The organism is Nonomuraea sp. NPDC050643 (assembly GCF_040654715.1).
GTDB lineage: Bacteria > Actinomycetota > Actinomycetes > Streptosporangiales > Streptosporangiaceae > Nonomuraea.
In genome coordinates this window covers 111,800-168,150 of record NZ_JBFAIM010000011.1, presented here as the reverse complement: position 1 = coordinate 168,150, position 56,351 = coordinate 111,800, and the positions used below count along the sequence as shown (strand labels likewise).

The window sequence follows — 56,351 nt, the reverse complement described above, 5'->3', positions numbered from 1 at the left end:
GCAGGGTCCCGGTGCTGCTCGACGGCGGGATCAGGCGGGGCACCGACGTGCTGAAGGCGATCGCGCTCGGCGCCCGTGCCGTGCTCGTCGGGCGGCCGGCGCTGTGGGGCCTGACGGCCGGCGGAGCCGACGGTGTCCGGCACGTGATCGACATACTTCGTACGGAGCTGGAAATGGCCATGGCGTTGTGCGGGGTCACCTCGCTCGGCGCGGCGGGATCAGACGTCCTCTGGGAGGGATAGAACGATGTGGGCACTGCGCCAGCCAGGGCCGGGCGTGTTCGAGCGGATCGAGGTCCCGGTGCCCGACCGCCTGGCGGACGGCGAGGTCCTGCTCAGGCTGCGTGCGGGGGCGATCTGCGGCAGTGACGTGCCGAAGTTCCTCGGCGCGCACGACCCGGACAACCCCTACACCGGCATGGTCGGCGTGCCGCTGCACGAGGTGGTCGGCGAGGTGGCCGGCTCCAACGCCGAAGGGCTCCCTCCCGGAGCCCGGGTGGTCGGCATCGCGGAGAACTCCCGCGGCCTGGCCGAGTACTTCGTCACCCCCGCCCGGTTGCTGCACCGGCTGGACAGCGATCTCGACGACGTGTCCGCGACCGTGGTCCAGCCCCTGTCCACGGTGCTGAGCACCCTGGACCGGGTGCCGGCGGTCCACGGAAAGCGGGTGGCGGTGCTCGGCCTCGGGCCGCTGGGGCTGCTGTTCACCCACGTGCTGAAGAGCATGGGGGCGGCCACGGTCATCGGGGTGGATCGGGTCGACCGGTCCGGGGTGGCGCAGGCGTTCGGCATCGACGAGCTCTTCGTCGGGGACACCCGCGCCTGGTCGGCACGGTCGGGGAGGCCGGACCTCTGCGTCGAGGCCATCGGGCACCGCCAGGACGTGGTGGCGGACGCGATCGAGGCGCTGGCGCCGCACGGGCACCTGTTCGTCTTCGGGCTGCCGGAGGACCACTACGTGATCCCCATGCGGACGTTCTTCCGCAAGCACCTGACCATGCAGGGCGGCACGACGCTCGACTGGACCCGTTTCCTGGCCGAGGCGGAGAAGTATCTCCTCGACCACCCGGGCCTGCCCGAGGCGTACATCACCGACGTGTTCCCCGTCGACCGGGCCGAGGAGGCGTACCGGCGTTACGCCTTCCCCGCCGAGGGGCGGCTCAAGGTGGCGATCACGGCTACGGCGCCGCGTGCTTCGTGGTGATCAGGACGCTGCCCTGCCTGTCACCGGAGTCGACGCGCCGGTGCGCCTCGGCGGCGTCCTCCAGCGGGTAGCGGCGGTCGATGACCGGCCGCATCCGCCCCGCTTCGGTGAGCTCGGTGAGCCGGCGCAGGTCTTCGGCCTTGTCGGTGGCGGGGCGCAGGCCGGTGAAGGCGATGACCGCCCGCTTGTCGCCGAACTTCCGCGTCCAGAGCGAGCGCAGCAGGATCCCTGGGGAGGGAGCGGTCGACAGATAGACGCCGCCGCTGTTCAGCACGCGCTTGCTCCGCGGGAACGAGCTCTTGCCGGCGGCGTCGAAGACCACGTCGTAGGTGCGGCCGGCGCGGGTGAAGTCCTGCTCGGTGTAGTCGATGACGTCGTCGGCGCCCAGCGATCTCACCCGCTCCAGCTTGGCGGTGCTGCACACGCCGGTGACCCGTGCCCCGAAGTGCTTGGCGAGTTGCACCGCCGCCGCGCCGACGCTGCCGGCGGCGCCGTTGACGAGGATCTCCTGGCCCTCGCGCAGGCGCGCGTGGTCCCGGAGGAAGGGTAGGGCCGTCAGCACGCCGTCGAGCACGGCGACGGCCTGGGCGTGCTCCAGGCCGGCCGGCATGACCGCCAGCGCCCCGTCCTCGGACACGAGCACCTGCTCGGCGTGGGCGCCCAGGGCCGGACCGGTGTCGCCGAAGACCTGGTCGCCCACGGCGAAGCGGGTCACGTCCTTGCCGACCGCCACGACCTCACCGGCGAACTCGCCGCCCAGCGTCTTGGCCTTCGGCTTCCTGGGGCCGGTGAACAGCCGCGAGAAGAGCGGCTCGCCGGCGCGGAAGATGGCGTCCGTCGCGGTCACCAGGGCGGCGTGCATCTCGATCAGCACGTCCTTGTCCCCGGGTGTGGGCGCGGGGACCTCTTCGATGCCGAGGACGTCGGGGGCGCCGTACTTGTGGTAGGTCACTGCCTTCATGATGTGTCCCTTCGCGACCTTGGCAGTGTCAAAAATCTTTAACACGACCCAATGTAAAGCGCGACGGACATCATGTCAATGATTCTTAACATCGACCGGCAGGTCTGATCGCCTGTTCGCCAGGGTGCGGATCGCCGGCCTCAGCGGGCCGTCATGGCGCCGTCCACGGCCATCGGCACGCCGGTCACGAACGACGCGGCGTCGGAACTCAGCCAGGCGATCGCCTCACCGATCTCGGCCGGGCCGGCGTAGCGCCCGATCGGGTGGTAGGCCGCCGTCTGCTCCAGCGTCATGATGCCCTGGGAGATGAGGTCGTCGACCATCTGGGTGCGTACGGCACCGGGGCAGACGGCGTTCACGCGGATCCCCGAGGTCGCGTACTCCAGGGCGGCCGCCCTGGTCAGCCCGACCACCCCGTGCTTGGCGGCGATGTACGGCGACACGAAGGGAGCCTCGATGCCCACCAGTCCCGCCACCGACGCCACGTTCACGATCGAGCCCGAGCCCTGCTCCAGCATCCGGGTGAGCTCGTGCTTCATGCACCACCAGACGCCCTTGAGGTTGACGCCCATCGAGGCGTCCCAGGACTCCTCGCTCACCTCGTGGAACCGGCCGTCGCCCGCGGTGTCCACGCCGGCGTTGTTGACGGCGCAGTCCAGGCGCCCGAACCGCTCGACCGTGGAACCGACCATGTCCTCGACGGCGCGGGCCTGGCGTACGTCCACCCACACGAAGGCGGCCTCGCCGCCGGCGGCACGCACCTCGGCGACCGTGCGCCGCCCGCCGTCCTCGTCGATGTCGGCGACCATGACCTTGGCCCCGTGGCGGGAGCACACCAGTGCCGTCGCGGCGCCGATGCCCGATCCGGCGCCCGTGATCAGCGCCACCTTGCCGTCGAGAAGTGAACCTGCCATTGGAGCCGACTCCCGATCGTGCCTAGAACGGATGAGGAGTGGCACCGTACTGGAGGGATGATCAACATGTCGAGAATCGGGTAGCCGCCCGCCTGCGGTGTGTGCCCGGAAAATCCGGGGGCTCCAACATGGTTTCGCCCCACCTTGTGGGGACTTCGGGTGCAGGTTCGTGGATACGGTGAGTATGACAATCGCGGCGTTGTGTCAGTGATCCTACTGACTGGAATGAGCAAAGTGTCGTAAGATCCCTTGTTGCTCGCCCCCCGCGATCATGGAGTCCAGCGAGAACGGGTTCGACCGCGCGTTCGGCCCTGTCGCGTCACGTTCGCGGTGACCGTGCTCCACTTGCCGCCGAGGAGCTCCACTGATGTCAGTACAGGTACGTACCCGCCACCGCCTGGCACGCCCGCCTCTGGGCGAACCCCTCGTCGTACTGGTGGCCACGGTCGTGGTCACGGGGGTCGCGTCACTGGTGGCCGTGCTCACCGCCCCTGACGCCACGCGGACCTTCCTCGCCTGGACCCTCGGCCTGGCGGCCGTCCTGGTGAGCGGCGCGCTCACGTTCGCCGCGTACGGCAGGCAGCAGATCGGCCTGCTGCGCGGCCGGCTCACCGCCGGCGACGCGGAGCTCTCCCGGCTGGCCGGCGAGACGATTCCGGCGACGGTGGAGCGGATCCGGGACGGGGTGTCGGGGGAGTCCGTGCTGATGACGACTCCACGGCCGGCGAGCAGGGCCCACGAGCAGATCCTGCGCGTCTTCGTCAACGAGATCAGCGCGGCGGAGCGGATGCGGGCCGCCACGACCTCCGCGTGCGCCAGCGCCGCCGGCCGGGTCCAGGCCCTGTCCACCAGCATGCTGGCGGACCTGCGCGAGATGGAGGACCGGCACGAGCGGATCAGCCTCGGTGACCTGCTGAAGCTGGATCACACTACCGCGCAGGCCGGCCGGCTCGCCGACAGCATCGCGGTGCTGACCGGGGCGCGGTCGGGGCGGCGCTGGACCAAACCGATCGTGATGGAGAGCATCCTGCGTGGGGCGATCGGCCGAATCAGCGCCTACCAGCGCGTACGCGTGCACTCGGCCAGCACCCTGGCCATCGCGGGGCACGCGGCGGAGGGCGTCATGCACGCCCTCGCCGAGCTGATGGACAACGCCACCAGCTTCTCCCCGCCCACGGAGGAAGTGCACGTCTACGTGGAGGAGATCAGCGCCGGGATCGTGATCACGATCGAGGACTGCGGTCTGGTGATGAGCCCGGCGGCGCTGGCCCGCGCGGAGCGCGCCGTCTCGGCCGAGCCCCTGGACTTCACCACGCTGTCCGGCACCCGGCTCGGGCTGGCGGTGGTCGGCTGCCTGGCCCGCAAGCACGGGCTGACCGTTTCCTTCCGCCCGTCCTCGCGCGGCGGCACCGGCGTGGTCGTCATGATCCCGCAGCAGATCATCAGCCAGAACGTGGTGGCGCCACCGGTGACGCAGCCTCGTCCGCCCACCTCGCGCAGGCGGCCGGCCGAACCGCAGCCGGTCCCCGAGCAGGAAGGCGGGGACCTGCACGGGCTGCCACGTCGTCGCCGGGGGCAGACGCTGGCGGCCGCGTCGTCGGCGCAGACGCCGGCCCAGCAGGAACCCAGGCCCACGCGACCGCCCTCCGACCCCGGAGCCAAGTTCTCCGCCTTCCACCAGGCCGGCAAGGCACGACAGATAGGTGAGGACGAACCTCGATGAGAACCTCAGATCAGGAACTCGCCTGGTTGCTCGAGAACCTCCTGGAGAGGACTCCCGAAGCCAGGCACGCGGTGGTGCTGTCGAGAGACGGCCTGCGCCTCTCCCATACCGCCGCGCTCTCTGTCGACCGCGCCGACCAGCTCGCCGCGATCGCCTCGGGCATCCAGAGCCTGTCGTACGGCGCCTCCATCGAGTTCGGGGACGGTACGGGCGGCCTGCGTCAGTCCATGACCGAGTTCCACGGCGGATTGCTCTTCATCGTGGAGGCAGGAGAGGGCGCGCACCTCGCCGTGGTGGCCGGCGACGATGCCGACCCGGGTCTCATCGGCCACAACATGAACGAACTGGTGGAGCAGATCGGCGAGTACCTGACCTCACCACCCCGCGCAGAGCAAACGAGCAGCCCCCTCTGATGTCGCCGCGCCTGGAGGACGAGAACCCGGACCGCCTCTACGTGGTGACCGGCGGGCGCAGCGACGTGACCGACGACGGCCTCGATCTCGTCACGCTGATCGTGAGTGAGTGCGATCCCACTCCGGGCACGCAGTCCGAGCATGCCCGGATCCTGCGGCTGTGCAGGAGCCCGACGGCGGTCGTGGAGATCGCGGCGGAGCTGCGCCTACCGGTCAGCGTCGTACGCATCCTGCTGTGCGACCTGCTCGACATGGGACGCATCACCGCCAGAAATCCGCGTCCGGTACCCGCCGAGACGCATCTTCCGGACCCCGAATTTCTGAAGCAGGTGCTCCTTGGACTTGAGAAGCTCTGAACAGGGCACGCGTACTCCCTTGCAGAGCTCCGCCACCACCGGGCTCAAGATCGTGATCGTGGGCGGGTTCGGCGTGGGCAAGACGACCATGGTCGGGTCGGTCAGCGAGATCCGCCCGCTGAGCACCGAGGAGACCCTGACCCGGGCCGGGACCGCGATCGACGACGCGCGTGGCGTGGAGGGGAAGTCCACGACCACGGTGGCGTTCGACTTCGGCCGGATCAGTCTGACCGACGAACTGATCCTCTACCTGTTCGGGGCGCCAGGGCAGGAACGGTTCTGGTTCCTGTGGGAGCGCCTGTTCACCGGGACGCTCGGTGCCGTCGTCCTGGTGGACACGCGTCGCCTGGCCGACTCCTGGTATGCCATCGACCGGCTCGAACACCACGGCATGCCGTTCGTCGTGGCGCACAACCGGTTCGGCGAGCCGACGCACACGCTCGACCAGATTCGGGCCGCGCTCGACCTCAGCGACGACGTACCGCTGATCGCGTGCGACGCGCGGCAGCGCGAGTCCAGCAAGGCCGTGCTGGTCAGGCTCGTCAACCACCTCTATGCACTGTCCTCCGCCCGGCAGGTGACCTCATGAGCGATTTCCCAGATTCCTCCGACGCCGCATCCTGGTTCGCCGTCCCCCCTGGAGAGCCGGAGCGCGAAGCGTTCGAGGGCGCCTTCCCCATGTACGGCAGGGCCTACCACCAGAATCCGGCCCGGGTCTTCGAGGAGCTGCGACGGCGTGGGCCGGTGGTCCCGGTCCTGCTCGAAGGCGACATCCCCGGCTGGCTGGTGGTCGGCTACCGCGAGCTGCGTTACGTGCTGAGCAATCCCAAGCTGTTCGTCCGTGACTCGCGCCGCTGGAACCAATGGGACAACATCCCGTCCGACTGGCCCCTCATGGCGTACGTCGGCTACCAGCCGTCGATGTTGTTCGAGGTGGGCGCGGCCCACGAGCGCCGGGCGGGCGCGGTCAGCGACGCGCTGGCCGCGACCGACCTGTTCGAACTGCGCTCCCGCTGCGAGCGGGTCGCGGAGGGGTTGATCAACGCGTTCGTCGGCTCCGGCCGGGCCGACCTGATGGCGCAGTACGCCAACCCGATCCCGCTGCTCGTCCTCGGCTCGATGCTCGGCCTGCCGGACACCGACACCCGCGCACTCGTCGGCGAGGTGGCCACGACGCTGAACGGCGGGCCGGCCGCGATGGAGGCCTACCAGCGCGTCCAGACCATCATGGCCGGGCTGCTGGAGATGAAGCGGCACGACCCCGGCCCCGACCTGCCCTCCCGGCTGCTCGCCCATCCCGCCGGGCTCACCGACGAGGAGCTCACCCAGGACCTGCTGCTGACCCTGACCGCGGGCCAGGATCCGACGGCCACCTGGATCGGCAACACGCTCCAGCTCATGCTGACCGACGACCGGTTCGCCATGACGTTGTCGGGCGGCCGGCGCAGCATCGGCCAGGCGCTCAACGAGGTGCTGTGGAAGGAGGCGCCCGGGCAGATCAGCATCGGACGGTGGCCGGTCATGGACACCCAGCTCGGCGGCCGCCACATCCGGGCCGGTGACCTGCTCGTCTGCGGCCTGGCCGCCGCCAACCTCGACCCCCAGGTGCGCCCCGACTTCTCCGGCGGTTCCGTGGGCAATCACGCTCACATGTCGTTCGGGTACGGCGCGCACGGTTGCCCCCATCCCGCGCCGGAGGTCGCCGAGGTCATCGCGCACATAGCGGTGGAGACACTGCTCGACCGCCTGCCTGACGTGGTGCTTTCGGTGCCGCCGGAGTCACTGGAATGGCGGTCGTCCATCCAGATGCGCGGCCTGGAGGCGCTGCCGGTCGAGTTCACCCCGGGCTATCCGGTCTGACGCGCACGCCGGAAGGTGCACCAGGAGGGCGCGGTGGATCATCGTGGCCCGGAAAGCGCACGCTACTCGCTGATCCAGCCGAGCTCGACCGCCCACTCGTGCGTCATGGCCTCGGCGGCGGGCAGCGTGAGGAACGAAAGGGCGTACAGCACGGCGAGGAGCCCGACCGGAACGGCCCAGGCGCGAGGACGGGTCTCCGGCGGGCCGAGCCGCGCCTTCGGGAGCCGGCGGTCGGCGGGCCTCAGCGCCCACGAGGCGACGGCGCACATCCCGAACACCAGCGCGACATGGTCACGAGATTCTCCTTCGCGAAGGGGCCGGCGCGGTCGCGTGCGTGCCGGACGGTGTCCCACTGATCCGACAACGCAGCGTCCCGGTATGTGAGGCGGCCCCGGCCCGGTATGTCGCGGGTATGTCGGCCGCCGTCCGCGGCACGAAAACGTTGACAGCCGACCCGGCCGGCTGACGAAATGGGCGTCCTCTCCCTGGAAGGAAACCCGTGCGTCTCGCTCGCCCTCTCGCCGCTGCCGTACTGGTGGCCGCCGCCCTGTCCGTCCCGCAGCCCGCGCAGGCGGCGGTGTTCAAGCACCCCGGCGTCCTGGTCAGCCGCGCCCAGCTCGACTTCGTCAGGGCCAACCTCGGCAACGAGCCGTGGAAGTCGGCGTGGAGCGCCCTGGAGCGCAGCTCCTACGCCTCGCTGTCCTACCAGGCCAAGCCCCGCTCGGTCGTGGAGTGCGGCCCGGTGTCGAACCCCGACTACGGCTGCTCGGACGAGCGCAAGGACGCCATGGCGGCCTACACGCACGCCCTGCGGTGGTATCTCACCAAGGACTCCCGCTACGCCGAGAAGGCGATCCAGATCATGGACGCCTGGTCGGCCGTGATCACCAAGCACACCGGGAGCAACGCGCCGCTGCAGACCGGATGGGCGGGAGCCAACTTCTCCCGCGCCGCCGAACTCATCAAGCACACCTACTCCGGCTGGGCCCAGGCGGCCCGGTTCGCCGGCAAGCTCCGCACCGTGTACCTGCCGAAAGTGATCGCCGGCGCGCCCGACAACAACGGCAACTGGGAACTGATCATGACGGATGCCGCCATCGGCATCGCCGTCCACCTCGACGACCGGGCCTCCTTCGACCGGGCGGTCACGACCTGGCGCGGCAGGCTGCCCGCCTACATCTACCTCACGACGGACGGTTCGCTGCCCAAGGCGCCGCCGAACAGCTCGCACAACACCAAGGCCGAGATCATCGACTACTGGAAGGGCCAGACCAAGTTCGTGGACGGGCTCACCCAGGAGACCTGCCGTGACTTCTGGCACACCGGATGGGGCCTCGCGGCCATCTCCCACGTCGCGGAGACGGCCGGCCACCAGGGCGTGGACCTGTACGCCACGGCCAAGCACCGGCTGCGGTTCGCGATGGACCTGCACGCCCGCCTGCAACTGGGCGGGACGGTGCCGTCATGGCTGTGCGGCGGAAAGGTCACCCGCGACCTCGGGGACCACTTCGAGGTCGGCTACAACGCGCTGCACCACCGTCTCGGATACGACGACATCCCGGACGCCACGCGCTGGGTCGAGCAGAACCGCCCGTCGAAGGTGTCCCACTTCCTGGGCTGGGAGACCCTCACCCACGCGCGGAACCCGAACCACGCCGGGATGAGCGGATCGGCCACGCCGGACTTCGACGCCGACGGCGTGGGCGACCTCTTCTCGGCCGCCACCGGAACACTGACCGTCTGGAACGGCGAGGGCGGCAACACGTTCGGCCCGCCCACCGCGATCGACGATGGCTGGGCGGCCTTCAGCCGTCCGGTGGCGGGCGACTTCAACGGCGACGGCCTCACCGACCTGCTCGCGGTCAAGAAGGACGGCGGACGGCTGCACGTCTGGAACGGCAAGGGCGCCAACGACCTCACCGGCCCCATCGAGCTCGGCCCCGGATGGGAGCCGTACGCGGGTTCGTTGATGGCGCTGGGGGACGTCAACGAGGACGGCGCCACCGACATCGGCGCCGTGCACGCCGAGACCGGGACGCTGCATGTCTGGAACGGCAGGGGCGGTAACAAGTTCGGCCCGGCCACCCCGATCGGCGGCGGCTGGCCGCCCTTCAGCCGTCCGATCGCGGGCGACTTCAACGGAGACGGGATCGGCGACCTGCTGGCGGTCAAGAAGGACGGCAACGTCCTGCACGTCTGGAACGGCAGGGGCTCGAACAACTTCACGAACGCGGTCGCGCTGGGGCCCGGGTGGGAGCCGTACGCGGGTTCGTTGATGTCACTGGGGGACGTCAACAAGGACGGCCGCACCGACATCGGCGCCGTGCACGCCGAGACCGGGACGCTGCATGTCTGGAACGGCAGGGGCGGCAACAAGTTCGGCCCGGCCACGGCCGTCGGCGGCGGCTGGAAGCCGTACTTCTGACGGACCTCAACGCGGCGACGGCAACACGGCCGGCTCACCGGCGCAGGCGTCGGCCGGGGCGCTGAGCACCCAGACGATCATCGAATCTCGGAAGGGTGAGGCGAGTCGATAGGCTCGGTGGCAGCGAGATCACGAGCGGGTGAGCGGAGAGGTGGCGGTTGGCCGGGGAGGCGGTGCGGCTGCTGGTGCGCTTCGGCCGCCGGTACGCGGCCGCCGTGCGCCTGGCGACACTCGTGCCGATCTGCGCGATCGCCCTGTCCCGCGCCGCTCCCGAGCACGTCACCGCCACCGCGTACGTGGTCGCCGCCGCAGCCGCCTGGACCTGCGGCTACGCGTGGTGGCTACGCGTGGGCCGGGGGAGCGTGCCGGTCGCCCTCGACGCGGCCGTCCTGCTCGGCCTGTTCGCGAGCGTCTTCTGGACCGGTGCCATCGAAGACCGGAACAGCGGGTGGCTGCGGCTGCTGGTCACGTTCGCCTGCGTGACGTGCCAGTGGCACACGCGGCCACTGGCGGGCGGCGCGGCGGCGCTGGCGGCCGGGGGAGGGGCGGTGGCCCTGCTGGTCGCGGCGGGAGCGCTGGACGTTGACGCGACCCTGGTCACCGGGACGGCGTGGGCGATCCCGGCGGCCGCGCTGTCCAGAGCGGCCTGGGTGGTCGTCAGGCGCGCCGCGGAACGGGCCGACCGGATGGCGGCCGAGGCCGAGCGGGCACGCGGCGAGTCGCTGGTGGCCGCGGCGGCCCGCGCGGACGAGCGCGAGCTCGCCGACTCGTTACACGACACGGCGGCGACGACCCTGCTCATGGTCGGCATCGGGCAGGTGCGTTCGGACGCGGAATGGCTGGCGCCGCAGGCACGCCGCGATCTGGACTGGCTGCACTCCGGCGGCGGGCAGGCGCCGCCGTACGCGGATCTCGTCGGCCTGCTGCGCGCCGACCTTGACGCCACGCATCTGACCGTGGAGTTCGGAGCCCCCGAGCGACTGCGGCTGCCGTTCGACGTCGCCAGGGCGATCGCCGACGCCACACGGGAGACCCTGACCAACGTACGCCGCCACGCGGGCACGACGAGCGCGACCGTCCGGCTGGCCGGGAACGAGCAGAGCCTGCGGCTCGACGTCGCCGACCAGGGGAAGGGATTCTCGCCCGCGGACGTGCCGGCCACCCGGCGCGGCCTGCGCGAGTCCGTGCGCGGCAGGATGAGCCGCGTCGGCGGCACCGCCACGATCACCTCCGCCGAGGGCGCGGGCACCCTCGTCCGCCTGGAGTGGGAGGCCGGCCATGAGTGACACCGCCGAGGAGGTGACGCGCGCGGAGCTGAGGCACGGCCTGCGCATCGCGACGCTGCTCGTCGCCATGGCGGTCGTGTTCGGGCTCGGGCTGGCCCAGCTCCTGCGCTACATGGACCGCTACGAGACGCCGCTCACCCAGTGGATCGCCTTCGCGGCGCTGGGCGCCGTGCTCGCGGGTGAGGCCACGCTGCTCGGCCTCGGGCGTTCGTGGGGCCGGCTGCGCGGGCCCGCCATCGCGATCGTGCTCGGCGCGTCTGCACTGTCGTACGTGACCCTGCCCGACGGGCGCACATCGACCGGCGTCGACTGGATCTTCGGCGCCGCCAACTGGGTGGGCATCGTCGTGCTGCTCGACCGCCCGCTGCGGACGGCCGCGGCGTTCCTGGTGGCCCACGAGCTCACCGCCCTGCTCCACCTGCTCCTGCTCGATGACCCCAGCCGGGCGGACCTGGCCCGGTTCTCCACCGGCTCGGTGACCGTGGTCGGCTTCCCTCTGTGCGTGGCCGTGGTGGCGGCCGTCATGCGCGGCCTCAGCGCGGCGGCGGCGACCTCCCGCCGGGAGATCGAGCGGGTACGCCTCGCCGAGGCCGTCGCCGCGGAGTCCCACGGCCGCAGGCAGCAGCGGCTCGCCGAGCTGTCGGCCACCACGATCCCGCTCCTGGAAGGGCTCGCCGACGGCTCGCTACGCCCCGAGGACCCGGTGGTCCAGCGGCGCTGCGCCATCGAGGCGGCCCGGATGCGGCGGCTGTTCGCCGAGGCCGACGACGTCGCGGATCCCCTGCTGCACGAGCTGCGCCACTGCATCGACGTGGCCGACCGCAAGGGCGTCGTGGTGGAGCTGGACACGCGCGGCCAGTGGCCCGAGCCGCCCGTCGCCGTCCGGCGCGATCTCACCGAGGCGGTGCTCATCGTCCTCGCCACCACCGTCTCCCGGGCACGGGTCACGGTCATGGGCGAGGCCGGCCTGGTGTCGGTCAGCGTGGTCGCGGACTGCGCTGAGACGGGCATGCCGAGCCCGGCGGCGCCCGGCGTACAGGTCGAGGCGTTGACCAACGACGACATGGTCTGGATGGAGGCGCGATGGCAGCCGACGAGCCGATCACCGCGGTGATCGTGGACGACCACGCGGCCATCGCCGCAGGCGTGCACTTCTGGTGCTCCCAGGCCGTGCCGCCGATCGACCTCATCGACGCCGGGGACCGGCTCGCCGATGTCTGGACCGGCCCCGGAGCCCTCGCCGACGTGGTGATCTTCGACCTGGAGCTGGTGCCGCGCCGGCCGGACTTCGGCGAGCTTCGCCGGCTGGTCGACAGCGGCCGGCGCGTGATCGTGTACTCCCAGCACACCGACGACGCGACCGCCATCAAATGCATCGACCTGGGCGCCCTCGCCTACCTGACCAAGCGTGAGGGGCCCGATCATCTGGTGCCGGCCATCCGGGCGGGCGCGCGGGGCGAGCCCTACACCGCGCCGTCGCTGTCCGGGGCGCTCATCGCCGATGACGACCCCGGCCGGCCGCGCCTGTCCCAGCGTGAGACCGAGGTGCTGCGGGCGTGGTTCGTGTCCTCGTCCAAGGACCTCGTCGCCGCGAAGCTCAACATCACCGTCAAGACCGTGGACACCTACATCACGCGGGTGCGCGTGAAGTACGCCAACGTGGGGCGGGCCGCCCGTACCAAGAGTGAGCTCGTCGGCCGCGCGCTCGACGACGGGCTCATCACGCTCGCCGAGCTCAACCGAACGGTGACCTCGTTGTAGGGCGTTCACCGGACACCGGCGCGCCCCGCGCCTCCATAGAGTCGTGGCGAGCCCGCGCGGACGTGCACCGGCACCCGAACGGGATCGGCGGCGGCGTTGACGACGACGCGCCCGCCGCCTGGCGATGACGCCGTTCCCGCCCGAGCCGTCCTCTCATTCGCGTCGGCTGTCCCGATGACAAGGAGGGCTCCGATGGAACTGGAGATCAGGATGCTGGGGCCATGGGAGACCGTGGCCGACGGTGAGCCGGTGCGGCTGACCGGTGAGCGGCGGGTCGGGGTGCTGGCCAGGCTGGCGCTGAGCGCCGGCCAGCCGGTGGCGGCGGAGGACCTCATCGCCCAGGTGTGGGACCAGGGCACACCCACGACAGCGGGCAAGCAACTGCACATCGTGGTGTCGAAGCTGCGTACCATGCTCACCCCCGATGTCATCGCGACCGTCTCCGGCGGGTACCAGTTGAACCTCGCGCCCGAGCGCGTCGACGTCCACCTGTTCACGCTCCTGGGACGCCGGGCACGTGCCGCGCGGGCCCAAGGCGAGCTCACGAGGGCCGGCGAGCTGTTCCAGCGGGCCCTGGCCCTGTGGCGGGGCGACGCGCTGGCCGGCATGACCACCTCCTGGGCCCTCGTCGAGGCCGCCCGGCTGGAGGAGGAGCACCTGACCACGCTGGAGGACCACATCGACCTGCGCCTGGCCGCCGGCGATCACCACGCGGCGGTGCCGGTGCTCGCCGCCCATGCCGAGGACCACCCGCTGCGGGAACGTCCGCGCGCCCAGTTGATGCTGGCGCTGTATCGGGCGGCCCGGTCCGCCGAGGCTCTCGCGGTGTACCAGGAGACGCGCCGCGTCATGATCGACGAGCTGGGCATCGAACCCGGAGCGGCGCTGTGCCGGCTGCAGCAGGCGGTGCTCCGGCGGGATCCCGCACTCGACCTCGCCTCTCCCGCGCGGCGAACCACGCTCGCCAAGCCCGTCATCCCGATCGAACTGCCGGCCGACACCCGCTTCTTCACCGCCCGTGCCACGGAACTCGCCTGGCTGCACCGGACGCTCACCGACGTGGTGCCCGGACTGCCGGCCGTCGCCGCGGTCCACGGTCCCGGCGGGGCCGGCAAGTCCGCGCTGGCCGTTCACGCCGCCCACGCCGTCGCCGATCGCTTCGCCGACGGCGTTCTCTACGTCGATCTGCGCGCCGCCACCGCCGGGCTCCAACCGCTGACGCCGTACGAGGCCCTGAGCCGGCTGCTGCGCTCGCTCGGGCTCGACGGCGCCGCCGTACCGGCCACCCTGGACGAGGCCGCCGCCCGCTACCGATCGCTCACCTCGACGCGCAAACTGCTCGTCGTCCTCGACGACGCGCTCGACGCGAGCCAGGTCCGGCCGCTTCTTCCGGCCGGGCCCTCGTGCGCGGTCATCGTCACCAGCCGCCAGATCATGGCCTCGCTCGACAGCACCAGCCATCTGCGCCTGACCGGGCTCGACCCGGCCGACGCCGCCGCGCTGTTCGCCCGTATCGCGGATTCCGGCCGGGTCCGCGCCGAACCGGATGCGGCCCGGAAGATCGTCCGGCAGTGCGGCGGCCTTCCGCTCGCGCTGCGCATCGCGGCGGCGCGCCTGGCCGCCCAGCCCGATCGGACGCTGGCCCACCTGGCCGACCAGCTCGCCGACCCCGGCCGCCGCCTCGACGCCCTCGAACACGCCGACCTGGCGATCCGCGACAGCATCGCGGTCGGCCTGCAGCACCTTCCGGGAGAGCCCGCGGGTCACGACGCCGCCCACACGTTCCTCCTGCTCGGCCTGCTGGAAACCGCCACTCACACGGTGCCCGCCGCGTCCGCTCTCACCGACTGGCCGGAACACCGCGCCGAAACCGCGCTCAACCACCTCGTGGACGCCCGCCTTCTCGAGCCCGCCGGGCCGGGCCGGTACCGCATGCCCGACCTGATCCGCCTCTATGCCCGCGAGCAGGCCGCCCTCCAGGTGCCCGAACCGGTCCGCGCCAAAGCCACCCGCCGCGCGTCCCGTCACTACCTGACCACGGACAGGACCGCCCACGTCATGATCGAACCCGGTGTGGACGGCTCCCTGTGGGGACGCCGCGGCCAGCCGGTCTGCGGAGGATCGGAGTGGTAGCCCGGCTCGCGGTCAGCGCCGCGCCGCGTCTCACCGCGGAACGGTGCATACCGGCGACATACCTCCCCTCCGTACGCTTCTCATCCTGATGACACTGGAAATCGGGTTCCTCGGACCTTGGGAGATCAAGGCGGACGGGCGGCCGGTACGCCTGGCGGGCCGCCGCCGTGTCGCCCTCCTGACCCGGCTGGCGGTCGACGCCGGCCGGCCCGTCACCGCACGCCAGCTCGTCACCGACGTCTGGGGGCAGACCTCGGCGGCCACGGCCGGCAAGCAGCTCCACATCGTGGTGTCGAAGCTGCGTACCGTGCTCCCTCCCGGCGTCATCACGACCGTGCCGCGCGGCTACCTGCTCGACCTGCCCCGCGACCGGGTCGACGCGCACAGCTTCACGCTGCTGGCCGGCCGGGCGCGGATGGCGCGCGAGCGCCGCGAGCCGGGCACGGCCGACGGGCTGTTCCGGCGGGCGCTGGCCCTGTGGCGGGGGCGCGCCCTGACCGAGCTGGTCGACCCGTGGGCGCAGATCGAGGCCAGCCGCCTGGAGGAGGAGCGCCTGGCGGTCTTCGAGGACCACATCGACCTGCGCCTGGCGGCCGGGGACCACCACGCGGCGGTGATCGACCTCATCCCGCACGTGCAGGCCCACCCCCTGCGCGAGGGCGCGCGCGTCCAGTTGATGCTGGCGCTCTACCGCGCGGCCAGGCCGTCCGAGGCGCTCGCGGTCTTCCAGGAGGGCCGCACCCTCATGATGGCGGAGCTCGGCGTCGAGCCGGGCACGCGGATGCGCCGCCTGCAGCACGCCATCCTCACCAGAGATCCCGTGCTCGAGCTCATCACCCCCGCGCAGTCCAGCACGATCGTCCCCGCCGAGCTGCCCGCCGACACCCGTTCGTTCACCGCCCGTCACGAGGAGGTGAACTGGCTGCGCGAGGCGGTGCTGCGCGCGGGCGTGGCCGTCATCGACGGGCCGGGCGGCGTGGGCAAGTCGGCGCTCGCCCTCCACGTCGCACACGCCATGGCCGGGCGGTTCCGCGACGGCGTCATCTACGTCAACCTGAACGGCGCCACTCCGGGGCTCCGGCCGCTGCCGGCTCTGGACGCCCTGGGCCATCTGCTGCGCTCGCTGGGGCTGGACGGCTCCGCCGTACCGGCCGATCTCGAAGGGGCGGTCGCCCGCTACCGGTCGCTCACCGCGGCGGGCAACCTGCTCGTCATCCTCGACAACGCGCTCGACGCCCACCAGGTGCGGCCGCTCATTCCGGCCGGCGCGGGCTGCCGGGCCGTCGTCACCACCCGCGACGCCCTGATCACGCTCGACGGCACCCGCCACCTGCACCTGGCCGGGCTCGACGACGGCGATGCCGTCACCCTGCTCGCCAGGATCGCGGGCCCGGGCCGCGTCCAGCGCGAGCCGGCGGCCGCCGCGAAGATCGCCGAGTTGTCCGGCGGCCTCCCCCTGGCCATCCGGATCGCTGGCGCCCGCCTCGCCGCGCGGCCCGACTGGCGGCCGTCCGACCTCGCCGACCGTCTCACCGACGCCGCCCGGCGCCTGGACACCCTGCGACACGCGGACCTGGCCGTACGCGCCAGCATCGCGGTCAGCCACCGGCACCTGCGCGAGGAGCCGAGCGGCCACGACGCCGCGCACGTCCTGCTGCTCCTCGGCCTGCTCGACACACCGGCCCACACCCCGGCCGCGACGGCCGCCCTGGCCGGCTGGCCCGAGGCGCGGGCGGAGGCGGCCCTCGAACGGCTCCGCGGCGCCCGGCTCCTGGAGTCCGCGGGGCACGGCCGGTACCACTTCCACGACCTCATCCGCCTGTACGCCAGGGAGCAGGCCGCCCTCGAGCTGCCCCCGGCGGAGCGCGCGGCCGCGCTCCGCCGGGGGCTCCACCACTACCTGGCCTCGGTCAACACCGCCACACGGCTCGTGCACGCCCAGGAGCCGGAGCCCGAGTACGTGGCCGAGCGGCCCGGCGTCGCGTTCGCCGGCGCGCGGGAGGTCGGCGCATGGACCGAGACCGAGCGTGACAACCTCCTGGCCGTGGCCCGCCAGGCGGTCGAGTCCGCCGACCCGGGCACCGCCGTCGGACTGGCGATCGGGCTGCACATGCCGTTCAACTACCGCGGCTGGGTCACCCACCTGGCCGACGTCCACCGGAACGCGATCGAGGTGGCCGCGCGGTGCGGGGACTGGGCCGGGCAGGCGCAGGCGGAGAGCTACCTGGGCTGGGTCTACCGCGACCAGGGACGCCACGACCAGGCGATCGAGCACCTGGAACGGGCCGCCGCGTGCTGGGACAAGGCCGCCCTGCCGCACCGGAGGATAGGCTCCTTCAACAACCTCGGCATCATCTACACCATGCTCGGGCGGCTCGATCTCGCCGTCGCCAACCTCGCACGAGCCCTCGACATCGCCGAGGAGATCGATGACCGCTACGCGCGGGGCGCCATCCTCAACAACCGTGTGCACGTGCTCTACCGGCAGGGCCGGTCCGAGGAGGCCATAGCGCAGGCGAGGGTGGCCGTCGCGGAGTGGAGCGGCACTCTGTACGGGGAGGGGTCGTCCCGGTCGAGCCTGGGCCGTGCCTACATGCACGCCGGGCGTCTCGCCGAGGCGGCCGACGCCTACCAGGTGGCGCTGACGCTCCTGCGCGAAGTCGGCTACCGCATCGGCTACGCCGTGACCGCCTGGTGGTCCGGCCAGACCCTGTACGCCCTGGGACGGCACGCCGAGGCCCGGCGGGACTGGCACGAGTGCTTCGCGACCCTGCTGGAGACGCGCCTGCTGACCCAGGCGGACGTGGACGAGCTGCTCGTGCAGCCCGTTCCGGACATGCCGGGGCCGATCAGGAACATGCTGTAGACCCGGCTGTCCGAAGGCGCGATCCGGGGCGCGGCCTCACCGTTCGATCTTCGCCGCCGACTTGCGGACCGTGACCGGCTCGGCGAGCCGTTGCTCGTCGCAGACCCGCTGCAGCGCGTCCAGGGTCTCGTCGAGCCCGGGTCCGAGCCTGGGGCCCGGGGTGAAGGTGGCCGGCAGGTGGCGCATGCCGTTGATGACGCCGATGGTGTCGTAGGGGACCGCGCCGCCGGGCTCGCACCGGTAGCCGGGCAGACGATCGAGCACCTGCAGCAGCATGCGCTTGAACACGGCGCGGGCCACGTTCGAGCCGATGCAGCGGTGGATGCCCAGCCCGAAGCTGCTGTGTCGGTTGCCGGTGCGAGCCAGGTCGAGGGTGTCCGGCTCGGGGAAGACCGTGGCGTCCCGGTTGGCCATCGCCCACGACAGCCAGAGGCGTTCGCCTTCCTTGAAGCGGGTGCCGGCGATCTCGCAGTCGGCGGAGAACGTGCGCCCGTCGCCCGGCGCCGGGGTGAAGAAGCGCAGGAACTCCTCGGTCGCGGAGTCGAGCAGGGCGTCGCGTTCGCGGCTGAGGCGCGCGCGCTGGCCGGGGTGCTCGGAGAGCCATTCGAGCGCGTGCGCGGTCAGGGCCGTGGTGGTGTCGAAGCCGCCGCCGATGATCAGGACCAGCGATCCGACGAGGTCCTCGAACACCGGGGGCCGGCCGCCGATGTCGGCCCGGACGAGTGCGTCGATCAGGCCGGGACGCGGGTCGGCGCGGATCTGTTCCAGCTCGGAGATGAGGTCCATAACCATCTCCATGTGCAGATGGGCGATCCGCGGCGAGTCGGGCGAGTCGGGCGGGGTGTAGACCGCGGCGTGCACGGGCTCGTTGTAGGTCGTCCACTTCTTCAGGGGGATGCCCATCATGGCCAGCGTGAGGACGGCGGGCACGACATTGGCCAGGTCGTCGACGAAGTCGATGCGCCCCTCCTCGATCCTCTCGTCCAGGCAGGCGCGGGTCACCTCGTCCACGAACGGCAGCCAGCGGCCGACCGCGGCCGGCGACAGGTACGGGTTGAGCGCCTGGCGGTAGTGACGCTGCTCGGGCGGGTCCATCTCCAGGAAGCCGGCTCTGCCGAACGCCTCGGGTGTCGGGATCGTGATGCCCCGGTAGCCGCGCCGCTCGCCCTTGACGTCGTGGTCGTTGGACAGCAGGTCGGCGCGGCGGGCCAGCTCGAACACCTCTTGGTTACCCGCGGCCACCCAGTGGCCGTCGTAGGCGTCGCTCCAGGCGATGGGGCACCTGGCGTGCATCTCCTGGGTGATGGACGCGAACCGGCGGCGGTATTCGGGGGTGTGCCGATCGAAGTGGTACCGGTTGCGTTCGCGCTCGTCCTCGCTCACGGCGTCGTCCTCCTTGTCGGTACCTGGTCAGAAAGCAGATATCGCCCGTTCCGGACAGGACGTGACGGCCTCGGCCACCCGGGCCTCCTCCTCGGCGGGGACGTTCTCGTTCACGACCGAGGAGTGGCCGTCGATCTCGTCGAGCTCGAACACGTCGGGGGCGATCATGTTGCAGAGCGTGTGTCCCTGGCACAGCTCCGGGTCGACCCGCACCTTCATGCTGCCGCCTCCTTCGGATCACGATGGCGGTCACCCGGCCCATGTCACGGCGCGGGCTCCGCCTGCCCCCATAGTGACCGGGATGCCGTGCGCTGTCTCGTACACCGTCGTGGGAGCGCCGCCGCCCAGCGTAAAATGCCTGATCACGCTGAACAGGGTCAAGAAGATCTGTGGCTCCTTGACGCACTCCAGCACCCCGAATCCGAGCCCGCCGCCTATTTTGAGAACATGCAGGCAGAAAACGCCGATGCGACGACCACGGCTCGCGAGGACTCCCGCTACCTGCCGATCGGCGAGCACGGGCTGATCGGTGACCTGCGGACCGTCGCGCTGGTGGGCACCAACGGCACGATCGACTGGTACTGCTGCCCACGCTTCGACTCGCCCAGCGTCTTCGGCTCGATCCTCGACGCCGACAAGGGCGGCTCGTTCCAGCTCTTCGCCGACACACCGGCGACCACCAAGCAGTTCTACTTCCCCGACACCAACGTCCTGATCACCCGCTTCTTCGCCGACGACGGGGTCGGCGAGATCCAGGACTTCATGCCGATCGCCGACGACCGGCTGGAGGCCGACCGGCACCGGCTGATCCGCCGGATCACCTGCGTCCGCGGCACGATGCCGTTCTACGCCCGCGTGGCGCCCCGGTTCGACTACGCCCGGCAACCCCACACGGTCCATCAGGACGGGTCGCGGACGATGTTCGAGTCGGAGTCGCTCTGCCTCGCCCTGTCCGCCAGCGTGCCCGTGGAGACCGACGGGCGCGACGCCTGGAGCCGGTTCGACCTGCGGGAGGGGGAGCACGCGGTGCTCGCCCTCGACCGTGTCGGCGCGGGGGTCGAGTTCCGGGGCTGCCCGATCGAGGAGGCGGAGGAGGAGTTCGCCGCCACGGTGCGGTTCTGGCGGAAATGGCTGTCCGCCTCCCGCTACCGGGGCCGGTGGCGGGAGGTCGTGCACCGCTCGGCCCTCACGCTCAAGCTGCTCACGTACGCACCGACCGGCGGGATCGTCGCCGCCCCCACCACCAGCCTGCCCGAGCAGATCGGCGGCGTACGCAACTGGGACTACCGCTACGTATGGGTGCGCGACGCCGCCTTCTGCGTGTACGCCCTGCTCAGGCTCGGCTTCACGGAGGAGGCCGAGGCGTTCATGGGCTTCCTGTCCAAACACGTCGGGCTCGACGACAACCGCGGCACGGGCCCCTTGCAGATCATGTACGGCATCGACGGCCGCAGCGACCTGCCCGAATTCGAACTGGCCCACCTGGAGGGCTACCGGGGATCCGCCCCCGTACGGGTGGGCAACGCCGCCGTCGACCAGCTCCAACTGGACATCTACGGAGCGCTCGTCGACTCCATCTACCTCTACAACAAGTGGGGCACCCCCATCTCCAGCGACCGCTGGGAAGAGGTGTGCACGCTGGTCGACTGGGTCTGCGACAACTGGAACCAGCCCGACGAGGGGATCTGGGAGACCCGGGGCGGACGCAAGGACTTCGTCTACTCGCGCCTGATGTGCTGGGTGGCCATCGAACGCGCCATGCGCGTGGCCGCCCAGCGCGGCCTGCCCGCCGACATTCCGCGCTGGCGGCAGGCCCGCGACACGATCTACCGCGACATCATCCGGCATGGGTGGTCGGACCGGCTGCAGGCGTTCGTCCAGCACTTCGGCGACGACGTCCTCGACGCGTCCGTCCTGATGATGCCGCTGGCCAAGTTCCTGTCGCCCAGCGACCCCAAGTGGCTGTGCACCCTCGAGGCGCTCAGCGGCAGCCTGGTCTCGGACTCGCTGGTCTACCGCTACGACCCCGAGGCCAGCCCCGACGGACTGCAGGGCCCGGAAGGCACGTTCTCGATCTGCTCGTTCTGGTACGTCGAGGCCCTCGCCCGCGCCGGCCGCCTCGACGACGCCCGCCTGGCCTTCGAGAAGATGCTGACCTACGCCAACCACCTGGGCCTGTACGCCGAGGAGATCGGGCACACCGGAGAGCAGCTCGGCAACTTCCCGCAGGCCTTCACCCACCTCGCGCTCATCAGCGCGGCCTTCAACCTCGACCACGCGCTGGGCTGATCAGCCCAGGTAGAAGTCGCGGCGAGCGGCCACGAACGCCTCGACCGTCTGGGCGGGCACGCCGGTCACCCGTTCGACGTCGTAGGAGGCGCGGTCGTAGCGGTTCTCGCGGTGCAACCGGGCCATGGTGGCGATGTGCTGTTCGGTGTGCGGCGGCAGGCCCGCCTTCGCGAGCACCTCGGCCCGCCACCGGTCCAGCGGCACGTCCACATAGGACACCTGCCGCCCCAGCGCCCGCGAGAACTCCTCGGCCATCTCCGTCATGTCGACCGTACGCGGCCCGGTCAGCTCGTAGACGTGCCCGACGTGCGGAGCCGGATCGCCGAGCACGGTGGCGACCACCCGGGCGACGTCGTCCACGGCGACCGGCGACGTGCGCCCGGTGCCGAACGGCAGCGCGATCGTGCCGTTCTCCCGGATCGATCGCGCCGCCAGCGTGGTGAACAGCGGATTGTCCAGGAACGACGTCGGCCGGATGTGCACCATCGGCAGGCCCGACCAGTCGAACACCTGCTCCGCCAGCCAGTGCAGCCGCTGCTGGTGCGACTCCGTGGTGCTGGTGGCCGTCATCTGCGACACCGTCATCTGCGACATGTCGACCAGCCCGGTCAGCCCCCCGTACTCCCGCGCCACGGTGGCCACAACGGTCGCCGCCAGCAGATGGTCCGGCGACACCGGCATCGCGAAGTACATCCGCCCGACGCCCTCCAGCGCGGCAGCGACGGTCTCGGGCCGGGTCAGATCGCCGACGACCACGTCCGCGCCGAGCGTACGCAGCTCAGCCGCACGATCACCGTCGTGGCGGACCATCGCGCGCACCGGCACGTCCTGCCCGCGCAGCCGGCCGAGGACCGCGCGGCCGACGTCACCGACCCCGGCGATGAGAACAAGGTTCGTGTCGGCCATCGGTGGCTCTCTTCCTGGTGGTCGGCCGTCTGAGCGGGAGGCGTGATCGAACCGGCTCCGGCAGGGCCCGCCCCCTCACCGGGTGTACCCACGTCCGGGGCCGGCCCTTCGGCTCGAGGCCGAGAAGCCTGCTCACCCGGGGTTGACGGGCCGCTCCGGCCGTTCGTAGCGTTTCGGAGGAGATTCCGCGAGAGACGGGCGACGCGATACCGATGCGGCTTGAACGGCGCGAAAGCCGGCGGGCGCGCCTATCCGTCGCCCTGCTCTACGTGATCATGAGCATGCCCATCGGCGGGTGGGCCGCCCGGGTGCCCGACGTCCGCCGACAGGTGGGCGCGGACGACGCCCTCTGGGGGTTGGCGAACACCGTGCCGGGCATCGGCAACATCATCGGGCTCTGCATGGTCGTGCTGCTGGCGGGACGGGTCGGTAACCGTCTGCTCGCCGTCCTCGGATCGGGCCTCGTCCTGCTGACGGTGCCGTTGATGGCGTTGTCGACCGGCTTCGCGGGCGTGGTGCTCGGCCTGACGACATGGGCGCTGGTCGCCAACGTCATGGCCATCCCCATGGGCGCCCTCGCACTCGAGGTGCAGCGCCGTTACCGCAGGCCCCTCATGGGCAACTTCGACGCCTGCTTCGGCATCGGGACGCTGGTCGGCGGGGCGGCCGGCACCGTGGCGGCGGCGCTGGAGGTACGGCCGTGGGTTCAGTTCGCCGTCATGAGCGCGCTGCTCGGGCTGTGCCTGGCGGCGACGACCCGATGGCTGCCCGAGGAGGGCGGGCAGCCGGCCGGGACGCTCCGGACGTCGCTCCGGGCGTCGCTCCGGAGGAGATTTCACCGCCGGATGCTGCCGATCACCGCCATGGCCTTCCTGTCGGGGTACGTGTCCGAGGCGGCGATCCTCTGGAACGCCATCTACGTGTCCGACACGATGGGCGCGGGTTCCGTCGCCGGCGGGATCTCCTACACCGTCGCCGCCAGCGCCGGCACCCTGGCGGCGTTTCTGGCGGTGGATCGGCTCACGGCGCGTCTGGGCATCGCCCGCACGATGCGGATGTCCACCGTGTTCGCGGCGGTGGGGTTCGGCGCCTGTCTGCTGGTCGGCGGTCCAGTGGCGGCGATCATCGGATTCGTCCTGCTCGCGACAGGGACGGCCGGGGTGAATCCGAGCCTCTACACCCTGGCCGGCGATCAGGAGGGTCTGTCTCCGAGCGAGGGCGTCTCGATGGTGGAGATCGGGCAGATGCCGGGCGCGTCGATCGCCGCGCCGGCGCTGATGGGCGCCTTGAGCGGCCTGCTCGGGCTCCGCTTCGCCCTGGCGTCCCTCGTCATCGCGGTGCTGCTGCTCAGCCTGCTGGTGGGACGGGTCCGCACGCCGGCCCCCACGGCGTGATCCGGCGCGCCCCGTCCTCGGCCGTCACTCGGTCGAGGGCGGGGAGGGCTCTGCGTCGGTCCAGCCGGACTCCAGCACCACTCCGACGACGCCGCCTTCCTTCCTCGGTACGCCGATCGTGTCCACGGCCAGCACCTTGGAGGTGCCGGGGTCGATGATCAGCCTGGTCCGGGCGGGCCCGCCCGACTGGATCGGGAAGGTCACGGCGACGCCCGGCCGCCCCAGCGGATCGGTGGCCCGGCCTTCGACGCGCACCGCGGGCAGCGTCGCCAGCGCCTGGTAGGCGGCGCCGCGCACCTGCGGGGAGGCGGGCAGCCGGTACAGGAGGTCGGCCAGCGTGGACGGCAGGCCGTCCGTCACCGAACCGGCGAAGTCCCGATCGCTGAGGATCGCCTCGGCGGCCCGCTTCTTCAGCGCCTCAGGATCGGCGGGCAGCGCCTCGACCTCCTTCAGGGTCAGGGGCATGGCACTCCAGTAGAGCTTCTGCTTCCCCTTGAGCGGGATGAGCGTGCCCTCGCCGGGCGAGGTGGAGTAGACGCCGCCGTCCAGCCCCATCATCCATTCGGTCGGCGAGCCGTCCCGGCGCCAGGCTTCCAGGTCCAGCGGGCGGGCGGCCAACTGCCTGCGGCCGAGCCAGCCTCGACCGTCCTTGGCCACCCACTGCTCCGAGAGGTCGGAGGTCTCCAGGCGGTAGACGATGTCGTTCTTGCTGAACGGCCACGCTCTCCGCGCCGTGTACTGCTGCTTGATGTGCCAGTAAGCCCCTCCGGGGGCGGCCTCGGCCTTGGTCGCGGCGGCCAGCAGGATCGAGGCGCCTGACAAGGAGGTGACGCCGGGCGCGGGAGTGGGCGTGGGCGCCGCGGTGTGGACGCCCTGGCCGAGGAAGAGCGCCGTCATGGCCGCGGCGGCGACGACCCCGACCGCACCGGCCCGCCAGGGCAGGCGCCGCCGGGCCGTGCGGGGCTCGCCCGTCTCGGTCGCCATGATCGCCTCACGCAGTGCGCGCGCGCCGGGCCCCTGATCCGGCGTGTGCGGTGCCGGGTCGATCGCCCGTACCAGGTTGTCGATGTCGCTCATGCTTCCCCCATCGCGATCGTCAAGGACGTCTGACGCTCCAGCGCCGCAGTCAGCCGCTTGCGCGCCCGGTGCAGCCGGGTGCGGGCGGCGATGGCCGTACATCCCACGACCTTGGCGATCTGCTCGCCGGTCAGGCCCTCCCAGCAGGCCAGCGCCAGGATTTCGCGGTCGCGTACGGGCAGTTCGTCGAAGGCGGCCCGGACATGGTCCAGATCGACCGGTCTGACCGGCCGGTCGGCGGCCAGTTCGTCACGGAGCCGTTCGGTGAGCACGGCCCTGCGCGAGGCGCCGCGCTGCTGGTTGGCCAGCACCCGGCGGGCCACCCCGTACAACCAGAGCAGCGCCCGCTCACCCTCGGGCACGTCGCCGATGCGCCGCCAGGCGGTGAGGAACGTCTCGGAGATGACGTCGGCGGTGTCGTCGGGCGAGCCGGTACGGCGGGCGGCATATTGGCGTATCGCCGGATAGTAAGCGTCATAGACCGCTTCGAAGCGATCTCGGTGTGTCACAGAGTCTCCTTGCGGAAGGTGCGGACACCTAGGTAAGTGTCCGGCTCCTTTCGGCATGTTGCAGATCCCCCTGGGAAGATCGCGCTCGGCGGCTCGCCGGGGGCGGCACGGGTGAAGACTGGGGGCATGGAGTTCTTCTGTTACCACCGTGACCGGCCCGGCTCCGTGACGTTGCGCTACGAACTGGTGGAAGAGCATTGGTCGTACATGGACCGTTACGCGAAGGAGTTGATCGCCCGGGGCCCGACCCTCGCCGACGACGGCGACACCCCCACCGGCAGCGTGCACATCGTCGACCTGCCCGATCCCGCCGCCGCCCGGGCGTTCGCCTTCGACGAGCCGAACTACCAGGCCGGCGCATACCGGGACGTGCTGCTGCGACGTTGGCGCAACACGCTGGGGCGCACCATGTGGGATTTCCCCGGTGGCCGCACCGATGGCCATCGCTACCTGGTGCTCGGCCTCGGCGAGGGGCAGGCCGCCGACCTCGCCGTGCCGCCCGGCCGGGACGAGCTGATCGCGTACGGGCCGCTGCTGTCCGACGACGGCGCCGCCTGGCTGGGTACGGCGGCGCTGCTGCGGGCCCCGGACCCCGACACCGCACGCGCCATCCTGACCGCCGGCCGCTACGCCGACATCGAGGTGCACACCTGGGAGTTCGGCGGGCGGCGATAGCGACCCGATCAGGCAGGGGGCGCCGGAGACCAGGTGGGCCAGCGCTGCTCGATCGGCCGTGGCAGCTCTGACGCGTGCCACCGCCGGGGCGCGACCCTGGTCGGCGACCACGCGGACGCCTCGGGCGGCGGCTCCCGCACCATCCGCTCGACGACCGCCGGGTGATCCGTGACCTCAGCGCCCAGCCGGGCGTTCCGGGCCGTGGGGCTCGGCCACCAGTTGATCGGCATGCTGGTGCGCACCCGCTGCCCGTGGTCGCGGCTGGGCAGCACGGCGTGCGCGGCGTCCCCGCGGCACACCACGAACCGGTTGAGGTGGGGCTCGACGGTCCAGGCGCGCTCCAGCCGGCGGGGGACCAGGCGGGATCCGTCCTGAGCGCAGACCTGGGAGGACACGATGGTGGGCCCACCGGCGTCGCCGAGGTAGAGGATCGTCGCGGCGGCCGGGCACCGGACGACCTGCTCGCTCATGAACAGCGCCTCGTCCTTGTCCACGTGCCACGACTGGAAGTGATAGGCCGGTGCGCGGCGCACCCACCACTCCACCCCGGCCTCGTCCGCGTCGAGGCCCGGAAGGTCGACCAGGGCACGGAGATGGCTGAAGACGGCGGCGATCAGCGGTGGCTCGGTGGCGCGCAGGTCGGTCCAGAACGAGACCGTCCGGTGCGGCATCTCGCCGGCCGCCGAGATGAGCGCCGCCAGCAGGCTGGGCGGCAGGGCGTCGTCGAAGACCTTCGGGGCGAACGGGTCGGCTTCGACCACGGACGAGGTCTCATTCATCGACGGCTCCATGCGCGCAGCGTTCGGCCAGCTCCGTACGAATCACCCCGACCCGTTCGAGCATGAGAAGCGCCTGAGCCAGGCGCTCGAACGGAACGCCCAGTTCGTTCGCGAGCTCGCCGACCGGCATACGGGAGGATTTCTGCAAATGTCGCGCGAACTCCACCGACCACGCTGAGCCATTCATCCGCCCCGCCCCGGATCCGGAGCGGAGTATGTCGACCCCGTTGGCACCGACGCGCAGTTCGATGTCTACTCCCAGCACAGCCACATCGTCAGGCTGCCAGTCGTGGTAGGGGGCCGTGACTTCCTCGATTCGATCCAACGCCCAGGCTTCCACAAACGGGACAGTATCAGGAGCGCGCGCGGGATCAATAGGCGATGACTACCTTCTTGACCACTTCTGGCTTAGGGTGATGAGGTGCCTACCCCCGCTGCTGCGAATTTCTTGCGCGCACTGCCGGATGGCCCGGCCATTCTGCCGATAATTGCCGATAACAGCCCTTTTGCGATTTCGGCCGCCGACCTTAACCGTCATCCGAAGACCGTTACCGAAAAGGACGTGCATTCGGCCGGACGACACGCCCCGGCGGCCCCGTGACCGGCCCGCCGGAAGTCGACGCGGCGGAGTTCTCCAGCGTGTGGACGCGGCGGCCGTGCCGGGTGCGCGGGCTCGGCGACGTACGGCCGCTGGACGTGTTCGGAATGTTCGCCCGGATCGGCGCCGAAGTCCGCGCCGGGACCCACCGCCGCCTCGACGACGTCAAACTCTTCACCCCGCCGCCGGCTCCGGCCGAGCACGACGCCCATCTCCCCGACGCGGCGGAGCACGACTTCCCGGCCTACGCCGCCAGGGTCTCGCGCGAACTCGGCAAAGACTGGAGCTTCGTGGTCAACTCCGCGCAAGCGACCTCTCCCGAGCTGTACCGCCACGCCCGCGAGCTGTTCGTCGGCCTGCGGGAGACCGGCGCGGGCCTGCCCGCCGGGATCTCCGACTGTTTCATCGTGGCCGGCTCCTACTCCACCGGCCCCACCCAGGTGCACAAGGACACCGCGGAGGTCTTCCTGTACGTGGTGGAAGGCGTGAAGACGATGCTCCTGTGGCCGTACGAAGCGCTGTCGGAGTGGGCGCCGCCGGACCCCGACCCGCTGCGCAACCACGTCGCGCTCAAGATCGATCCACGGGATGTGGACGTGGCGCCCCTGCGGCTGGTCGGCCGCCCCGGAGAGGTCCTCTACTGGCCGGCCTCCTACTGGCACTGCGCCGAGTCGGACGGGCGGCCGTCGCTCAGCCTGCACCTGGCCGCCCACCGCTACCGCGACCTGACGCCGGTGTGGGCCGGCGCCTTCGCCAGGGCGGGGGTCGGCGCGGGAGACTCCCGCTGGGTCTCCTCCGAACAGGAGCTCGGCGGCGACGGCCTGGGCTTCGGGCGAGCGGCGGCCGAGCGCGCGACCTCGGCCGTGCACGAGTGGAGCCTGGCCCGCCACAGCACCGCGAACTTCGAGATCCTGCCCGATCTCGGCCGCCGTGAGCCGCCCGACTGGAAGAGGCACGAGCTGGTCGCGCTGCAGAGCGCCCCGATCTCCTGGGCGGCCGACGCCGCGGACCAGGCCCGGCTCATCGTGGCGGCCAACGGACGCTCGTTCCGGCTCCCGCACCGGGACCCGACGGTCCGGCTGCTCACCGAGCTGGCGTCGCTGCGCGCCGAAGAGGTCCTGGACCTCCGGCGGCACGATCTCGACCGCGAGAGCAGGGCGGTGCTCGACGTCGCCTACCTCGCCGGAGCCGTCGACCGCATGGGCGGCGCCGACCCGGCCGGCCTCACCTGACAGCGGGGACGATCACGGTCACGGACACCGGCTCCGCGGCCACCGCCGGCAGCGCCAGCGCGGCCTCCACATCGGTCACCTCGCGCAGAGCGGCCAGCAGGGACGCCACGAACGAGGGCGGCAGGCCGGCCCGCTGCGCCTCCGACTGCAGGGGCAGCACGTGCTCGGCCGTGCCGAGGCGCCGCAGGATCCGGGTGCGCACGACGCGCCGGGCCGTGCCGACCCGCTCGGGAGACAGCGGCCCGGGGGCGGCGTGGGCCGCGCGCACGACGGAGATCACGTGATCGACGTCCGCCGGGTCAGGGGCGGCCAGCATGGCGAACTCGCCTCGGACCAGGTCCAGCACGCAGTCCCACAGGTAGCTCACGCCCTCCTGGAACCGGATGAGGCCGTCCACGACCGAATGGTAGGGGCCGAACCACGCCTGGTTCGCGATCAGGACCGCGGCCAGTTCGCGCACGGTGCTCACGGCGGGGACCGCGCGGCACAGTCGCACGTATGCGAGGTCGGCGTGGGGCGACTCGACCTCCAGCCGGGCGGCCGGCCGTACGCCGCGCGGGATCCGCAGGGGCATCCCGGCGGGGGAGGAGGCGGGCACGCACGGCTGGGGATGCGCCACGGTGAGGACGACACGGGGGACCGTCGGCTCCGTACGCGCGTCCTGGAGGAGCCGGGCCGTCAGCTCCGCCACACCCACCCGGCCGCCGGCCCCTCCTGAGCAGGCGGCGGCCAGGTCGCCCAGGCCGTGCCGGGTCCGCGTGGTGGCCGCGATCGCCGACATGAGGGCGCGTTCGACCCCGTCGTCCCACCTGAGCCCGCCGACCGTGTCGCGCGCCACCGTCCACAGGGCCGTGGCCGCCTCCCACAGGAGCGCCGGTTCGGTGGTCAGGGGAGCGAGGTCGATGCCCACCACCCGGCCGCGGTCGGTCAGCGCCCGCGCGTCCCCGTACCGCGCCAGCACCTCCCGCGCCCGGGGGAGCACGAGGGCGTCGTGGAGGCACTGCGCGGCGGGGCCGCCGGTGCCCACCAGGCGGGCGTGCAGCCGGGGCCGCTCATCGGCGGTGACGAAACATCGCAGGCCGCCGATCTCGTCCTGGCGGTCCAGGCTGCAGACGGTCCCGTCGTCCGCGGCGTGACGGTCGATGGCCTACCTCCTCGCCGGTCGGGTGCGAATCTCGGCGCGGGAGGTCGAGCCGAGCAGGTCGGCGAACCGGCGGAGCCGCTCCGCGTCGATCCGCTCGACGGCGGCGAGCACGTCCTCGTGCCCGTGCCGCGCCCCCGCCTGGGCCTCCAGCAGATCCAGGGCGTCGATCGCGGCCAGGTCGGCGACGTCCAGCCGGGTGGACAGCACCGCTTGCCGGGCCAGGTCCAGTTGCCCGGGCGTGGCGCGCAGAGCCGGCAGCACCACCTCCTCCAGCAGGCAGAGCGGAGGCGGGGCCGCGCCGGACGCCACGCCGTAGAGATAGCCACCCCTCAGCGAGGACACCCCCCGGGGCGCGACGACACGCCCGGACACCCATCTGAGCCCGGCGCTCCTGGGCCGGCGATCGAGCAGCTCAGCGGTGATCCACGCCGCGGCGGCGACCTCCGCGGTACGGGGCAGCACCCAGGCGCTCGCCTGCGCCGCGCCCCCGTCGGAATCGACCTCCCACCTGCCCTCCAACCGGAGCATCGGCCGATCGGCCGCCGCCACCGTCATCGTGGCGAGGTCGCAGCCGGTGGGGCCGGCCGCGCACACGGCGGAGGGGTGGCCGCCGGGGAAGCGGGCGATCTCCTCGGCGAGCGAGGGGAGGTCCAGCCCGTCGATCACCACCGCGACCGGGTCGAAGGCAGGGTCGCGGCGCAGCGCGCGGGCGATGTCATGACGCGGGAAACCGTAGGGGCGTCGTTCCCGCCCGGTACGGCACTCCAGCCCGATGGTCCGCAGCGCCGCCGCCACCTGCCGGGCCGAAGGGCTGAGGCCGTCCCGGAGACGGCGTGCCACGGCGCCGGCCACCGCCCCTATCTCGTCGGGCGGGCAGGCGTGGTAGAGCAGGACCGCGTGCTCACGCGTCTCACCCCAGGCCAGCGCGGGCACCGGCGGATCGCAGGCGAACCACAGGTGCTCGTACAGGTGGGCGAGCCCGGAACAGGCCGCCGGGTCGTCGAGATAGCCGCGGCCGACCGCCACGCAGACCACGCCGCAGGTGCTGCCCCGCACCACCCGGACGGCGCCGGCCGTCACCGCAGCGTGTCCGCGGGCGCCCTGCCGTCGCGTACGGTCCCCACCGCCAGACCGAGTCCCGCGGCGGCCACGGTCACCGCCCCGGCGACCACGAAGGTGAGCTGTGCGTGCGCGGCGGCGAACAGCCCGCCCAGGACGTATCCGACCAGGAAGAAGGAGTTCACCACGGACCCGGCCGCCGCGTGGGCGCGGCCCCGCAGCTCCTCCGGGGTGCGCATCTGCACCGCCGTACGCATCGCGACGTTCTGGTAGGCATTGGCGGCGCCCGCCAGCAGCGCCGCCACGACGCTGACCCCCACCAGGGCCACCGCGCCGAACGCCAGGATGCTCAGCCCCATGGCGGCGGCGCCGACCTGCACGGCACGCTCGGGGACGAGCCACTCCCTGCGGGCGGCGAGAGCGGCGCCGGCCAGGGCCCCGGTTCCCCACGCCGCGGTCAGGACGCCCAGGACCACGCCCCCCGACCCCAGGGGGCCCTGCACGAAGAACACCATGGCCACGCTGACCATCGAGCTGGCCGACACGGTGAAGATCAGGGTCGGCAGCACCGCGCGCAGGCTCGGCTGCCCGGACAGGAACCGCAGCCCGTCCGTCGCGCCCTTCCACCAGGGGCCGCCGGCCTCCGGCACCGGGCGGTGCACCCGCGACAGCAGGATCGCGCCTCCGGCCAGTGCGAAGGAGACCGCGTCCACGTACAGGGCGGCCCGCACGCCTGCGCCCGCGACCAGGGCGCCACCGATGATCGGCCCGATCAGCGTCGAGGCGGAGCGCCCGAACTCCAGCAGCGCGTTGGCCCGCGCCGGGAACGCCTGCCCCGCCAGCAGCGGCATCAGCACGATGGCGGCCGGCGTCGCGACCGCCGCGCACACCCCGACCACCGCCGTGCCCGCCAGCAGGACCGGCGTGGACGGCCAGGCGCCCATGGCGAAGACGACGGCCGCCTGCACGAGCGAGACACCGCCGAGCACGCGCCCGGCGTCCCGGCGGTCCAGCAACTGGCCGGCCAGCGGGGCCAGCAGCACCGCCGGGGCCAGTTGCAGCACCAGCAACGCCGTGACCAGCAGTGACACCTGATCGCCTGCGACCTTGACCAGCACGGCGATCGCCGCGATCTCGTCGCCGACCAAGGACACCAGCACGGCGGCCAGGAAGACCGCGTTCGCGGCCGAGTGACGGCCCCTCATGTCGCCGGCCGCTCCTTCCGTCCGATGAGCACGTAGTCCGCGTCGCCGCCGAACGCCCGCAGACCGGTGAAGCCGCACCGGCCGAACATGCCGGCCAGATCGGCGATCGGTCGCAGCCGGCGGAGCTGCGTCCCTTCCTCGGTGGAATACTCCTCTCCATCGGGCCCCACTGTCCGCACGACTCGCTCGATCCGCATGCATCCGCCGGTCTGGACGGTCCTGTGTTCGCGGACCTGCGCCACCCGGCCCGCGCCGATCGGCACGTCATCGCGCCGTACCCAGCCCGCCGGGGCCCGCAGCGCCCGCGGCTCACCGGCGGAGCCCGCCAGCGCCAGCACGCCGCCCGGCCGGAGCGCGGCGGCATAACTGCGCACCGACTCCAGCGCGAGCGCGTCGTCGACGATGAAGCTGAAGGCGTTCAGCGGGCAGTACACGACGGAGTAGTGGCCCGGATCGAGGTCGAGGGGGGCGAAGCTGCCGCGGTGGACGGTCGGGCGCAGGCCGAGGCGCCGGGCCTCGGCCAGGCAGGTCGCGATCATCTGCTCGGAGATCTCCAGCCCGTGCACGTCGTGACCGGCGCCCAGCAGCCGCAGCAGCAGGCGCCCGGTGCCGCTGCCCAGCTCCAGCGCCGTGCCGCCGGATTCGGCGACGATCCGGGTGAACACCGTGTCCTCGCCGAACCGCTGGCCGGCGATCGCGGCGGCGTACACGGTCCCGATGAGACCTTCGTAGAACGCTGCCGTCATGCGAACCGCGAAGCGTTGTCCGGCAGCGCCGAGGCGGGCTCCCAGCCCGCGTATCGACGGTGTACCGCGTCCAGGTGGCCGCGGTACAGGTCCATCATCTGCCGCAGGACGGTGAAGAGCTTGTCCACCTTGGCCGGGGTGAGGACGGCCTCATCCGACAGCAGGTGGCCCGGGAGCCCGCCGTGGTCGGCCTCGACGTCCTCGTCGTCGTGCGCCCGGAACTTGGCGACCAGCGCCGCGGGGACGGAGTGCTCGCCCTGGAGCAGGTCCAGCACGTCGATCCCCCCGCGGGCGTTCGCCGCACCGCCCACCGGCACCTCCGGCAGCACCAGCGCCGCGGCGAACTCCGCGACCCCCTGCCAGGCGAAGGCGGCGTAGGAGTGGCTGTAGGCCATGGTCTCCGTCGCCTCCCGGCTCGCGCGAAGCAGGCCGGGGTCCAGCCCGGCGGCGCCGAAGCCGCTCAGCAGCAGCTCCCCATGGCCGGACTCCGACGCCCGGAAGTCCTCCAGCAGCTCCCGCTGCGTCTCCGTCATGGGATGCCGGAACACCGGCTCGGCGCTCCAGGCGGCGGTCCTGACCACGAAGTAGGTCTCCAGCAGGAACCCCAGCGCCAGCCCGGGGCGCGGCCCGGCGGACAGGGCGCTCAGCAGCGGCGAGCCGGAGACGATCTTCGGGAACTCGCGCCGGAACACGTCCACCAGACGACAGGCGACGTACGACCCCGGCACCGACGCCAGCCCGGCCGCGTCCGGGTCCACGAGCAGCCCGGTGCCGAACAGCCGCTCGATGACGGTGACCGCCTGGACCTCGTCGCACCCCAGCCAGCCGCGCACGCCGTCGACCAGCTCGGCCGGCGACATCCCGGCCGCCACGCGCTCCACGTCCGCCAGGGCGACCCCACGGGCCGGGAAGGCGGCCCGGTATGTGCCGTCCTCGATCCGGACGACCCCGTCGTCCACGAAGACGCGAACGCGCCGGCTGAACCTCGGCCGCACCGCCGATTCGATGACAGCGACCATGGATCTCTACCTCCCACCAGGTTTGACGAAGATGCGGCCCTGCGTGTCGATGCGATGCAGCAGCGGCTGGTCCTTCAGCTCCGACAGGTACTCGTCGGTGGCGCGGGTGGCGCCGCTGAGCTTGCCGTAGTCGTCGATGAGCACGACGCCGCCCGGGCTGACGCGTGGATAGAGCTCGCGCAGCTCGTGCCGGGTCGACTCGTACTGGTCGGTGTCGAGCCTGAGCAGCGCGATCCGGTCGGGCGCCTGGCCGGGCACGGTCTCCTGCACCAGGCCCCGCACACAGCGGATCCGGCCGGCGGGATAGCCGGTGGCGGCGATCCGGGCGTGCACCTCCTCGGCCGAGGCCCCGGCCGACATCTGCGCCACCGCCACCGGCCCGCCGGTCGGGCCGTCCTGATCGCCCGGCGGTTCCCAGCTCCAGTCGAAGGTGTCGAACAGGTACAGGTCCCGGTCGGGCTCGCCGAGCAGGGCCAGCGCGGACAGCAGCATGCTGCCGCCGCGCCAGACACCGCACTCGACGACGGCCCCCGGGATGCCGGCCGCCACGGTGTAGCGCGTCGCGGACCACAGCGCGTACTGGGCCGCCGGCGAGGTCAGGGTCAGGCCCTCGCATCGGCGCGCCGCCTCCATGAACTCGGTGTCGGCGTGCAGGTCCGGGGCCGCCGCGATGACCTTGGCGATCTCGACGTTGACGTCACGGAGGGCGGGCCGCGGCTCGTCGCAGAGCAGACCGGCCTGCCGGAGCCGCGCGACGGTGGCGGGGACCACCGTGCGGCTGTCGGCGACGATCGGGGCCATCGCGCCGGCGAGGTCGCCGGCGCCGCGGGCGACCTCCGCGAGGAGCGCGAGCATGCCCGGGCCGACCTGCCACAACTCGTGGGGACGGTCCACGTGCCCGAGCACCAGGCGGCCGTCGGCGACGGCGACGAAGACCCCGTCGTTGATCTTCATGCGGGCTCCAGGGCGCCGCGCCGGACCAGCTCGCCCACCAGCGTCGCCGCGCCGGGACCCGCCAGGTCGCGCCACTCGCCGAAGGCGCGGGTCACGCCCGGGGCGAGCTCGGGCAGGAAGGAGTCGACCCAGGCGCCGCCGGTGACCCGCATCAGGTGGCCGTTGGCCGCCAGGTAGGTGAGGCCGTCGTCGGTCACGGCGGCGACGGACGACTGGGCGGGCACCGTCAGGGGGTCGTCCGCCGCGAGCTCCCGGCCGGGCCGTGGCTCCGGGACGACCTCGAAGTTGGAGGCGGTCGACCGTCTGAGGCGGCCCAGGCGTACCTCCAGCCCCAGGGCGGCGTCGTCGAGGTGACCGGCCACCGTCTTGCGCACCTGGGCGTCGCCGTCGAACCTGGCCACGCCCAGCTCGGCCTCGGCCGTACGGCGCAGCCTGCGCAGCAGCCAGGCCAGGCGGTCGTCCCATTGGTAGTGGGCGATGTGAACCGAGACGGCCAGGTCTCCGTCGGAGGTGGCGCAGTGCCAGCGGTCCGACGGCCAGTACAGCACCGTCCCGGGACCGCCCTCGACCACGGTGGCGGTGTCGAGGTGGTCCTGGTAGCGGAGGTGATGGGGGAGGTTGACCTGCCGCTGGAGCGCCTCCGGTCCGGCCTGGCCGGCGAAGACCTCGTACGGCCAGGTGTAGTAGCGCTTGAAGCCGTGCAGGACGTAGGTGAAGACCCCGGCCGTGTCCTTGTGGATCAGCGTGGGGGCGGTGCCGTACACCGAGGCGATGAGGTGGCAGTCGACGCCGCCCGCCGACCAGGCGCCGGTCGCGGCCAGGACGGGGTCGGTGTGGCGGCGCAGCGTGCGCCAGAACCCCCAGTCGAACTGCTGCAGGGAGTTGATGGTCAAGGCGAAGGAGCCGGCCTGGGAGCGCAGGCGCCGCGCGTATCCGGCGAAGCCGGTGTCGTGTTCGAGCGAGGGGAGGTAGGGGTCGACCCGGGTGGGGTTGACGATCTTGTCGTCGGTGAACACGCGGACGTCCTGCGGATCGCGGAGCGAGGCACGCCGCGCCGACGCCAGGCAGGCCAGCGCGAACGCCTCCTCCTCGGCGCACAGCGGCTCGTGCCCCACGACCTGGGGACGGGTCTCCCAGAAGTTCATCGCAGCGATCGCCTCGCGCTCTCCACGTAGGGCGCGATCCGTGGGTCCCTGGCGCTCAGCCGTTCGCCGTGGGTTCGGACGAAGACGCCGGGCTCGTCGACGTTCTCCGCCTTGAGGAGGGTGGCCAGCTCTTCGCCCTCGGCCCCGGACCACAGCAGGGCGGCGAGCAGTTGGTCGTCCCCGCCGGCGAGGACCCGCGACATGATCTTGCGGCGGCGGAACTCGGGGACCGCCGCCGCCAGCCGGGTCAGCTCGTCGTCCGGCCGCGCCGCCGCGGCGCGCTCCAGGATGCCCGACACGTCGTCAGGAGGGTTGTCGGACAGCTCGTCCAGGACGTGGACCAGATGGATCGCGTCGACCACGCGCAGCGCCTTCTCCAGGGTGGTCAGGTAAAGGGGCCGGTTGGCCCGGCGCAGCATGCTCAGCCCGTCGACCCACCGCTGGACGTTGGAGGTCTCGTGGAAGGCGGCGGGCAGGTAGCCGACACCGGGCGAGACGAACTCGTGCGGCCGATGAGGGGTGTCCGCCGGGGCGGCGCTCCGGACGGAGACGGTGACCGACGGCTTCTCGATCCAGTACAGCTCGTGGATCATGGCCGGCCGGATCGGCGAGACCGAGGCGTCCCGCATCATGGTCCGGCTGGTCCCCGTGAGGCTGCCGTACGTCACCCCGGTGCCCAGCGCGTCGGTGGCGGAGAAGTCGTACTCCAGGTGCAGCCGCCGGCCGCTGAGCGCCATGAAGGCCCCGGACGACACGTGCTTGTGCAGGGTGGAGGCGTTCTGCAGCCAGTACAGGACGTCCACGCGCAGCGTCTCGGTGCGGACCACGGTGATGCAGGCGTTGCCGAACAGGTTCTTCCACGACTGCTCCGGCCAGCCACGCGGATCCTCCAGCAACTCGGCGAGCAGGCGGCCGGGGTCCACCCGCGCCAGGGCCTGGCAACCGGCCAGCACCGAGGTCATGGCACGCGCCGACTGGGTGTCGTCGCCGGTGCCGATGTCGGTGCCGATGTCGGCTTCGGTCAGCGCCGCTTCCAGGTCGCGGAAGGCGTTCAGTGTGCTCACGGCGGCTTCCTTCCCGTTCAGGTGGGTATGCCGTGCGTCCACGGCGCGTTGAGCAGGCGGCGTCCGCCACGGCTGTCGGAGGGGTACGGCGAGGTGGTCGCCCCCGGCACCAGCACGCGGACCACGGCCCAGTCCGGGCCACGGAGCGGCAGCCGGACCACGACGGGCCGGGTGCGCGCCACCAGATGGTCGAGCTGGGAGCGGGGATCGCCGTAGGGCACCGCCGGCGGGTCGCCGAGGCGATGCCCGTCCAGGTAGCGGCGGGCCTGGGCGATGACGTCCGGCCGGGCCCACCGGGTGTGCGCCGGGCTGGTCGAGGTGCCGGTCCGGCGCGCCCGCACGGCCTCCAGGTGCACCTGGCACAGCTCGATGAGGGCGCCGTCGAGGGCGTCGTCGAAGGTCAGGCCGGAGCCGCTGGCCCGCACCAGCAGGCCCGCGCCGTGGTGGAAGGCGTGCACGTCCGGCAGCACGTGGCCCTCTCGCGGCCAGTGCAGCGCCCAGATCTCCCCGTCGAACGCGCCGGTGAGGTTCAGGCGGGCCAGCGCCGCGCCCGGGTCCAGGCGGCGGGCGGGCAGCAGGTGGGTGAAGCCGGTGTACAGGCCGTCGCGCTCCAGCACCTCGCGCAGGCCGCGCAGCGTCGCGTCGGCGACGTCCGGCCCGGCCGCCAGACCGGTCGTGATGCCGTACGTGGGCCGGTCGGCGCCGAGGTAGGGAAAGACGACCAGGGCCTTCGGCACCGCCACGGTGGTGCCGTCGGCGAGGTCGATCCCGTCGACGTAGACGACAGGCGGCCTTCGCCCCTCCCACGGCGGGCCGTACGGATGGAACCGCGCGAGGTCGAGGCGCCGGGTGGTGTCGCCGCTCGGGGGCAGGCTCCGGTTCGCCTCGCACGCCGCGTACCGTTCGAGCGCCTCGCCGACGGCCCCCGCGATGGCCGCCTGGGCGGTGACGCCCTTGCCGCTGTTGCCTTCCAGGTGGTCCTGGCCTCCCGCCGGGGTGCGGCAGGAGGCGACATGGCTGCCGCGGATCGCGCCCGGCCGGACACGGAATCCGCGCGCCATCCCGAAGGTCCACGCCTGACTGCGGGGGATCTCGCCGAAGGGGGTCGCGGCGACCGCCTCCGGCGTGCCGAACGCGACCGTCCGGAGGCCGGAGACCAGCACCGCCTCCTCGGGCCCCAGCTTCGCGGCCAGCGTGATGGCTCGGGCGAGGCCGGCCGGGTCGGTCCGCATGCGGTGCAGGATCGGCAGCGGGCGCTCGGTGAATCCGAGCGCGGCCAGCCGGGTCTCGAACGCCCAGCGCGGCGGAGCCAGGTCGCGCCCGTCGTCGGGACCGGTGACGAACGTCCCCTCGAAGGACTCGCCGATCCGCAGGACACGCCCGTCGCCCCGTGGACGCGTCATCCCGTCAGGGGCGCTCGTGCGGTGGGCGGCCACCACGATCAGCGGCGGCGGGCCGGCCGTCGGCAGGGGCTCGCCGCGCGCGACGGTGACCCAGTGACCGGCGCCCTCGGCGGACAGTCTCCGGCACAGATCCGCACATTCCCGGTATGGCATGCCGTCCGCCCGGATCACGACTCCGGTGACCGCCGCATTCTCGCGACGGGGCGGAACGTCGTCGTCATCGGGTGCCCGCGTTTCGAGGAATCCGGCCCCGGCCCCCGGCGATTCGGCGATCATCCGCGTGATCGTCACCCCGTTCGGGACCGTGACCTTGACCAGCGAAAGATCGGGCCCCAAAAGAAAAACGTGTGCCCCTTGGACGGCCTTGGTCACCCAAGGGGCAAGACGCTGAACGCCCGCACGTGCCGGCGGCTCCATCACGTGAGGAGCCAAGGGCGGGTCATCCATGTGAGCGGAAACTCAGTAGGACTTCGGCTGAAGGATGATCGGGTTACTGTCGAGTTCCATCATCTCGACCGTGAACGGAACGCGCTCTTCTTCCGTGCTTTCCGGGGTCTCGTCGATCTCTGGCGTGAGGTTCTCGTCCATGGTGCTGCCTCCCGTAACGCGCATCCGATTAGCGCAAAATCTCTGTCAACGTATGGCGCTGACTTAGGGCTGTCAATAACTTCGTCGCGAGCCTGATAAGGGAAGAGGTAATCGGCCGAACTTGGGACCAAAAATCTCTTTTATGGCGTTCGGAAATACTATGAGAGCACCTCGTGAACGGATTCACCCATAACCGTTCATGCCGCGACCTCGATCCGCCGCCGGCTCAGGGGTGGCGGCGTGGTGTGGCGCGGCCTTTCGCCGCCGCCGGATGGGTCCACATCGTGTCGCGCGCCAGGCGGGCCAGGAGCCGCCTGAGCGTGGTCACGTCCTCGTCGCTCCAGTCCGCGAGGGCCGACTCCACGTTGCGCTGGACGCGCTCCATGATGCGCTCCCCGATCTCCCGCCCGAGAGGGGTCAACGCGAGCAGCACGCCGCGTTCGTCGGACGGCTCGGGAACGCGCACGATGAGGCCCGCGTCGGTGAGGCGATGGGCGATCTTGGTGAGATTCGCCCGCCCCGTCCCCAGCGCCAGCGCGAGGTCGCTGGGGCGCATCGCTCCCCGATAGCTGAGCTGGTTGACGACGAGGAACATCGGCACGTCGTTGACGGGGAACTCGACGGCGGTCATGAGGTCGAGCCGCACCGCGTGGCTGTCGGCCCAGTGGATGATCGAGGACAGTGACACGCGCGGATCGAGAAGGTCGGGCGCGATGACGGGTGACAGGTCGGCGTCCTGATGGCTCACGTCGTGGCGTTGCGCCCGCGCCATGATGTGCCCCCCTTCGCGTCCGCCGTGTCCGGGCTCCGTCTCCCGGAACCCTACTGCCGGTCGAGCGGCGGAGGGCTCTCGGCCCGGTCGGTTCTCAGCCAGGTCAGTTCTCGGCGCGGCCCGCGGCCGCTTCGCGCAGGAGTCGCACCGGCCCGAGCAGCCCGTGATCGTGTACGTCGGTCTTCTGCGGCTCGTCGCGCCCGGTGAAGTGCGACATGACGTCGGGTACGGCGTCGTAGTAGCCCCGGGCGAGCAGCCGGTTGTTCAGCGAGCTGGAGACGCGGACCGTCACCGTGTTCTCCCCGGCCCGCAGGCCGTCGGTGATGTCCACGCGCGGGCGGCACGTGTCGAACCCCTTGGCCGCGCCTCCGTTGACCCGGACGGAGCCGAGACCGCCCGCCGTCGATCCGAGGTCGAGCACGTGTCTCGCCCCCGAGGCGGGCGCTTCGGCGAGGGTGAACGTCGTGGTGTACTCGCCGACGCCGCTGACCTCGGGGCCGACGCCGGGGAGCTGCGCCCACGGGCGCAGCGGGCCGTGGCCGCCGTCGAGCCGGGTGATCGCGGTCGTCGGGCGTACCTCGCGGGTCTGGTAGCCGAGCCCGCGGTCTTCGCTGATCACTTCGAGCTCGCCGGCGTCCCAGCTCTCGACCGCGACCGCCCACTCCGGGAGTTCCTGGAGGAGCTCGGGGGTGACGGGAGCGGAGGCCGCCGGTTCGTGTGCCGAGCGGTCGACGGTGAGCAGGGCCGTCTGCCCGGGTGTCAGCGTCACGGTGACGATCGTCCGCCCGGCGTCGTGCCGGACCCCGTGGTGGGGGCGGAGGCCGCCGGTCCAGGCGTCGATGCGGTGCGCGGCTCCGATGCCCGGCAGGGCTACCTCGACCGTGGTCGGCTCACCGGTCTCGTACAGGAAGTGGTAGAGGTACAGGTGCCACAGCTCGCCGTCCTCGCGCAGGTGGCCGAGCACGTTGCGGTCGTCGGCGGTGAACTCGGCGCGTCCGGCGACGCCGAGCCCGCGCAACGCCTCCACGGTGTGGGCGGGGTCGTGCACCTCGGCGACGGTCGGCAGCGCGCGGAGCCGCGCCATGCTCTTGGCGAGTTCGTCGTCGCGGCCGTCGAGCCCGGGGGTGCGGGCGGCGGCCTGGGCGTGGGTGAGGTGCTGCCCGGCCATGAGCCATTTGAGCTCGGTGGTGCCGTTGACGATGAGCAGCTTCATGCCCTGCCGCGCCCACTGCGCGAGCCTGGCCGCCACGTCCGCGTCGAGCGTCTCCTGGTAGACGATGAGCGCCTGGTAGCCGGGGCCGTCAGGCTGCACGACCCCGTCGCCGAACGCCACGTCCTCGCGCAGCAGCAGCGACCCGTCGAAGAACTCGTAGGTCCATCCGGCGTCCTGCATGCCCAGGTCCTGCCACCAGTGGTTCTGCCGGTCGCGCATCCACATGCGCCCGTACGCCTCCTCGTCCGGGATCCGCCGCCCCTGCCCGTCGACGAAGGCCAGGCCCGAGGTGTTGTCGGTGAAGTGGTCGGTACGCAGGATCCCCACGTCGATCCGCGGCCTGCCCTGCCGCAGGACGCACTGGTAGCGGCCGATCGCCTTGTTCCACAGCGGGTAGAACTCGGCGGCGGGCTGACGCGTGTCGAACCGCTCGGAGAACATCGACCGCATGCCCTCGTGCCCCGGCCAGCGCGTGACGCCCTCGGCCCCGGCGGTGCTCGCCCAGCCGTGCAGCACGGTTCTGGTGATCCCGGCGGCCAGTTGGGTGGCGATGATCTGGTCGTAGAAGCGGTGGTCGAGGATGTGGTTGCGGGTGGTCGCACCGGTCTCGGACGAATACTGCCTGCCGAACAGGTGCGCCGGGCCGCCCATCAGCCGGTAGGCGTCGATCTGCGCGCCGAACTCCAGGGACTCGGTCTCGATGCCGTCGACCTCCGGCCCCGGCCGGGTGAGCTCGAACGGCAGCCCGTAGCTGATCTCGGCGCGGAGCGTGATCCCGTTGTCGTGCAGGAACGCGGTGAACGGGCGCAGCATGTTCTCGATGTAGAGGTCGGTGAGCGTCCGGACGTAGTCGAAGCGCACCTTCTCGACGGTGACGCGGTGCTCCTCGCGTACGTCGTAGTGGTAGGTCGTGCTGACGGCCATGAAGGGCACGGCCCGGATCAGGAAGGGCAGCCAGCGGGTGACGTCGTAGCCGCGGCGGGCGTGGAACTCCCGGGCGACGGTGTGCCCCCAGAACATGCCGCCGGCGCCGTACGTCGACAACTCCAGCGAGTCCATGTACATCTGCGCCCGTGGGTTGCGGCCGATCTGCTCGCGCAACTTCGGTGTGAGCACCACCGAGTCCCAGTAGTCGATGACCGCTTCGACCCCGTCCCGGTCCAGGTAGTTGACGGTGTGGTTGACCGACGCCGACGGTGAGGCGGTCTGTCCGGTGCCGTGCATCCAGAACACGAACAGCCGCCAGTCGCCGTCGGCGGGCGCGCTCCACTCGAGGCTCTCACCCTCGACCAGGCCGGTGAGGTCGATGACGGAGTCGAGGTCGAGGACCCCGCCCCTCGCGGTGGTCTCGAGCAGGCGGGCGGCCACGACGGCCACCAGGTGCTGCTCGGTGACCTTCCCGCGGTGACCGGGAAGGGCGGCCGCCGGTGGCTCGGCGTCGAGGTCGATCCGTGGCAGCGCGCCGCCGCGGGAGCGTGCGGAGGTGAGGTCCTCGACCACCACGTCGAGCTCCTGCGCCGCGGCCGGCTGGTCGGGGGTGATCGTCGGAAGGTTGGCGTTCGACCAGTTGGTGCCGGAGGTGAAGCTCACCGCCATGTTCCGCCTGGTGGTCTCCTCGACGACCACGTACGAGTCGTGCACCCACTCCTCCGCGCCCCAGCCGTAGCGGGAGTGGTCGATGTCGCCCTCGTCCATCGCGAGGAACTCCATCCCGCCGAACCCCAGCCGGTGCGCGGCGTCGATCTCGCGGATCAGCGTCTGATCGGTGTGCAGGCCCTCCGCCAGCCACCACCGCAGTTCGGGCCGGTACTCGGTCGCCGGATCGGTGATCATGTGGGCGAGGTCGTCGAGTGACACGCATTCTCCCTGAAGGAACGAGGTTCGCCGCGGGCGCGGCGCGCGGGGCGACCGGATGGACGACCGACGGTCGGTCCGACGATAGGCCGCACCGCGACCAAAGGCAATGTCGTGAGGAAACAATCAAATGTCGCCGGGACACTTCTGGGGCCGTCGCGCGGCTCTGTACCCGGCATGGCCTCCTCCATCGACGCCGCCGCGATCGTCGGCTCGGCGGCACCTTCGGACGCCGCACGGTCTTCACCGTCACCATGGTGATGATCGTCGCGGGCGGGGCTGGCTTGGTCACTCCGGCGCTGCTCGACACCCCCCCGGCTCATGTACGGCATCCTCACCGCCCTGGTCGCGATCGGGCTCCTCGCCGGCTGGCGCGTCTTCCGCGAGCCGCGGCCCACCATGTTCGGGATCGAGGACAAGGACCTCGCCGAGGCGCGGCGGGAGCCGCGTGCCACTCAGGGCTGACGCTCACATGATGTCGCGCCGCAACGGGGCCGCGACGGCGACGGCCACCGCGACCAGGGCGTAGCCGACCAGCACGGCGCCACCCGCCGGCGCGGACAGCAGTGGGGCCGCGGACGTGCCGGTTTGGCCGGCGACGGCGTCCGCCAGATAGGTGAAACCGGTCAGCGCGGCGGTGGCGCCGCCCGGGAGATAGGGATAGAGCGTCTTGATCCCCGGGACGAGCAACAGCAGGGTCTCGATCATGTAGAAGTACGCGCCGACGGCGACGAGGGCGGTCACCTGGTTGCGAAGGAGAGCGCCCACGGCGACGCCCAGCAGGGTGTAGACGGCCATGGTCAGCGCGATGCGGGCCAGCAGGGCCACGACCGTCACGGCCGGGAGGCCGAGCGTGACGCCCTTGAGCGTGGCCGCGCCGAAGAGCGCGCCACCGGCGACGGCCGCGGCGATCGCGCCGTAGGCGAGCCCGGCGCCGGTGTAGATCGCCAGTTTGGCCGCCAGCCAGGTCCAGCGTCTGGGAGCGAACAACGTCGTGGTGGTGATGGTCCGGTGCCGATGCTCCGAGGACACGGCGACGGTGCCGAGCAGGGCGGGGGCGAAGACGGTGACGCCGAGCAGGCCCAGCAGCACGTGGGTGCCTTCGGCGGTGTCCAGGCCGGGCAGGGGAGGGGTGAAGTTCTCCGGTCCGACGAGGGCGAGCAGGCCGACGAGCGCACCGCTGCCCAGCGCGGCCAGCAGGCCCCACAGGCAGAGCCTGCCGCTGGTCAGGCGCGTCCATTCCGCGGCGAGGAGCGCGGTCATCGGGAACCTCCGGTGAGGTGCAGAAACGCTTGTTCGAGGGTGGGGTGTTCGGGGGTGATCTCGTGCAGCGCGATGCCGTGGGCGGCGGCCGCGGCGGCGACCTCGGCGCTGCTCAGGCCGTGGACGCGCAGGACGTCCGGTCGCGGATGCTCGACCCGGATCCCGCCCTCCGCCAGCCTGGCCGCGAACAGGTCGGCCCGCGGGGAGCGGATCAGCACGGTGGCCGGGCCGTACAGGCCGGTGATGGGGCCGGTGGTGACCAGCCGCCCGTCGCGGATCACCACCACGTGGCCGGCCATGTGCTCGACCTCGCCGAGCACGTGGCTGGAGATGAGGACGGTACGGCCGTCGGCGGCCAGGTCGCGGACGAAGTGCCGCAGCCAGGCGATGCCTTCGGGGTCGAGGCCGTTGCTCGGCTCGTCGAGCAGCAGCACCTGGGGATCGCCGAGCAGCGCGGTGGCCAGGCTGAGGCGCTGCCGCATGCCGGTGGACAGGGTCCGCGTGAGGCGGCCGGCGAAGGCCGACACCCCGGTCAGGTCGGCGACCTCGTCGGCCCGGGCCGTGCCGTAGCGGCCCATGCGGGCGTAGACCCGCAGGTGGTCGCGGGCGGTGTGGGCGGGGTGGAAGCCCGCGCTGTCCAGCACGGCTCCGACGGTGGCCGACGGGTGGCGCAGGTCGGCGTAACGGTGGCCGCCGAACGTGGCCGTGCCGGAGGTCGGCGCGACCAGGCCCAGCATCATCCGCATCGTGGTGGTCTTGCCGGCGCCGTTCGGGCCCAGGAATCCCGTCACGACGCCCGCCTCGGCCTCGAAACTGAGGTCGGTGACGGCGTCGATCGGCCCGAACGCCTTGGTCAGGCCACGTACCTCGACGTTCATGCCGTCACCGCGATCAGCCGGCGGCGGAGCTCCTCGGCGCCCGGAACGCTGAGGATCAGCTCGTCGTAGCCCGACGCCCGGCTCTTCAGGACGATCCGCAGGCCGCCGACCTCCCGCCGGGCGGCGACCAGCCGCTTGACGCCGGTCGGCGACGTCCAGGTGCCGACCTTGACGACGCCGGAGACGAGCAGGCCGTGGTGCGCGCCCCTGGCGGCCGCGAGCGGCCGGTCGAGCGGGAGCACCTCGGCGATCTCCGCCAGCGGCACGCTCACGGCTCCGGTCCTGGTGAACATCCGTGTCCACGAGGCGAAGCGGACGGTCAGCGTCTCGTGCCGAACCTCTACCTGCATCATGATGTGTCCTCCATGCACTATCTGTTCTATTAGTTGTATATCAGATAGAGTGAGGGCGTGCAGCTGACCCTTGACCTCGACAGCGAGGTCCCGATCTACCAGCAGATCCGGGACCGGATCGTGGAGGCGATCGCCAGACGGCAGGCGCGCGAAGGCGACCCGCTACCCTCCACGCGGCAACTCGCCGCGGACTTCGGCATCAACTTCCACACCGTGAGCAAGGCTTATGACCTGCTGCGACAGCAGGGCGTCATCAGGATCAACCGCAAGAGCGGCGCGGTCGTCCGGCGTGACGCCGCCACTGGTCCCCCCGAGGCGCCCTTCATCGACGACTGGGAGGAACGCATGCGTGTCCTGCTGGCGGAGGCCACCGTTCACGGCATGGAGCGGCAGGATGCGCTGCGCCGGTGCGAGGCGCTGCTGATCGGTTTCGAGGAGGGCAGGTGATGGCGTTGCTCTTCGCCGGCCTGATCCTCGTCGCGCTGGTCACGTCCCTGATGCTGGCGCTGCCGGCGCTGGCCCGGCCCACGCTGCCGTTCGGCGTGCGCGTGGGCGTCCAGCGGGTGGGCGACCCCGCCGTCATCGCCGCCCGGCGGTTCTACGCCCGCCTGACCGTCGTGGTGGCCGCGCTCGCCGCGGCGGGCTCGGTCCTGGCGCTGCTGGTCACGGGGTCGGCCGTCGCGATCGGCGGCATCGTGACGGTGGTGCTGGTCGCGGACCTGCTGCTGTTCTACCGCGCGCATCACCTGGTCCGCGCCGCCAAGCTCGCCGGCGGGTGGGCGGCCGAGCGGCGTCAGGCCGTCACCGTCGACACCACCTTCCGCACCGACCCGGTTCGCGTTCCGTGGTCGTGGGGCCTGCCCGTCCTGGCCGTGACGCTGCTCACCGCGGGCATCGGCTGGGCGCGCTACGGCGGGCTGCCCGCCACACTGCCGCCCTTCCTCGGGTCCGGCGCGGCCGCCTCGTCGCAGCGTGCGCCCACCACCGTGCTGAGCGCCTTCCAGCCGGTCATCTACCAGCTCGCCGTCGCCCTGATCGTCGCCGCCTCGGTCGTGGTCGTGCTGCGCGCACGTCCCGACCTCGACGCCGCCCGGCCCAAGGGCTCGGCCCGCCGCTACCGCGTCTACCTGCGCGGCGTCGCGGTGATGTCGCTGCTGTCCGCGGCCTGCCTGAACCTGAGCCTGCTCCTCGCGGCCCTGCGACTGTGGGAGATCGTCACCCCCGCGCTCGTCTGGCAGGTGGCCGTCTACGTCCCGCTCGTCGCGCTGCTGGGCGGCTGGGTGATCTGGGAGATCAAGGTGGGCCAGGCCGGGCACCGGCTGCCCGCGCTGCCGGGCGAGGAACGGGAGGACGCCAAGGTCGGCCAGCGCGACGACGACCGCCACTGGTTCCTCGCCGGCGCCGTCTACGTCAACCGCCGCGACCCGGCCCTGTTCGTCCACGCCCGTCTCGGCTCCTCCTCGTGGACCCTCAACCTCGGCCATCCGATCGCCTGGCTCCTGCTCGGCGCCCTGATCGCGCTGGCCGGGCTGGCGCTGGCGGGCGTCGTCGATCTGCCCGAGAAGCACAGCGTCCTCTGATGCCTCGCCGGGGCCGGATCGCGGCCACGTCACTCACGGTAGCCATCTGACTGCTATGAATGGCGGGTGCTCTCCTCCCGTACGCATGCCGCAGCGCCTCGCCCTGGTCCGCGACCTGCAACGTGGCCCGGCCCAGCGCTTCGAGCGCGGCTTCGCCCGCTGGAAGGCGGTCGAGGGGATCATCGAAGCCTTCATCGCCCAGGGCATGGGCGCGCCCGGCACCTGGACCTCCTACGTCGACGCCGCCAGTCTGGAGGCCCTCGTCCGCGGGGTGGCCCTCGCCGCCGGACTCAGCGCCGACGACTACGGCAACCCCGGGGCCCGGCTGTGGGCCGGCTATCTCACCGACCTCAAGGCGGGGCGGCTGACGGTCAAGGCGGTGCACAACGCCGCCTGGGGCGCGGCCGAGCAGATCTCCGTGGACTGGGGCGCGGCCCCGGCCAACAACCCGGCCACGCCCACCCTCTCCGAGCTCACGGTCTACGGCGCGAGCAGCGCGTACCGGCTGGCCCTGCGCAACGAACCGGCCCTCGCGCCCGCCCTGCGCACCCTCAACCAGCGGCCACTGGCCGCCTGCTACGACTGGCTCACCGACACCACCAACCCCCGCCCGGTCCGCGACGGCTCGAAGTTCCTGATCACCCTCACCCGGACCCCCGCCGACCTGCCCGCCGTCACCCGCGGTCTCACCCGGCTGGCGGCCTTCTACCCCGCCTGCGCCAAGGGGGCCCGGCCGCCGCAGGTCAGGATTGACCGCACGCCGCCGGGCAGTGCTTGACCTCGGGGAAGCGTGACGACGGCTGGTCCAGGAGGGGCTGCGGTCGTGACTTCAGGTGCTGGTCGAGGAAGGCGGCCACGTAGGTGCGGGTGAGCTCGGCGGAGCGCGCCGCGGGCAGGGCGTCGGCGGGGGGAGTGATGCCGAGGACACCCGCCAGCAGCGGGCCGTCGGTGAAGGACTGGTGTTCCGCGCCCGTCAGCACGAGCCAGCGCTTCCACCCGCTCAGCAGTTTCCAGTCGCGCTCCCACGACGGGTCGCGGCCGCCCGGGACGTGCTGCGCCGAACCGAGGAACATGAACGGCCGGGAGAACCCGCTCTTGGGCATCCGGGCGTACGTGGTGCCGTCCATGTCGATCCCGGCGCGTATCCGACGGTCCTTCAGCATGGCCGCCACCGAGCCGGCCCCGCCGATCGACTGGCCCACCATCGCGATCTTCGAGCGGTCGATCACGGCGGAGCCGTCCCATGCCGAGGGCAACCGGTCGAGGACGAAGGAGACGTCGGCCGCCCGGCCCTCGACCACCCCCGTGCCGAAGCCGGGGTCGCTGTCGCTGTCGCAGGCGAGGCACTCCGCGACCCGTCCGTCAGGAAGGGTCGTGGCGTAGCTCTCGTAGGTGTGGTCGATCCCGGCCACGACGTAGCCGCGGCTGGCCAGGTCTTCGGCCAGGGAGGTCAACGTGCTCACCGGCTTGGTGAAGCCGGGGGAGAGCACCACCAGCGGCAGCCTCCGTCCTGTGGGTTCGGCGTCTTTGCTGGCGTTCGTCCGAGTCTTGCTCAACGTGTCGGGCGGAATGTTCCCGGCCCTCGACCCCTTCAGGAGCAGCTCCGACTCCTTCGGCGTCATGTACGCCGCCCGCTGCCCGTCACGCCGCCCGGTCGGATACCACAGCGTGACCTTGAGCTGCCGGGCGTCGACGTCGAGATCCCAGGGATCGGGGCGGGAGGTGTCCTTCAGATACAGGGCGGTCGTGCCGACCGGATGGGCGCCGGTGGGAGCCGGCAGCGTGACGGGGCCGGTCGGTGTGGCCGGCGGGGCGGCCTCGGACCTGGGCGGCACGGGCACGGAGCAGGCGGACGCGGTGAGGACGGCCAGCCCCGCGGCGACTGCCAGGATCTGTCTCATGGCGAGGTCCATTCACTTCTGCAGCAAGGTCAGCGCCTTGGCCAGCGCGGGGTCGCGCCCGGTCGCCGCGTCCTGCGGGGTCAGGGGCACGTGGTGGTCGGGGGGCACGCCGATCCGGTCGATCACCTCACGGCCGGGCCCCAGGTGGTGCCTGTCGGGGAAGCTCAGGGTGGTGTTGTTGCTCAGCAGGTACGGCTGCGCCGGCCCGGAGATGACACCGGCGGTCCTGGTCCCGACCAGCCGGCCGATGCGCAGGTCCTTGACCGCGGCGCTGACGTGCTCGCAGGCCGAGGCGCAACTGCGGTCGGTGAGCACCACCAGCGGCAGGCCGAGCAACTCGACGGTGTCATCGGTCCGCGAGGTGTCGCACGCGCCGTTGACGGTGCACTGGTAGGCGGTCACCTTGCCGTGGACGAACGCGCTCAGCAGCCGGGCCGCCTCCACGGGGCTGCCGCCGCCGTTGCCGCGCAGGTCCAGCACGACGCCGGTGAGCGTCCGGCCGGTACGCAACCGGGAGATCGCCGTGAACACCCTGGTCGCGGAGTCGGGCGCGAATCCGGTCATCCGTACGTAGGCGACGTCGTCCTCCAGCAGCTTCGACCGCACCACCTGCAGCCCGGCCAGGTCCCGCTGGAAGAGGCCGGGCTTGAGCGTCACGCTCCAGCGGCGGCCGGTGCTCTGCCGCAGCAGCCGCAGCCGGACCGGGCGCGCCTCCGGGTATCGCGGGTAGAGGGCGGCGATCGCGGGGGTGGCCGTCCCGTCGATGAAGGGGGCGGAACCGTTGATCGATTCGATGACGTCGCCCGGGCGCAGCCCGGCGGCCTGCGCCGCGCCGCCCTGCACGGTGGTGACGAACAGCGGGGCGAGGGCGACGCCGGGGTTGCCGTGCACCTGCGGGCCGTTGACGTTCGCCTGGAGGCCCAGGCCGTAGCCGTCACCGTCGTAGTAGTCGGGCGGACGTTTGACGTCGTGCGCCCAGTTGGCGTGGTTGTCGTCGAGGGCGGCCACGATGGCCTCGAGCGTGACGACGGCCAGCTCGTCGCGCCGGTCGGGGACCTGGTCGGTGGTCCTGCGGTAGACGGCCTCGAAAGCGGCCCAGTCGGCCTTCCGGTCACCGGTCAGCGCGGGCATGGTGGCCTCGGGCACGTCACGTCCGCCGCGGTTGAGCTCCTGCGTCAGGGCGACGAATCCGGCGGTCAGCAGCGAGCGGGCGTCCAGCGTGGAGCCGCTGTAGTAGTTGCCGAGGATGCAGAAGTACGCCTGCTCGATGACGTCGATCGTGGTGGCCGTCTCCGCCGCGGGGGGACCCTGGGGTTGCGTGCATGTCATACCGGCGGCCGTGTTCTCCTGGCTGCGCGGCGGCGTCGGCGCCGTACAGGCCGCGGCCAGCAGGAGGGCGAGGCCGGCGGCCGCGGTCCTGAAGGCGGTCATGACAGACGCCTCCGGATCCACCAGAAGCAGAACCACGCGAGACCCAGGGTGAGCAGGGAGTAGATCCCGGTCTCGATCCACTGGAAGGGCCAGAAGCGCTCAAGCGGCTGGTACGTCGCCTGCTGCCGGTAGCCGAGCCGGTTGATCTCGGCCATGCAGCTGTCGCCTGAGCCGGGTCCCTGCGGTGCGCAGGGACCCGACGTCGTGGAGACCTTGATGACGCCGCGGTCGTCGTTTCCGCCCTCCGCGATGGTGCGTCCGGACGGATCGAGGAGCCGGCTGGACAGGACCCAGGCGCCCAGGTGACCCGGGACGGACTCCCGCAGGAGCACCTCGGCGGATCCGCCGCTTCGCGGCAGGCCGACGTTCTCCACGTTCGCCCGGCCGAGCTCGAAGGTCGACGTGACCGGAGGCAGCAGATGGGGCCGGACCAGCAGCGGCACCGCGATCTGGATCGCGGTGAAGACGGCCAGGGTGAGGGCCATGGCGGGCAGTGTGCGGCGTACCAGCATGCCCACGGTCACGCCCAGGATGAACGCGAAGGCCGCGTACCCCATGGGAGCGATGCCCCTCGCGGTGAACACCAGCGGATCCATCAGCGCGAAGCCTTCGGGGGCCGACAGGTCCAGGGGCGCCGACCACCACGTCACGACCAGGCCGCTCAGGCAGGCGGCGACCATGGCGACCAGGCCGGTGAGCCCGAGCTTGACCGTCAGCCAGCGGGTGCGGGTGATGCTCTGGTTCCACACCAGCAGGTGCGTGCCCGTCTCCAGCTCGCGGGTGATCAGCGGCGCTCCCCAGAAGAGCCCGACGAGCGCCGGCAGGATCAGCACGATGAGGCTGACGGCCAGGAAGGGGAGCTGGTAGGCCTCGAAGAAGCCGTCGAAGAACTGGCCGCAGCTGTTGTCGGGGGTGCAGTCGGCGATCCCGGCGGAATAGCCGGAGGCCAGGCCCGGTCCGGTCAGGGCCAGGGGGACGGTGAGCACGACGAGGACGGCCGCCATCATCACGGTCGAGCCGCGGAACTGGCGCCAGGTCAGCCAGATCATCGCTGCACCTCCAGGGTGACCCGCCGGTTCTCGGCGACGTGCTGCTCCATGTAGGCCAGGACGAGGTCCTCCAGGCTGAGCTGGGTGACCATCCAGGCGGGGTCGAGGATCGGCGCTTCGGTACGGACGACGTACGTGCTCTGCCGGTCGGTGTGCCGCGCGGAGATCACCTGCTGGTCGGCGGGCAGCCGGTCGGGATCACGGCGCGGGCCGGTGAGCCGGTGATGGGTGGACAGCAGGCCGTCGACCTCCCCGGCCACCTGGACACGGGAGTCGACCAGCACGATCAGGTAGTCGCAGACCCGTTCCAGGTCGGAGACCAGGTGGGAGGAGAGCACCACGCTGAGCCGGTGCTCGACGGTGGCCTCCATCAGGCCCTGCAGGAACTCCCGGCGGGCCAGCGGGTCGAGCGAGGCGACCGGCTCGTCCAGGATCAGCAGCTCGGGCTGTTTGGCCAGCCCCAAGGTGAGGGCGAGCTGGGCGCGCTGGCCACCGGACAGCTTGCCCGCCCGCTGGCCGGGGATGAGGCCGATCTGGGCGATCCGGTCCCGTGCCATGGTGGCGTTCCAGCGGGGGTTGAGCCGCTCTCCCAGCCGCAGGTGGTCGGCGACGGTCAGGGCCGCGTAGACGGGGGTGTCCTGGGCCACGAAGCCGACCTTGGCCAGTTGCGCCGGGCTGCCGGCGGGACGGTCGCCCAGCACGGTGATGCCGCCCGCGGTCGGTTCGAGCTGGCCGCAGGCCAGCTTCAGCAGCGTGGTCTTGCCGGCTCCGTTGGGGCCCACCAACCCGACGACGTGGCCCGCCGGGATGTCGATGGTGCACTCACGCAGAGCCCAGTTCCTGCCATATCTCTTGCCCAGTCCCTGGGCCTCTAGGACAGAGGTCACGCTATGTCCTCCTGAGCGGCGGTCCGAAAAGTGGTCATGAAGAGGGCCTCGATGCTCTCGTCATCGAGACCGGCCCGGCGGGCCTTGGCCAGCCAGCGCCGCAGCTCCAGCCGCAGCGGGCCGTGCGCGGCCAGCGAGGTGTCGGTGAGCGTCGCCGTCACGAAGGTCCCCACCCCTGGCCGGGCGGCGACCAGACCCTCGTGCTCGAGCTCCCGGTAGGCCTTGAGAACGGTGTTGGCGTTGATGGCCAGGTGCGCCACGACCTCCTTGACGGTCGGAAGCTGGTCGCCCTCGCGCAGCAGGCCGAGCCGGAGCGCGTGCCGTACCTGCTGGACCAGCTGCAGATACGGCGAGAGTCCGGACTTCGTGTCCAGGTGGAACTCGATCACCATTGCTCCATTTATCTAGCTTCCTAGTACTTTAGATTCTTGCATGTATGGCGCCGGTTAAGAAACAGCCCGGACCGGCTCCACGCGCCGGGCATCTTCGAGGGCCTGCCACGGGGGAACGCGACGCCGCGCCCGACCCGCTGATCGGCGGGCGTACGAAGGCGCGCTACCTGACCACGGGCGGGAGCACCGGCGGCCGGTACGGGCTCGACCGCTGGGAGATGGGCGCCGAGCCGTCAGGGGGAGGAGCGCGTTTCCACAGGACCGGCCACGATGCTGGTGCAGTTCGCGCCGGGGGCGCCCCGCGAGGCCGAGGTGCGGGCGGAGATCGTGGGGGCGGACGGCGGCTCAGCGAGGCGGAATGGGCCGACGTCTACGGCCGCCACGACCAGTACATGGTCCGACCCCGCCGCCCATCGGCGTCACGGGGCCGCCCGGCCCCCGCTCCCCAGGAGAACGGCCCGGCGGTCGAGTGGATCTCGATGCGCCACCCGATGCGCTCGCGCCGTCGTTCGAGGTCCGCCGGACTGTGCGGGACCTTGACGATCCGGTACGCGTCGACGGCGGTGACCTCGGCGGCGTGCCGGAGCAGCCCGGGGGCCCAGGGTTCCGTCGCCGGCCGAGGTCATGGATCGGATGTCGCTCAGCAGGGGGTGAAGAAGAGTTTCGTCAGGCCCGACAGCGTTCCCCACTGGCCGGGAGGTTGGTTGCAGCCGAACCAGCGCTGTCCGACGAGCTGGTCGCCCGAGTAATAGCTGAAGACGATGAGGTTGTCGCCCCCTGGCGGGGGAGGGGGAATCGCATGAGCCGGGGTCGAGCCGAGAGTGAGCGCACCGGCGGCCAGTGCCACCGCTAAAATGCCGCGCCTCATTTTCATGCGGGTTCCTCCAGATCGGCTGATTCTCGGACCAGATCGAACGCCGGAGCCATTCGCGCGAATGACATCACGATATTCACCGCCGATCAAGGCCGCCGGCGGCGGCATGTACGCCCCCCACCACTGGGGGCTCGTCCCCTTTACCGGCGGAGCCGGGCCCGGGAGGCCGCCGACATCACCGCGTTCCGCTCGGCGAGGGACAGCAACCCGGCCCGCATCCAGTCGTCCGCGGTACGGGACACCGCGGACACGAACCGGGCCTGGTCGGCGAAGGGCGCCAGGGCCCAGACCGCGTCCAGGAACGTCACCGAATCCGTCCGCGCGCGGTTCGGCACACCGGAGTCCATCGTCCCGAAGACGATCCTCGGCTCGACGCGGTGGAAGTAGGCGTGGTAGCGATCGGTGTCGCCGACGTAGAAGGGCACCAGCGGCAGGCCGTGCGTGGTGAAGGTCATCGGCGCGGTCGACGTCATGGCCTGCGCGAGATCGCCGGACAGCGTGAAGTCCTGGTAGAAGGAGAACTCGCGGAACGTGGTCTCGTCGCTCTTGGCGACCATCGGCACGGGGCCGTACGCGATGCTCTGGGTGGTCGGGATGTCCAGCGCCCTCTCCACCCGCAGGGAGAACGGCATCGCGATGGTGATGCGGTCGCCGCGCCGCCACGTCCGGTCGAGCGTCACGTACGCGCCGGGCCGGGCGTCGACTCTCTGGTCGGTCCCGTTGACCCGCACCGTGAAGCCCTTCTCCACCCAGTAGGGCACGCGTAGCTTCACGGCCAGCCGGCCCGTGCCCTCCACGGTGAGCGTCGTCACCCCGGCGGGGTCGGTCGGGTAGTTCGTGGCCTGCCTGACCGTGAAGCCCTTCTCCGGCCAGCGCAGCTCCGAGGCCAGGTAGAGGTTGACGTAGAGCGCCGAGTCGTCCGCCGACCGGAAGTAGATCGAGTCCTGGAACTTGGTGTGGGTCTCCAGCCCCGTGCCGCCGCAGCAGGTGCCGAGGTTGCCGTAACTCCGGGAGGCGCCCGGCCGCATGGGGATGAAATAGGTCACCAGCGGATTCGTGGTGCTGTCGGTGTTGCGGCGCGAGGCGAGGATCTGGCCGTAGAGGGCCCGCTCGAAATACTGCATGTACTTCGGGTCCGCCGTGTGGAAGAACAGGCTTCTGCTCAGTTTCAGCAGGTTGTAGACGGGACAGGTCTCGGCGTTGTTGGTGCCCAGGGTGCCGACGATGACGCCCCGGGCGCCGAAGAGCTCGCCGTTGTCGGTCGGCCCGGCCGTGCCGCCGTCGGTGAAGGTGCGATGGGGCACGACCATGTCCCAGAAGTTCACGGTGGCGTCGAAGTAGCGGCGCTCCTGGTTGCGCTCGAAAACGGACAGGTAGCCGATGAACTGGGGGATGTGCTGGTTGGCGTGCTTCCTGTTCAGCGTGTCCTCGTTGGCGACGGTGGCCGCGAGGAGCATGGTGTTGTCGAAGCATCGGGCCGTCGTCAGGTATTCCGCCTTGCCGCTGAGGGCGTGCAGGTCGGCCATGACGGCGTTCATGGCGTTGTACTCGCCCGCGATGTAGATGCCCCACATGCGGTCGAGCTGCTCGCGGGGCAGGTGGCCCAGCCGGCTGTGCACCCAGTCGCCCATCTTCATCACGATGGTGAGCGCCTGCTCGTTGCCGGCGTACTGGTAGGCGTCGAGCAGCCCGCGCATGATCATGTGGCAGGTGTAGTAGGGCGCCCAGATCGTCGGATAGGTGGTGTACTGCTCGAGCAGGATGAACTGCGTCTCGGGGTAGGCGGCCAGGAAGCCGGGGTGGCTCGGGCCGGGCTGCCCGACGGACTCGGAGACCAGCCGGGCGTCCTTCCCCGCGCCCGAGGAGTCGGCCGCGCTCTCGCCGCCCTCCTCGTCGAAGCGGTACCACGCGACGTCGCCGCCGCCCAGCCCGCCGTCCGCGCTGGTCGTCAGGGCCGCGATCTCCGCCCCGGTCAGCGCGCGGCCGTAGATCTGGAACTCGTCCACCGAGCCCCTCAGGTACGGGTCGCCGTACGCCGACTTCCCGATCCAGTTGTTCGCGGTCGGGCCGAGGCTGGACGGCTTGAGGGTCATGGCGGTGTTCGTGCCGACCGGCGCGCCGTTCACGTAGAGGGTCCCCGTGCCTCCCGACAGGGTCACCGCCAGGTGCGTCCACTGGCCGGCGGGTAACTGGCCGCTTCCGTTGACGCGCTGCTCACCGCCGCCGCCGCTGGTGGTGATGGCGAACCTCGGCGCGGAGCCCGCGCTGACGGTCAGGAACATGTTGCGGGTCGTACCGGTGCCGAAGTCGAAGATCCGGGACCAGGTGGTGATCGCGGCCGGGTCCAGCCACACGGCGATGGTGAAGTCGTCGAGGCCGCTCACGATGTCGGCGGGCAGCGACACGTACTGGGGGCCGTCGAGCTTCGCCGCTCTGCCGAACCTGCCCGCCACCCGGGCGACCGGGGCCGGAGGAGGCGCGGGCTGCCCGACCCTGGCGGCCAGCGCGTCCTGGCACTCGCCGAGCGCCTTGACCATGTAGTCGACCTTGTCCTTGTAGAACGTGTCGCCGGAGCCCGCGTAGGCCAGGGCCAGCGCGCTGAGGAAGTGCCCGCTGTAGTGGCCGCGCAGGTTGCCGGTGGCGTCGTCCCAGCCGCCGGGCGGCTGTGCGCCCAGGGTGTCGAGGCCGGCATTGGCCCGGAAGTTGGCCAGCATCCGGTCGGCCGGATAGGCCCTCAGGAAGTTGAGCATCCGGTCGCGGTTGACGCTGAACAGGCTCTCGCCCAGGGTGACCTGGCTGTTGGCGAACGGCTTCACGATCCAGGAGCCGGGCAC

The 56,351-nt window shown here is 71.8% G+C and carries 53 protein-coding genes (2 of these 53 running past the window's edge); 21 read left to right on the top strand and 32 right to left on the bottom strand.

What is annotated here, in order from left to right; translation table 11 throughout:
• Nucleotides 1-242 carry the 3' portion of an alpha-hydroxy acid oxidase gene (locus tag AB0I15_RS16860; protein WP_358095614.1) on the top strand. The gene continues 808 nt to the left of window position 1, outside the view, so the window shows 242 of its 1,050 coding nt (coding positions 809-1,050); its start codon lies beyond the left edge, outside the window; it ends in the stop codon at nt 240-242.
• A 4-nt stretch (nt 243-246) separates the two neighbouring features.
• A complete protein-coding gene (locus AB0I15_RS16855) occupies nt 247-1,203 on the top strand; it encodes a zinc-binding dehydrogenase (protein WP_358095612.1) in 957 nt (318 codons plus the stop codon).
• Here AB0I15_RS16855 and AB0I15_RS16850 read toward each other — a convergent pair.
• Entirely contained in the window at nt 1,178-2,164 is a 987-nt protein-coding gene (locus AB0I15_RS16850) for an NAD(P)-dependent alcohol dehydrogenase (RefSeq protein ID WP_358095610.1), read from the bottom strand. The genes AB0I15_RS16855 and AB0I15_RS16850 overlap by 26 nt on opposite strands.
• A 140-nt stretch (nt 2,165-2,304) precedes the next feature.
• The gene (locus AB0I15_RS16845) at nt 2,305-3,078 is read right to left on the bottom strand and encodes a glucose 1-dehydrogenase (RefSeq protein ID WP_358095608.1); all 774 of its coding nucleotides are present in this window, start codon (nt 3,076-3,078) and stop codon (nt 2,305-2,307) included.
• Between the two features lie 367 nt (nt 3,079-3,445).
• On the opposite strand from AB0I15_RS16845, the gene AB0I15_RS16840 reads away from it, so the two are divergent.
• The 5 genes from AB0I15_RS16840 to AB0I15_RS16820 are packed head-to-tail and all read left to right on the top strand — an operon-like array spanning nt 3,446 to nt 7,430.
• Nucleotides 3,446-4,801 carry an ATP-binding protein gene (locus tag AB0I15_RS16840; protein ID WP_358095606.1) on the top strand — a complete coding sequence of 452 codons (1,356 nt, stop codon included), beginning with the start codon at nt 3,446-3,448 and terminating at the stop codon, nt 4,799-4,801.
• A complete protein-coding gene (locus AB0I15_RS16835) occupies nt 4,798-5,214 on the top strand; it encodes a roadblock/LC7 domain-containing protein (RefSeq protein WP_358095604.1) in 417 nt (138 codons plus the stop codon). Before AB0I15_RS16840 ends, AB0I15_RS16835 begins: the two co-directional genes overlap by 4 nt.
• Nucleotides 5,214-5,570: a DUF742 domain-containing protein gene (locus AB0I15_RS16830; RefSeq protein ID WP_358095602.1), complete on the top strand. Its 357-nt coding sequence runs from the start codon at nt 5,214-5,216 to the stop codon at nt 5,568-5,570. Before AB0I15_RS16835 ends, AB0I15_RS16830 begins: the two co-directional genes overlap by 1 nt.
• Entirely contained in the window at nt 5,557-6,159 is a 603-nt protein-coding gene (locus AB0I15_RS16825) for an ATP/GTP-binding protein (RefSeq protein ID WP_358095600.1), read from the top strand. The genes AB0I15_RS16830 and AB0I15_RS16825 overlap by 14 nt, the downstream gene beginning before the upstream one ends.
• Nucleotides 6,156-7,430, top strand: a complete 1,275-nt coding sequence (locus AB0I15_RS16820) for a cytochrome P450 (protein ID WP_358095598.1) — start codon at nt 6,156-6,158, stop codon at nt 7,428-7,430. The genes AB0I15_RS16825 and AB0I15_RS16820 overlap by 4 nt, the downstream gene beginning before the upstream one ends.
• A 62-nt stretch (nt 7,431-7,492) precedes the next feature.
• Here the strand turns inward: AB0I15_RS16820 and AB0I15_RS16815 are convergent, their stop codons facing one another.
• Complete coding sequence (locus AB0I15_RS16815) at nt 7,493-7,699, bottom strand: hypothetical protein (protein WP_358095596.1); 207 nt, start codon at nt 7,697-7,699, stop codon at nt 7,493-7,495.
• Between the two features lie 230 nt (nt 7,700-7,929).
• Here AB0I15_RS16815 and AB0I15_RS16810 point away from each other — a divergent pair, with 230 nt between their 5' ends.
• The 6 genes from AB0I15_RS16810 (at nt 7,930) to AB0I15_RS16785 (ending at nt 17,901) form a co-directional block, all read left to right on the top strand.
• Entirely contained in the window at nt 7,930-9,855 is a 1,926-nt protein-coding gene (locus tag AB0I15_RS16810) for an FG-GAP-like repeat-containing protein (RefSeq protein ID WP_358095594.1), read from the top strand.
• 158 nt (nt 9,856-10,013) lie between these two features.
• Complete coding sequence (locus tag AB0I15_RS16805; RefSeq protein ID WP_358095592.1) at nt 10,014-11,141, top strand: ATP-binding protein; 1,128 nt, start codon at nt 10,014-10,016, stop codon at nt 11,139-11,141.
• The gene (locus AB0I15_RS16800; protein WP_358095590.1) at nt 11,134-12,255 is read left to right on the top strand and encodes a hypothetical protein; all 1,122 of its coding nucleotides are present in this window, start codon (nt 11,134-11,136) and stop codon (nt 12,253-12,255) included. The genes AB0I15_RS16805 and AB0I15_RS16800 overlap by 8 nt, the downstream gene beginning before the upstream one ends.
• On the top strand, nt 12,225-12,902 hold the full coding sequence (locus AB0I15_RS16795) for a response regulator transcription factor (protein ID WP_358095588.1): 678 nt from the start codon (nt 12,225-12,227) through the stop codon (nt 12,900-12,902). The genes AB0I15_RS16800 and AB0I15_RS16795 overlap by 31 nt, the downstream gene beginning before the upstream one ends.
• 192 nt (nt 12,903-13,094) lie before the next feature.
• Nucleotides 13,095-15,035, top strand: coding sequence for a BTAD domain-containing putative transcriptional regulator (locus tag AB0I15_RS16790; RefSeq protein ID WP_358095586.1), 1,941 nt, complete (start codon nt 13,095-13,097; stop codon nt 15,033-15,035).
• Nucleotides 15,036-15,123: 88 nt separating this feature from the next.
• Entirely contained in the window at nt 15,124-17,901 is a 2,778-nt protein-coding gene (locus AB0I15_RS16785; protein WP_358095584.1) for a BTAD domain-containing putative transcriptional regulator, read from the top strand.
• 36 nt (nt 17,902-17,937) lie between these two features.
• On the opposite strand, the gene AB0I15_RS16780 is transcribed toward AB0I15_RS16785, so the two are convergent.
• Nucleotides 17,938-19,284 carry a cytochrome P450 gene (locus AB0I15_RS16780; RefSeq protein ID WP_358095582.1) on the bottom strand — a complete coding sequence of 449 codons (1,347 nt, stop codon included), beginning with the start codon at nt 19,282-19,284 and terminating at the stop codon, nt 17,938-17,940.
• Nucleotides 19,285-19,311: 27 nt separating this feature from the next.
• Complete coding sequence (locus AB0I15_RS16775; RefSeq protein ID WP_358095580.1) at nt 19,312-19,503, bottom strand: ferredoxin; 192 nt, start codon at nt 19,501-19,503, stop codon at nt 19,312-19,314.
• Between the two features lie 228 nt (nt 19,504-19,731).
• Here AB0I15_RS16775 and AB0I15_RS16770 point away from each other — a divergent pair, with 228 nt between their 5' ends.
• Nucleotides 19,732-21,573, top strand: coding sequence for a glycoside hydrolase family 15 protein (locus tag AB0I15_RS16770; RefSeq protein ID WP_358095578.1), 1,842 nt, complete (start codon nt 19,732-19,734; stop codon nt 21,571-21,573).
• Here AB0I15_RS16770 and AB0I15_RS16765 read toward each other — a convergent pair whose 3' ends face one another.
• Nucleotides 21,574-22,479 (bottom strand): NAD(P)H-binding protein, encoded by a 906-nt coding sequence (locus AB0I15_RS16765; RefSeq protein WP_358095576.1) that lies wholly within the window; start codon nt 22,477-22,479, stop codon nt 21,574-21,576.
• 212 nt (nt 22,480-22,691) lie between these two features.
• On the opposite strand from AB0I15_RS16765, the gene AB0I15_RS16760 reads away from it, so the two are divergent.
• Nucleotides 22,692-23,873 (top strand): MFS transporter, encoded by a 1,182-nt coding sequence (locus tag AB0I15_RS16760; RefSeq protein WP_358095574.1) that lies wholly within the window; start codon nt 22,692-22,694, stop codon nt 23,871-23,873.
• Nucleotides 23,874-23,897: 24 nt separating this feature from the next.
• On the opposite strand, the gene AB0I15_RS16755 is transcribed toward AB0I15_RS16760, so the two are convergent.
• Both AB0I15_RS16755 and AB0I15_RS16750 read right to left on the bottom strand, forming a co-directional pair.
• Nucleotides 23,898-24,950 (bottom strand): CU044_5270 family protein, encoded by a 1,053-nt coding sequence (locus tag AB0I15_RS16755; RefSeq protein WP_358095572.1) that lies wholly within the window; start codon nt 24,948-24,950, stop codon nt 23,898-23,900.
• A complete protein-coding gene (locus AB0I15_RS16750) occupies nt 24,947-25,459 on the bottom strand; it encodes an RNA polymerase sigma factor (protein ID WP_358095570.1) in 513 nt (170 codons plus the stop codon). Before AB0I15_RS16750 ends, AB0I15_RS16755 begins: the two co-directional genes overlap by 4 nt.
• A gap of 126 nt (nt 25,460-25,585) precedes the next feature.
• Here AB0I15_RS16750 and AB0I15_RS16745 point away from each other — a divergent pair, with 126 nt between their 5' ends.
• Nucleotides 25,586-26,134 carry a YciI family protein gene (locus tag AB0I15_RS16745; RefSeq protein WP_358095568.1) on the top strand — a complete coding sequence of 183 codons (549 nt, stop codon included), beginning with the start codon at nt 25,586-25,588 and terminating at the stop codon, nt 26,132-26,134.
• A gap of 8 nt (nt 26,135-26,142) precedes the next feature.
• Here AB0I15_RS16745 and AB0I15_RS16740 read toward each other — a convergent pair whose 3' ends face one another.
• Together AB0I15_RS16740 and AB0I15_RS16735 are read right to left on the bottom strand one after the other, a co-directional pair.
• On the bottom strand, nt 26,143-26,913 hold the full coding sequence (locus tag AB0I15_RS16740) for a hypothetical protein (RefSeq protein ID WP_358095566.1): 771 nt from the start codon (nt 26,911-26,913) through the stop codon (nt 26,143-26,145).
• A complete protein-coding gene (locus AB0I15_RS16735) occupies nt 26,906-27,253 on the bottom strand; it encodes a hypothetical protein (RefSeq protein WP_358095564.1) in 348 nt (115 codons plus the stop codon). Before AB0I15_RS16735 ends, AB0I15_RS16740 begins: the two co-directional genes overlap by 8 nt.
• A gap of 257 nt (nt 27,254-27,510) precedes the next feature.
• Here AB0I15_RS16735 and AB0I15_RS16730 point away from each other — a divergent pair, with 257 nt between their 5' ends.
• Nucleotides 27,511-28,743, top strand: coding sequence for a cupin-like domain-containing protein (locus AB0I15_RS16730; RefSeq protein WP_358095563.1), 1,233 nt, complete (start codon nt 27,511-27,513; stop codon nt 28,741-28,743).
• On the opposite strand, the gene AB0I15_RS16725 is transcribed toward AB0I15_RS16730, so the two are convergent.
• The 12 genes from AB0I15_RS16725 to AB0I15_RS16670 form a co-directional block, all read right to left on the bottom strand.
• Nucleotides 28,736-29,770 (bottom strand): hypothetical protein, encoded by a 1,035-nt coding sequence (locus AB0I15_RS16725; RefSeq protein WP_358095561.1) that lies wholly within the window; start codon nt 29,768-29,770, stop codon nt 28,736-28,738. The genes AB0I15_RS16730 and AB0I15_RS16725 overlap by 8 nt on opposite strands.
• A 120-nt stretch (nt 29,771-29,890) precedes the next feature.
• Entirely contained in the window at nt 29,891-30,967 is a 1,077-nt protein-coding gene (locus AB0I15_RS16720) for a hypothetical protein (RefSeq protein WP_358095560.1), read from the bottom strand.
• Nucleotides 30,964-32,151, bottom strand: a complete 1,188-nt coding sequence (locus tag AB0I15_RS16715; RefSeq protein ID WP_358095558.1) for an MFS transporter — start codon at nt 32,149-32,151, stop codon at nt 30,964-30,966. Before AB0I15_RS16715 ends, AB0I15_RS16720 begins: the two co-directional genes overlap by 4 nt.
• Entirely contained in the window at nt 32,148-32,897 is a 750-nt protein-coding gene (locus tag AB0I15_RS16710) for a class I SAM-dependent methyltransferase (RefSeq protein ID WP_358095557.1), read from the bottom strand. Before AB0I15_RS16710 ends, AB0I15_RS16715 begins: the two co-directional genes overlap by 4 nt.
• Nucleotides 32,894-33,916 carry a hypothetical protein gene (locus AB0I15_RS16705; RefSeq protein ID WP_358095555.1) on the bottom strand — a complete coding sequence of 341 codons (1,023 nt, stop codon included), beginning with the start codon at nt 33,914-33,916 and terminating at the stop codon, nt 32,894-32,896. The genes AB0I15_RS16710 and AB0I15_RS16705 overlap by 4 nt, the downstream gene beginning before the upstream one ends.
• Before the next feature lie 6 nt (nt 33,917-33,922).
• A complete protein-coding gene (locus tag AB0I15_RS16700) occupies nt 33,923-34,870 on the bottom strand; it encodes a TylF/MycF/NovP-related O-methyltransferase (RefSeq protein WP_358095553.1) in 948 nt (315 codons plus the stop codon).
• Nucleotides 34,867-36,015, bottom strand: coding sequence for a hypothetical protein (locus tag AB0I15_RS16695; protein WP_358095551.1), 1,149 nt, complete (start codon nt 36,013-36,015; stop codon nt 34,867-34,869). The genes AB0I15_RS16700 and AB0I15_RS16695 overlap by 4 nt, the downstream gene beginning before the upstream one ends.
• Nucleotides 36,012-37,079, bottom strand: coding sequence for a hypothetical protein (locus AB0I15_RS16690; protein WP_358095549.1), 1,068 nt, complete (start codon nt 37,077-37,079; stop codon nt 36,012-36,014). The genes AB0I15_RS16695 and AB0I15_RS16690 overlap by 4 nt, the downstream gene beginning before the upstream one ends.
• Before the next feature lie 17 nt (nt 37,080-37,096).
• Nucleotides 37,097-38,818: a YcaO-like family protein gene (locus AB0I15_RS16685; protein WP_358095547.1), complete on the bottom strand. Its 1,722-nt coding sequence runs from the start codon at nt 38,816-38,818 to the stop codon at nt 37,097-37,099.
• Between the two features lie 123 nt (nt 38,819-38,941).
• Nucleotides 38,942-39,070: a hypothetical protein gene (locus tag AB0I15_RS16680; RefSeq protein ID WP_358095545.1), complete on the bottom strand. Its 129-nt coding sequence runs from the start codon at nt 39,068-39,070 to the stop codon at nt 38,942-38,944.
• A gap of 226 nt (nt 39,071-39,296) precedes the next feature.
• Nucleotides 39,297-39,842, bottom strand: a complete 546-nt coding sequence (locus tag AB0I15_RS16675; protein WP_358095543.1) for a MarR family transcriptional regulator — start codon at nt 39,840-39,842, stop codon at nt 39,297-39,299.
• 103 nt (nt 39,843-39,945) lie between these two features.
• Nucleotides 39,946-42,912, bottom strand: a complete 2,967-nt coding sequence (locus AB0I15_RS16670; RefSeq protein WP_358095541.1) for a glycosyl hydrolase — start codon at nt 42,910-42,912, stop codon at nt 39,946-39,948.
• 318 nt (nt 42,913-43,230) lie between these two features.
• Here AB0I15_RS16670 and AB0I15_RS16665 point away from each other — a divergent pair, with 318 nt between their 5' ends.
• Complete coding sequence (locus tag AB0I15_RS16665; protein WP_358095539.1) at nt 43,231-43,374, top strand: hypothetical protein; 144 nt, start codon at nt 43,231-43,233, stop codon at nt 43,372-43,374.
• 3 nt (nt 43,375-43,377) lie between these two features.
• Here AB0I15_RS16665 and AB0I15_RS16660 read toward each other — a convergent pair whose 3' ends face one another.
• Genes AB0I15_RS16660 through AB0I15_RS16650 form a run of 3 tightly spaced genes read right to left on the bottom strand, consistent with a single transcriptional unit; the run spans nt 43,378 to nt 45,403 of the window.
• Nucleotides 43,378-44,172 (bottom strand): ABC transporter permease, encoded by a 795-nt coding sequence (locus AB0I15_RS16660; RefSeq protein ID WP_358095537.1) that lies wholly within the window; start codon nt 44,170-44,172, stop codon nt 43,378-43,380.
• Nucleotides 44,169-45,050, bottom strand: coding sequence for an ATP-binding cassette domain-containing protein (locus AB0I15_RS16655; RefSeq protein ID WP_358095535.1), 882 nt, complete (start codon nt 45,048-45,050; stop codon nt 44,169-44,171). Before AB0I15_RS16655 ends, AB0I15_RS16660 begins: the two co-directional genes overlap by 4 nt.
• Nucleotides 45,047-45,403 carry a hypothetical protein gene (locus AB0I15_RS16650; RefSeq protein ID WP_358095534.1) on the bottom strand — a complete coding sequence of 119 codons (357 nt, stop codon included), beginning with the start codon at nt 45,401-45,403 and terminating at the stop codon, nt 45,047-45,049. Before AB0I15_RS16650 ends, AB0I15_RS16655 begins: the two co-directional genes overlap by 4 nt.
• Nucleotides 45,404-45,460: 57 nt before the next feature.
• Between AB0I15_RS16650 and AB0I15_RS16645 the strand changes: the two genes are divergently transcribed.
• The 3 genes from AB0I15_RS16645 to AB0I15_RS16635 all read left to right on the top strand — a co-directional run bounded on the left by AB0I15_RS16645 (nt 45,461) and on the right by AB0I15_RS16635 (nt 47,761).
• Nucleotides 45,461-45,850, top strand: coding sequence for a GntR family transcriptional regulator (locus AB0I15_RS16645; RefSeq protein WP_358095532.1), 390 nt, complete (start codon nt 45,461-45,463; stop codon nt 45,848-45,850).
• Nucleotides 45,850-46,983, top strand: coding sequence for a hypothetical protein (locus AB0I15_RS16640; RefSeq protein WP_358095530.1), 1,134 nt, complete (start codon nt 45,850-45,852; stop codon nt 46,981-46,983). Before AB0I15_RS16645 ends, AB0I15_RS16640 begins: the two co-directional genes overlap by 1 nt.
• An 85-nt stretch (nt 46,984-47,068) precedes the next feature.
• Nucleotides 47,069-47,761, top strand: a complete 693-nt coding sequence (locus AB0I15_RS16635; protein ID WP_358095528.1) for a hypothetical protein — start codon at nt 47,069-47,071, stop codon at nt 47,759-47,761.
• On the opposite strand, the gene AB0I15_RS16630 is transcribed toward AB0I15_RS16635, so the two are convergent.
• The 7 genes from AB0I15_RS16630 to AB0I15_RS16600 form a co-directional block, all read right to left on the bottom strand.
• Entirely contained in the window at nt 47,727-48,884 is a 1,158-nt protein-coding gene (locus AB0I15_RS16630; RefSeq protein ID WP_358095526.1) for an alpha/beta hydrolase, read from the bottom strand. The two genes, AB0I15_RS16635 and AB0I15_RS16630, sit on opposite strands and share 35 nt — an antisense overlap.
• A 12-nt stretch (nt 48,885-48,896) precedes the next feature.
• The gene (locus AB0I15_RS16625; RefSeq protein WP_358095524.1) at nt 48,897-50,315 is read right to left on the bottom strand and encodes a S41 family peptidase; all 1,419 of its coding nucleotides are present in this window, start codon (nt 50,313-50,315) and stop codon (nt 48,897-48,899) included.
• Nucleotides 50,312-51,364 (bottom strand): ABC transporter permease, encoded by a 1,053-nt coding sequence (locus tag AB0I15_RS16620; protein WP_358095522.1) that lies wholly within the window; start codon nt 51,362-51,364, stop codon nt 50,312-50,314. Before AB0I15_RS16620 ends, AB0I15_RS16625 begins: the two co-directional genes overlap by 4 nt.
• Nucleotides 51,361-52,251 (bottom strand): ABC transporter ATP-binding protein, encoded by an 891-nt coding sequence (locus AB0I15_RS16615; RefSeq protein WP_358095520.1) that lies wholly within the window; start codon nt 52,249-52,251, stop codon nt 51,361-51,363. The genes AB0I15_RS16620 and AB0I15_RS16615 overlap by 4 nt, the downstream gene beginning before the upstream one ends.
• Nucleotides 52,248-52,640: a GntR family transcriptional regulator gene (locus AB0I15_RS16610; protein ID WP_358095787.1), complete on the bottom strand. Its 393-nt coding sequence runs from the start codon at nt 52,638-52,640 to the stop codon at nt 52,248-52,250. The genes AB0I15_RS16615 and AB0I15_RS16610 overlap by 4 nt, the downstream gene beginning before the upstream one ends.
• Nucleotides 52,641-53,283: 643 nt before the next feature.
• The gene (locus AB0I15_RS16605) at nt 53,284-53,517 is read right to left on the bottom strand and encodes a hypothetical protein (protein WP_358095518.1); all 234 of its coding nucleotides are present in this window, start codon (nt 53,515-53,517) and stop codon (nt 53,284-53,286) included.
• A gap of 140 nt (nt 53,518-53,657) precedes the next feature.
• Nucleotides 53,658-56,351 carry the 3' portion of a beta-L-arabinofuranosidase domain-containing protein gene (locus AB0I15_RS16600; protein ID WP_358095516.1) on the bottom strand. It continues 138 nt past the right edge of the window, so only the last 2,694 of its 2,832 coding nucleotides appear in the window; its start codon lies beyond the right edge, outside the window; the stop codon is at nt 53,658-53,660.

Coding starts and splice junctions, on each gene's coding strand:
- AB0I15_RS16855 (WP_358095612.1), top strand. CDS start 247: ATGTGGGCACTGCGCCAGCCAGGGCCGGGCGTGTTCGAGCGGATCGAG.
- AB0I15_RS16850 (WP_358095610.1), bottom strand. CDS start 2,164: ATGAAGGCAGTGACCTACCACAAGTACGGCGCCCCCGACGTCCTCGGC.
- AB0I15_RS16845 (WP_358095608.1), bottom strand. CDS start 3,078: ATGGCAGGTTCACTTCTCGACGGCAAGGTGGCGCTGATCACGGGCGCC.
- AB0I15_RS16840 (WP_358095606.1), top strand. CDS start 3,446: ATGTCAGTACAGGTACGTACCCGCCACCGCCTGGCACGCCCGCCTCTG.
- AB0I15_RS16835 (WP_358095604.1), top strand. CDS start 4,798: ATGAGAACCTCAGATCAGGAACTCGCCTGGTTGCTCGAGAACCTCCTG.
- AB0I15_RS16830 (WP_358095602.1), top strand. CDS start 5,214: ATGTCGCCGCGCCTGGAGGACGAGAACCCGGACCGCCTCTACGTGGTG.
- AB0I15_RS16820 (WP_358095598.1), top strand. CDS start 6,156: ATGAGCGATTTCCCAGATTCCTCCGACGCCGCATCCTGGTTCGCCGTC.
- AB0I15_RS16815 (WP_358095596.1), bottom strand. CDS start 7,699: ATGTGCGCCGTCGCCTCGTGGGCGCTGAGGCCCGCCGACCGCCGGCTC.
- AB0I15_RS16800 (WP_358095590.1), top strand. CDS start 11,134: ATGAGTGACACCGCCGAGGAGGTGACGCGCGCGGAGCTGAGGCACGGC.
- AB0I15_RS16795 (WP_358095588.1), top strand. CDS start 12,225: ATGGCAGCCGACGAGCCGATCACCGCGGTGATCGTGGACGACCACGCG.
- AB0I15_RS16790 (WP_358095586.1), top strand. CDS start 13,095: ATGGAACTGGAGATCAGGATGCTGGGGCCATGGGAGACCGTGGCCGAC.
- AB0I15_RS16785 (WP_358095584.1), top strand. CDS start 15,124: ATGACACTGGAAATCGGGTTCCTCGGACCTTGGGAGATCAAGGCGGAC.
- AB0I15_RS16775 (WP_358095580.1), bottom strand. CDS start 19,503: ATGAAGGTGCGGGTCGACCCGGAGCTGTGCCAGGGACACACGCTCTGC.
- AB0I15_RS16770 (WP_358095578.1), top strand. CDS start 19,732: ATGCAGGCAGAAAACGCCGATGCGACGACCACGGCTCGCGAGGACTCC.
- AB0I15_RS16765 (WP_358095576.1), bottom strand. CDS start 22,479: ATGGCCGACACGAACCTTGTTCTCATCGCCGGGGTCGGTGACGTCGGC.
- AB0I15_RS16760 (WP_358095574.1), top strand. CDS start 22,692: ATGCGGCTTGAACGGCGCGAAAGCCGGCGGGCGCGCCTATCCGTCGCC.
- AB0I15_RS16755 (WP_358095572.1), bottom strand. CDS start 24,950: ATGAGCGACATCGACAACCTGGTACGGGCGATCGACCCGGCACCGCAC.
- AB0I15_RS16745 (WP_358095568.1), top strand. CDS start 25,586: ATGGAGTTCTTCTGTTACCACCGTGACCGGCCCGGCTCCGTGACGTTG.
- AB0I15_RS16740 (WP_358095566.1), bottom strand. CDS start 26,913: ATGAATGAGACCTCGTCCGTGGTCGAAGCCGACCCGTTCGCCCCGAAG.
- AB0I15_RS16715 (WP_358095558.1), bottom strand. CDS start 32,151: ATGAGGGGCCGTCACTCGGCCGCGAACGCGGTCTTCCTGGCCGCCGTG.
- AB0I15_RS16710 (WP_358095557.1), bottom strand. CDS start 32,897: ATGACGGCAGCGTTCTACGAAGGTCTCATCGGGACCGTGTACGCCGCC.
- AB0I15_RS16705 (WP_358095555.1), bottom strand. CDS start 33,916: ATGGTCGCTGTCATCGAATCGGCGGTGCGGCCGAGGTTCAGCCGGCGC.
- AB0I15_RS16700 (WP_358095553.1), bottom strand. CDS start 34,870: ATGAAGATCAACGACGGGGTCTTCGTCGCCGTCGCCGACGGCCGCCTG.
- AB0I15_RS16695 (WP_358095551.1), bottom strand. CDS start 36,015: ATGAACTTCTGGGAGACCCGTCCCCAGGTCGTGGGGCACGAGCCGCTG.
- AB0I15_RS16680 (WP_358095545.1), bottom strand. CDS start 39,070: ATGGACGAGAACCTCACGCCAGAGATCGACGAGACCCCGGAAAGCACG.
- AB0I15_RS16675 (WP_358095543.1), bottom strand. CDS start 39,842: ATGGCGCGGGCGCAACGCCACGACGTGAGCCATCAGGACGCCGACCTG.
- AB0I15_RS16665 (WP_358095539.1), top strand. CDS start 43,231: ATGTACGGCATCCTCACCGCCCTGGTCGCGATCGGGCTCCTCGCCGGC.
- AB0I15_RS16660 (WP_358095537.1), bottom strand. CDS start 44,172: ATGACCGCGCTCCTCGCCGCGGAATGGACGCGCCTGACCAGCGGCAGG.
- AB0I15_RS16655 (WP_358095535.1), bottom strand. CDS start 45,050: ATGAACGTCGAGGTACGTGGCCTGACCAAGGCGTTCGGGCCGATCGAC.
- AB0I15_RS16650 (WP_358095534.1), bottom strand. CDS start 45,403: ATGATGCAGGTAGAGGTTCGGCACGAGACGCTGACCGTCCGCTTCGCC.
- AB0I15_RS16640 (WP_358095530.1), top strand. CDS start 45,850: ATGGCGTTGCTCTTCGCCGGCCTGATCCTCGTCGCGCTGGTCACGTCC.
- AB0I15_RS16635 (WP_358095528.1), top strand. CDS start 47,069: ATGCCGCAGCGCCTCGCCCTGGTCCGCGACCTGCAACGTGGCCCGGCC.
- AB0I15_RS16630 (WP_358095526.1), bottom strand. CDS start 48,884: ATGAGACAGATCCTGGCAGTCGCCGCGGGGCTGGCCGTCCTCACCGCG.
- AB0I15_RS16625 (WP_358095524.1), bottom strand. CDS start 50,315: ATGACCGCCTTCAGGACCGCGGCCGCCGGCCTCGCCCTCCTGCTGGCC.
- AB0I15_RS16620 (WP_358095522.1), bottom strand. CDS start 51,364: ATGATCTGGCTGACCTGGCGCCAGTTCCGCGGCTCGACCGTGATGATG.
- AB0I15_RS16605 (WP_358095518.1), bottom strand. CDS start 53,517: ATGAAAATGAGGCGCGGCATTTTAGCGGTGGCACTGGCCGCCGGTGCG.